The organism is Bacteroides sp. An269, assembly GCF_002159755.1.
Classification (GTDB): Bacteria; Bacteroidota; Bacteroidia; order Bacteroidales; family Bacteroidaceae; genus Phocaeicola; species Phocaeicola intestinalis.
In genome coordinates this window covers 1-46,149 of sequence record NZ_NFJG01000022.1, presented here as the reverse complement: position 1 = coordinate 46,149, position 46,149 = coordinate 1, and the positions used below count along the sequence as shown (strand labels likewise).

The 46,149-nt window shown below is 48.1% G+C and carries 35 protein-coding genes and 3 pseudogenes; 16 read left to right on the top strand and 22 right to left on the bottom strand.

Annotation, left to right across the window (positions count from 1 at the left end):
- Positions 1–247: 247 nt before the first annotated feature.
- The 3 pseudogenes from B5F71_RS06660 to B5F71_RS06650 form a co-directional block, all read left to right on the top strand.
- Positions 248–789, top strand: a pseudogene (locus B5F71_RS06660) (heparinase); the annotation flags it as partial.
- Between the two features lie 6 nt (positions 790–795).
- Positions 796–2,323, top strand: a pseudogene (locus tag B5F71_RS06655) (hypothetical protein).
- Positions 2,248–2,739, top strand: a pseudogene (locus B5F71_RS06650) (glycoside hydrolase family 127 protein); the annotation flags it as partial. The pseudogenes B5F71_RS06655 and B5F71_RS06650, both read left to right, overlap by 76 nt.
- Before the next feature lie 369 nt (positions 2,740–3,108).
- Here B5F71_RS06650 and B5F71_RS06645 read toward each other — a convergent pair.
- On the bottom strand, positions 3,109–4,344 hold the full coding sequence (locus B5F71_RS06645; RefSeq protein ID WP_087208640.1) for a DUF4861 domain-containing protein: 1,236 nt from the start codon (positions 4,342–4,344) through the stop codon (positions 3,109–3,111).
- A gap of 167 nt (positions 4,345–4,511) precedes the next feature.
- On the opposite strand from B5F71_RS06645, the gene B5F71_RS06640 reads away from it, so the two are divergent.
- Both B5F71_RS06640 and B5F71_RS06635 read left to right on the top strand, forming a co-directional pair.
- Complete coding sequence (locus B5F71_RS06640) at positions 4,512–6,449, top strand: glycoside hydrolase family 97 protein (RefSeq protein WP_087208638.1); 1,938 nt, start codon at positions 4,512–4,514, stop codon at positions 6,447–6,449.
- A gap of 19 nt (positions 6,450–6,468) precedes the next feature.
- On the top strand, positions 6,469–7,686 hold the full coding sequence (locus tag B5F71_RS06635) for a glycoside hydrolase family 88 protein (RefSeq protein ID WP_087208637.1): 1,218 nt from the start codon (positions 6,469–6,471) through the stop codon (positions 7,684–7,686).
- 307 nt (positions 7,687–7,993) lie between these two features.
- On the opposite strand, the gene B5F71_RS06630 is transcribed toward B5F71_RS06635, so the two are convergent.
- The 9 genes from B5F71_RS06630 to B5F71_RS06590 all read right to left on the bottom strand — a co-directional run bounded on the left by B5F71_RS06630 (position 7,994) and on the right by B5F71_RS06590 (position 24,817).
- Complete coding sequence (locus tag B5F71_RS06630; protein WP_022040070.1) at positions 7,994–10,489, bottom strand: hybrid sensor histidine kinase/response regulator; 2,496 nt, start codon at positions 10,487–10,489, stop codon at positions 7,994–7,996.
- A 138-nt stretch (positions 10,490–10,627) separates the two neighbouring features.
- Positions 10,628–11,962: an MATE family efflux transporter gene (locus tag B5F71_RS06625; protein ID WP_087208635.1), complete on the bottom strand. Its 1,335-nt coding sequence runs from the start codon at positions 11,960–11,962 to the stop codon at positions 10,628–10,630.
- Positions 11,959–13,200, bottom strand: coding sequence for a pitrilysin family protein (locus B5F71_RS06620; protein WP_087208633.1), 1,242 nt, complete (start codon positions 13,198–13,200; stop codon positions 11,959–11,961). The genes B5F71_RS06625 and B5F71_RS06620 overlap by 4 nt, the downstream gene beginning before the upstream one ends.
- Before the next feature lie 75 nt (positions 13,201–13,275).
- Positions 13,276–14,034, bottom strand: coding sequence for a peptidylprolyl isomerase (locus tag B5F71_RS06615; RefSeq protein ID WP_239414092.1), 759 nt, complete (start codon positions 14,032–14,034; stop codon positions 13,276–13,278).
- Positions 14,035–14,472: 438 nt separating this feature from the next.
- Positions 14,473–15,642: a SusF/SusE family outer membrane protein gene (locus B5F71_RS06610; protein ID WP_087208647.1), complete on the bottom strand. Its 1,170-nt coding sequence runs from the start codon at positions 15,640–15,642 to the stop codon at positions 14,473–14,475.
- Positions 15,643–15,666: 24 nt separating this feature from the next.
- Positions 15,667–17,334, bottom strand: coding sequence for a starch-binding outer membrane lipoprotein SusD (gene susD / locus B5F71_RS06605; RefSeq protein ID WP_022040065.1), 1,668 nt, complete (start codon positions 17,332–17,334; stop codon positions 15,667–15,669).
- A 24-nt stretch (positions 17,335–17,358) separates the two neighbouring features.
- Positions 17,359–20,364 carry a TonB-dependent receptor gene (locus B5F71_RS06600; protein WP_162609933.1) on the bottom strand — a complete coding sequence of 1,002 codons (3,006 nt, stop codon included), beginning with the start codon at positions 20,362–20,364 and terminating at the stop codon, positions 17,359–17,361.
- Positions 20,365–20,529: 165 nt separating this feature from the next.
- A complete protein-coding gene (locus tag B5F71_RS06595) occupies positions 20,530–22,713 on the bottom strand; it encodes a glycoside hydrolase family 97 protein (RefSeq protein WP_087208630.1) in 2,184 nt (727 codons plus the stop codon).
- A gap of 247 nt (positions 22,714–22,960) precedes the next feature.
- Entirely contained in the window at positions 22,961–24,817 is a 1,857-nt protein-coding gene (locus B5F71_RS06590) for a glycoside hydrolase family 13 protein (RefSeq protein ID WP_087208628.1), read from the bottom strand.
- Positions 24,818–25,089: 272 nt separating this feature from the next.
- On the opposite strand from B5F71_RS06590, the gene B5F71_RS06585 reads away from it, so the two are divergent.
- Both B5F71_RS06585 and B5F71_RS20185 read left to right on the top strand, forming a co-directional pair.
- Entirely contained in the window at positions 25,090–26,679 is a 1,590-nt protein-coding gene (locus B5F71_RS06585) for a DUF6377 domain-containing protein (protein WP_087208626.1), read from the top strand.
- A gap of 233 nt (positions 26,680–26,912) precedes the next feature.
- On the top strand, positions 26,913–27,083 hold the full coding sequence (locus B5F71_RS20185; protein ID WP_158098050.1) for a hypothetical protein: 171 nt from the start codon (positions 26,913–26,915) through the stop codon (positions 27,081–27,083).
- Here B5F71_RS20185 and B5F71_RS06575 read toward each other — a convergent pair.
- The 6 genes from B5F71_RS06575 to B5F71_RS06550 all read right to left on the bottom strand — a co-directional run bounded on the left by B5F71_RS06575 (position 27,080) and on the right by B5F71_RS06550 (position 33,642).
- Positions 27,080–27,823: a NigD-like protein gene (locus B5F71_RS06575; protein WP_087208622.1), complete on the bottom strand. Its 744-nt coding sequence runs from the start codon at positions 27,821–27,823 to the stop codon at positions 27,080–27,082. The genes B5F71_RS20185 and B5F71_RS06575 overlap by 4 nt on opposite strands.
- Positions 27,824–28,024: 201 nt before the next feature.
- A complete protein-coding gene (gene secG, locus B5F71_RS06570; RefSeq protein ID WP_087208620.1) occupies positions 28,025–28,387 on the bottom strand; it encodes a preprotein translocase subunit SecG in 363 nt (120 codons plus the stop codon).
- A gap of 6 nt (positions 28,388–28,393) precedes the next feature.
- Positions 28,394–29,128 carry a hypothetical protein gene (locus B5F71_RS06565; RefSeq protein WP_022039260.1) on the bottom strand — a complete coding sequence of 245 codons (735 nt, stop codon included), beginning with the start codon at positions 29,126–29,128 and terminating at the stop codon, positions 28,394–28,396.
- Between the two features lie 2 nt (positions 29,129–29,130).
- Complete coding sequence (locus B5F71_RS06560; RefSeq protein WP_022039259.1) at positions 29,131–29,658, bottom strand: LptE family protein; 528 nt, start codon at positions 29,656–29,658, stop codon at positions 29,131–29,133.
- A complete protein-coding gene (locus B5F71_RS06555; RefSeq protein WP_022039258.1) occupies positions 29,645–30,907 on the bottom strand; it encodes a sigma-54 dependent transcriptional regulator in 1,263 nt (420 codons plus the stop codon). The genes B5F71_RS06560 and B5F71_RS06555 overlap by 14 nt, the downstream gene beginning before the upstream one ends.
- Before the next feature lie 98 nt (positions 30,908–31,005).
- A complete protein-coding gene (locus B5F71_RS06550) occupies positions 31,006–33,642 on the bottom strand; it encodes a DUF5686 and carboxypeptidase-like regulatory domain-containing protein (protein WP_022039257.1) in 2,637 nt (878 codons plus the stop codon).
- Positions 33,643–33,878: 236 nt separating this feature from the next.
- Between B5F71_RS06550 and B5F71_RS06545 the strand changes: the two genes are divergently transcribed.
- The 4 genes from B5F71_RS06545 to B5F71_RS06530 are packed head-to-tail and all read left to right on the top strand — an operon-like array spanning position 33,879 to position 36,483.
- Positions 33,879–34,355, top strand: a complete 477-nt coding sequence (locus B5F71_RS06545; RefSeq protein WP_087208618.1) for a phosphatidylglycerophosphatase A — start codon at positions 33,879–33,881, stop codon at positions 34,353–34,355.
- The gene (locus B5F71_RS06540; protein WP_022039255.1) at positions 34,340–34,870 is read left to right on the top strand and encodes a GtrA family protein; all 531 of its coding nucleotides are present in this window, start codon (positions 34,340–34,342) and stop codon (positions 34,868–34,870) included. Before B5F71_RS06545 ends, B5F71_RS06540 begins: the two co-directional genes overlap by 16 nt.
- Entirely contained in the window at positions 34,848–35,528 is a 681-nt protein-coding gene (locus B5F71_RS06535; RefSeq protein ID WP_087208616.1) for a CDP-alcohol phosphatidyltransferase family protein, read from the top strand. The genes B5F71_RS06540 and B5F71_RS06535 overlap by 23 nt, the downstream gene beginning before the upstream one ends.
- A 7-nt stretch (positions 35,529–35,535) precedes the next feature.
- Positions 35,536–36,483, top strand: coding sequence for a phosphatase PAP2 family protein (locus B5F71_RS06530; RefSeq protein WP_022039253.1), 948 nt, complete (start codon positions 35,536–35,538; stop codon positions 36,481–36,483).
- An 88-nt stretch (positions 36,484–36,571) separates the two neighbouring features.
- Here the strand turns inward: B5F71_RS06530 and B5F71_RS06525 are convergent, their stop codons facing one another.
- The 6 genes from B5F71_RS06525 to B5F71_RS06500 all read right to left on the bottom strand — a co-directional run bounded on the left by B5F71_RS06525 (position 36,572) and on the right by B5F71_RS06500 (position 40,931).
- Complete coding sequence (locus B5F71_RS06525) at positions 36,572–37,114, bottom strand: GNAT family N-acetyltransferase (RefSeq protein WP_022039252.1); 543 nt, start codon at positions 37,112–37,114, stop codon at positions 36,572–36,574.
- Entirely contained in the window at positions 37,111–37,572 is a 462-nt protein-coding gene (locus B5F71_RS06520; protein ID WP_022039251.1) for a hypothetical protein, read from the bottom strand. Before B5F71_RS06520 ends, B5F71_RS06525 begins: the two co-directional genes overlap by 4 nt.
- Positions 37,573–37,606: 34 nt before the next feature.
- Positions 37,607–38,227: a recombination mediator RecR gene (recR, locus tag B5F71_RS06515; protein WP_013617063.1), complete on the bottom strand. Its 621-nt coding sequence runs from the start codon at positions 38,225–38,227 to the stop codon at positions 37,607–37,609.
- Positions 38,228–38,457: 230 nt separating this feature from the next.
- Positions 38,458–39,168 (bottom strand): response regulator transcription factor, encoded by a 711-nt coding sequence (locus B5F71_RS06510; RefSeq protein WP_087208613.1) that lies wholly within the window; start codon positions 39,166–39,168, stop codon positions 38,458–38,460.
- A 9-nt stretch (positions 39,169–39,177) separates the two neighbouring features.
- On the bottom strand, positions 39,178–40,680 hold the full coding sequence (locus B5F71_RS06505; RefSeq protein WP_087208611.1) for a HAMP domain-containing sensor histidine kinase: 1,503 nt from the start codon (positions 40,678–40,680) through the stop codon (positions 39,178–39,180).
- 14 nt (positions 40,681–40,694) lie between these two features.
- Positions 40,695–40,931: a hypothetical protein gene (locus B5F71_RS06500; protein WP_087208609.1), complete on the bottom strand. Its 237-nt coding sequence runs from the start codon at positions 40,929–40,931 to the stop codon at positions 40,695–40,697.
- 171 nt (positions 40,932–41,102) lie between these two features.
- Here B5F71_RS06500 and B5F71_RS06495 point away from each other — a divergent pair, with 171 nt between their 5' ends.
- The 5 genes from B5F71_RS06495 (at position 41,103) to B5F71_RS06475 (ending at position 45,993) form a co-directional block, all read left to right on the top strand.
- A complete protein-coding gene (locus B5F71_RS06495) occupies positions 41,103–43,175 on the top strand; it encodes an outer membrane beta-barrel family protein (RefSeq protein WP_241148569.1) in 2,073 nt (690 codons plus the stop codon).
- A gap of 85 nt (positions 43,176–43,260) precedes the next feature.
- Entirely contained in the window at positions 43,261–43,518 is a 258-nt protein-coding gene (locus tag B5F71_RS06490; RefSeq protein WP_087208607.1) for a surface protein, read from the top strand.
- Entirely contained in the window at positions 43,508–43,849 is a 342-nt protein-coding gene (locus B5F71_RS06485) for a type II toxin-antitoxin system RelE/ParE family toxin (protein WP_087208605.1), read from the top strand. The genes B5F71_RS06490 and B5F71_RS06485 overlap by 11 nt, the downstream gene beginning before the upstream one ends.
- A gap of 2 nt (positions 43,850–43,851) precedes the next feature.
- Positions 43,852–45,306 carry a sodium:solute symporter gene (locus B5F71_RS06480; protein ID WP_162608542.1) on the top strand — a complete coding sequence of 485 codons (1,455 nt, stop codon included), beginning with the start codon at positions 43,852–43,854 and terminating at the stop codon, positions 45,304–45,306.
- 84 nt (positions 45,307–45,390) lie between these two features.
- Positions 45,391–45,993 (top strand): tetratricopeptide repeat protein, encoded by a 603-nt coding sequence (locus B5F71_RS06475; protein WP_013617055.1) that lies wholly within the window; start codon positions 45,391–45,393, stop codon positions 45,991–45,993.
- Positions 45,994–46,149 lie beyond the last annotated feature (156 nt).

The following is a 46,149-nucleotide window of genomic DNA, read 5'->3' as shown; positions in this document are numbered from 1 at the left end:
GAAGGGGGCTGTTCTTGTAGATGGAAGGACTGCGGCGTTTTCCGCTACGGCGTTCCCCGGTCATTTCATACTCGGACAAATAGTCCTCATGCGCAGCCTCGAAATAAGGAAGAAGCGCACAAAACTATTCATGGCTAACTCCCGTCAAGGCACGGAAACTTTTGCTGTTGTCTTTATGGTCGCGGTAATTCATGTTGCAAAGGTACGCGTATGCGCGATATATAACAAATCTAAATTACATAAACTCTATTATTCATTGCATTTGCCTGGGAAGTTTGACAGGGTAAAAGGACTGACGGCTATCATCTTGAAAGACAGTGTGGCTCAAAAAGAGCTTCCGGTTATGGAGCGAAGGGAAGGGAAGGAAAAGACTGGATTGGACTTCGCATCCGGAATAAGGGAAAAGTGACGGACATTTACATCAACCAGTTGGCAGACGGACGGTTGATGCATAGCAATTCGTGGATAGAAGCGGATGGTTGGGTAACCGATGCCTATATGTTTGCCGTGTCTTATCCGGAGGGAGATAATCCTACTGAGGCGGATGAACTGTTCCTGGCTTATGGCAGTGCATTGCGCCGTGATGGGGTTTCGTATTTTGCTTCACTTTCTAAGTTGTTTTTTGTACAAAAGGCAGCCGGTGGAGATTTGAACTTATGGATAGACGGACAACCTTATGTAAATGCGTCTTTCCGTTCGGGAAAACGTCCTTCCCGCTTGATTGTGAACGGCGAAGCAATGCATGTGAATTATCAGAATGGTTTGTTGGATGTGAAATATAAAAAATAGAGTAGAATGAGAAAATTAGGTATTGTATGTTTAATATGTTTGTTGTGTGGAACAGTTCTTTCCGCTGCCGAATGGCAATGGTCGGTAAAGGTGAATGGATGCGTGTCAAGAGAGACAGGAGAACCGCAGGAAGCGTTCCTGTGGATACCTCCTGCGTGCGAACGGGTGGAGGCGATAATGGTGGGACAACAGAATATGTCGGAAGAAACGTTGTTTCATCTTTCCGCATTCCGTGAGGCGATGGGGCGGTTAGGAGTTGCCTTGATATGGATTACGCCTGAATTAGACCAGCGGTGGGATGTGACAACCGGTGTACAGGAAGTTTTCGACAAGATGCTTGCCGACTTGGCGGAAGTGAGCGGATATACGGAACTGGTTGACGTGCCGATTGTGCCGATAGGGCACTCGGCGCAAGCTACTTTCCCATGGAACTTTGCCGCATGGAATCCGGAGCGGACATTGGCTGTCATTTCCTTACATGGCGATGCTCCGCGCACTAACCTGACCGGATACGGGAGAGCAAATCTGGAGTGGGGACGCACGCGGAACATCGATGGCATACCGGGGCTGATGATTGAAGGCGAATACGAGTGGTGGGAAGCACGGGTCAATCCGGCATTGGCTTTCCGCATGATGTATCCCGAAAGTTGTATCTCTTTTTTGTGCGATACGGGCAGGCTGGCTGGCTTCCCGTTGGAGTCCGGTAGAAGGCAAGCGTCCGGAACCAGCTCCTTATTCGGATTATAAAGGCGATACTCACGATGCGTTTTGGTATTTCGATGAAGAGATGGCAGAGCTTACCGAAGCCCGTTACCGCAAGCATCTGGGGAAGCGGATGCAATACATCGGCATCAGGCAAAAGGGGAAGCTGGTGAAGTATGATTCGAAAGCTCACGTACGTATATCTGTGCCTTTTTCTCCTGATGCAGACGGGGTGACTTTTCATTTGAATACTTGTTTTACAGACAGTACGCGCAGCGTTAGGACTGATGAACATGCCGCAGGCACTATTCGTATAGATTGTGTGTGTGGTCCGGTTGAGAAAGTGGACGATACAACGTTTGTGCTCAGTTTTAGCCGGATAGGGATGGATAATCCACAGAGGAGCGGAAGCATTACATTGGTCGCAAGCCATCCGAGAGATAAAGTGTATAAAGGTGTGGTGCAAGAGTTGGAGATGAAAGTACCTCTTCGGATAACAGAGGGGAAGAGGCAAAGCATATTGTTTCCCAGCTTGAATGATGTCCGGCATGGCACGGAACGTCTCGTTTTGCATGCGGAATCCGATTGTGGGTTGCCTGTCCGTTATTACGTAAAGGAGGGACCCGCCGAAGTAAGCGGCAATGAATTGCGTTTTACACCGATACCTCCTCGCAGCAGATTCCCGATAAAGGTTACCGTAGTGGCTTGGCAATACGGCATCGCCGGAAAGGTACAGACTGCCGAGCCGGTAGAGCGGTGCGCACTACGTTCCGCCTGCGCTATCCTTCATGGAGCAGAGATGTGCAAGTCCGTGTTAATGGCAAGCGGGTGAAAGTACGCCAGCAGCCCGGTTCGTATATCGCGATAGAACGGGAGTGGAAGGATGGTGACCGCATCGAAGCGACCTATCCGATGCACCTGACGTTGGAGTCCGCGCCTGATAATCCTCACCGCGCCGCCCTGCTCTACGGTCCGGTGGTGCTTGCCGGAGCCTTGGGTACGGAAGGAATGTTGCCGCCTGCCCCCGATTCGGACCCATCGAAGTATAACGACTATTACACCTACGATTACCATATCCCCGAAGGGTTGCCCACCGGCTTGAAGTGGGATGCGGGGCATCCCGAAAACAGCGTGCAGCGGATTTCGGAGGACGGTTTGCGCTTCCGCACGGCAGACGGCGTGACGGTGTTGCCCCTTTACGATGTGCATCGCCAGCGTTACGTGGTGTATTGGGACATAAAAGAATAGGTAAACGTATAAATGAAGCGGCATGATGAAGAAACGCAGATTCACGCGGATTTTCGCAGATTATAAATTTCAATGTGAATCAAATCTGCGAAAATCTGCGTTTCAAAACAATTCGTCCTACTGGCACCTTCGAAGTGATGCAAAATGGAATTTAGAGGTCTGAAACAGGCTTTGCACCACTTGCAAAATGGTTTTCAGAGGTCTAAATCGGCTTTCGAAGTGATGCAAAATGGATTTTAGAGGTCTAAAACAGACTTTGCAAGTGGTGCAAAGTCAAATTCAGAGGTCTGAAATGGATTTTGCACGTCTGCAAAGCCCGATTCAGACCTCTGAATTGCATTTTACATGTTTTTCAAGGTGCCGGAAAGCTTACTTTACGGTCACTTGCAGCGGGTGGCGCACCTGTTTTGCGTAGGCTTTCAGGTAATCGGTCCACGATTCATCCGTGTCGAAGCCGTATTTGCTCCAGCCCGAACCCCAGTAATAGGTGAAGGTGTCGCCGGGACTGTAGGTGCAGATTCCTAATACGTGTCCCAACGCATCGCCCGCGGGCTTGTCGAAGAGCTGCACTTTGGTCTGCACCGTCGTATCGGGGAATACGGCACCTACGTAGACGATGCCGTTGTCCGATTGAGGTTCGGTGGTAGGGTCGGCGTAGGCGATATATCCCTCCTGTGCGTTGTGGGCATAGCCTTCGGCATTGGCGGCATGGAGCACGATTCCTCCTGCCACGGGGGTGGGTTGGCTCAGGTTGGCATACGTCACGGTAGTCTGGTTCAGCTGCGAGCCTTTGTCGAGCCGGATGATGCGGGTTTCCACTACGTCCGTGTCGTTTCCTATCGTCAGCGGGTTGAAGGTAAGTTTCACGGTGAAGCGCAACGGGCCGTTGTCCAGAATTTCATATTCTTTATAACAATACGGATAGACGATGGCAGAGTCGGGCATCAGTGCCGAGGTGCCTCCGCCCAGTGTGGGGCCTACGGCATAGCAGTCCATTCCGTTGCCGTGGTCTACGTGGTAGGAGATTTGACGTACCAGTTCGTCGGCTTCCTGTTTTTTGCCAGCCTTGCGCAGGGCGTTGATTTTTGCCCATGCCGCGGTGTCCAGTTCCATTGCGTAGCGGTCTTCCACTACCAGGCGGCCGGTGTTCTTGGTGAACACGTCGTAGCCGTATGCTTGTTCGCCTTTCTGTTGCAGGGCGGGTCCGTAGGCACGGTAGGCGGCGCGGTCGTTTTCCCAGGCTATGTCGTCCAGACGTTCGGGGTAATGCCTTCCGTATGCTACGGTGTCGGTTTCAGCCGGTGTCCCTTGCCGGATGGTATATGCTTCGGTTCCTTTTGCCGATACCGATACGGGGAATATCAGTTTTCCGTCGTGGGTAAGCTGGTAAGGGATTTCCTGGGCTTGTGCGTTGCAGACGATGATGTGCGCCGTGTCGGGCAGGTTCAGCGATTGGAACACTTGTGCGGCGGGCACTTCTATCATTTCGCCCGTGCGTTCGGCATCGAGCGGGTTGGTTACGGTCACGGTGACCGTTTGGGGATTTCCGCATCCCCACAGGCAGGCTCCCAGAGCCGTTGCCGTCAGAAGTACAATCTTGTTCATAGGTTTTTTATATTAAGTAGGTTTGTTTCTTTGGGGGCAAAGGTATGGATTTCTTGCGTTTAGCCAACAGATTTGCAGAAAAATTCGTTCGGATGAAAAATAATTGCATTTTGGTTGAGTGGTTTTGCCTGTTCGTTCGTATTCCTTGACAAAAAGACTAAATTCGTATGAAACATTTTGTAGCAGGAATAATGATGTGTGTGGCGGGCGTTTCGATGTACGCTGCCGCACCGGAGAAATTGGAAGTGAAGTCCCCTGACGGGACGCAGCAGGTCGAGTTCTACGTGTCGCGTTCGGCTTCGGGGGCGAATGTGCTTTGTTATCAAGTGTATTATAAAGGTGAAAAGGTGATTGGTCCGTCGCGTGCAGGACTGGAGTTGGACAACCGGGTATGGGAGATGGCGTTGGGCAAGCGCAGCCTTCCCCAGCCCGACTGCTGGATGGATACGATGGAGGCTGACTCGGTGTCGTACGGGAGTTGTGACGAGACATGGCATCCGCTGTATGGCGAACGGGGCACGGTGCGCGACCGCCACAATAGCGGTACGCTGTACCTGTCGCGCAAGGACGGTTCGGGTTACCGGATGAACATCGAGGTACGTGCGTATGATGAGGGCATCGCCTTCCGCTATTTCTTCCCTGAGCATCCGCAGGCCATCTTCCATAAGGTCGTGGGTGACTTGACAGAATATACGCTGCCCGAAGGCACGAAGGCATGGGCGGAGCAGTGGGCGCAGGCTCCGTTCGAGCACGTGGATGTAAATGCGCTCAAACAGCCGGTGGAGCGTGCATTGACGCTGGAACTTCCCGGCGGAACGTGGATGGCATTGGCTGATGCCGATGTAGACGACTGGTGCCTGACCAAGTTTCTCGCCTCTCAGGAGAAGCCGAATACCTTGACGTCGGTGATGTACAGTCCGGTGGATGCCGTGACCTACTTCGCTTCGCCGTGGAAAGTGATTATGGTGGCGGACAAGCCCGGTGAATTGCTGGAGCATAACGATATCATCCAAAATCTGAACCCGCCGTGCGAGATAGCCGATGTCTCGTGGATAAAGCCCGGCAAGATTATGCGCGAGACTACGCTTACCACGGCTGGGGCAATGGAGACAATTGATTTTTGCGCGGCGCACAAGATTCCTTATATGTTGTTTGACTGGCAATGGTATATGCCCTGTACTTCATTCGACGGAGATGCCACGCAGGTGGTGTCCAAACTCGACTTGCCCAAGGTGATAGCATATGGGAAGAAGAAAGGTGTAGGGGTATGGCTTTACGTCAACCAGCACGCCTTGCAAAAGCAGATGCGCGAGCTGTTCCCGCTGCTGCGCAAATGGGGCGTAGTGGGCGTGAAGTCGGGTTTTGTGCAATATGCTTCCCACCGTTGGGCGGTATGGTTGCACGACATGGTGCGCTATGCTGCCGAGAACCGGCTGATGATAAATATCCACGACGAGTTCCGTCCGTCGGGTTTCAGTCGTACCTATCCCAACTTGCTGACGCAGGAAGGCATCCATGGCAACGAGGAGTTTCCCGATGCCACGCATAATACTATTCTGCCTTTTACCCGTATGATAAACGGGGCGGCAGACTATACCATCTGTTATTACGACAAGCGTCTGAAAACCACCCACGCTCATCAATTGGCTGCATCGCTGGTATTTTACAGCCCGTTGCAGACACTGTTCTGGTATGATAAGCCTTCGTTCTATGGAGGCGAACCCGAAATAACGTGGTTCGAGCAGTTGCAGACGGTGTTTGATGACACGAAAGTCTTGGGAGGGGATCCGGGCAAGTATGTGAGCATAGCCCGCCGCAGCGGAAAGACTTGGTTCGTAGGGCTGTTGGGTAACAACGAAGCTTCTTCCCGGCAGATTGACTTGTCTTTTCTTGATGAAGGGCAGACATACATTGCCTATGTGTATGCCGATGGTGGAGAAGAGACGGGCACACGTACGCAAGTGAAATGTTCCGAATGGTTGGTTGATGGCAAACAGGCGTTGCGCTTTGCCTTGAAGCCACGCGGAGGGGCGGCGGTTCGCCTGGTTCCCGTGTCGGACCAGGATGACAGAAAAGTGGAATCTTATCAAGGACAATTATTATAACATACAATAGAAGGAAAATATGAAAACAAGAAATTGGTTGATTGGAATCGGGTTAGTTTGTCTGACGGCTTGTGCAGATACAAAATCTGGCGATGTGTCCGGGCGGTTTGATGCAGACGAAGCATTGGCATATTGTGATGCTCAGGTGCGCCGCACGTTAGACGAGCTGGCTCAACGCGACGGGGGAGTAGATTATACGATGATGCCCCGGAACATAGCCGACAGTGCCTCGCATTGGTACTGCAGCAAAGTGACAAAGGATGAGTGGTGTGCCGGCTTCTGGCCTGGTATCCTGTGGTATGATTATGAGTATACGAACGACCCTGCCATCCGGCAGGAGGCAGAGAAGTTTACCGCTTCGTTAGAATATCTCACCTATGAGCCTGCATACGACCACGATTTGGGATTCCTGATGTTTTGCAGTTATGGGAACGGCTACCGCCTGACACGTAATGAATCTTATCGGCAAGCTATCTTGCGCAGTGCCGAAGCCCTTTCGGCATTGTTCAATCCGAAGGTGGGTACCATGCTTTCGTGGCCCCGTAATGTAGCCATGTTTGGTGGGCATAATACCATAATGGACAATATGATAAACCTGGAGATGTTGTTTTGGGCGGCAAAGAACGGAGGCGATAAAAAGCTGTATGATATGGCGGTGTCCCACGCCGATACCACGATGAAATATCATTTCCGTCCCGACTATACATCGTATCACGTGGCTGTATATGATACCTTGACGGGCGAGTTTGTCAAGGGAGTCACCCATCAGGGATATGACGATAACAGCATGTGGGCACGTGGACAGGCATGGGCTATTTATGGCTATACGGTGGTATATCGCGAAACGAAAGAGCCGCGTTTCCTCGATTTCGTGCAAAAGGTAGCAGACGTGTATCTGGAGCATTTGCCCGATGATTATGTTCCTTATTGGGATTTTAATGACCCTGCCATTCCATACGCGCCCCGCGATGCTTCGGCTGCCTGTGTAGTAGCTTCGGCATTGCTTGAATTATCCGGATATGTATCACCGGAAAAGGGGCAGGAATACAAGAAGGCTGCAGTCTGTATGCTGGAAAGCCTGAGTTCGGACAAATACCGTAGCGGGAAAAGCAAGCCGGCTTTCCTGTTGCATTCCACCGGAAATTATCCGAGTCATTCCGAAATCGATGCAGCCATCATTTATGCCGATTATTATTACATTGAAGCATTGATGAGGCTGAAGCAGATGAAACTGTAGGCAGGTGGGTGATTATTTTTGCCGGATAGTTTGATTATGGCTTAAAAAGTATATCTTTGCGGTAAATGATAAAACAATTCACCACAGAGAGGACACTGGGGAATATCTGTTTGCTGTTATCCGATTTTACGATGTACGATTTCATGTCGGAATAGTAAATTGTCAACTCGTAAATAGAAAAGACTCTGTGTGCCTTCTGTGGTGAATTTTATATATTATTCCTTTAAAGAATATCCTCATTTTGCCAAATTGGCTGTTTGCGGATTCATTGGGAAATATTCCATCTTCTGCCTCTGAAACAGTTTTCTCATGTTGTAAACCGTTTTGCTTCTTCCATCACTTCATCGATACACTTCAATAGGTTGTCGGCATGTGTGCGCGTTTCTTCGCTCCAGGTGGTATCTCCACGGTGTGTTTCCAACCATAGTAACGAAGGGAGTGCATGCCGGGCTTCTATCATTGTGAAAGTGGGCAGCATCTTATGGGCAATTTCACCCAACTGGCGTACGGTGCCGTTTTCCAGTATTTGTAGGATGTGTTCGCGGTTTTTCTGTGTTTCGGCAAGAAAGGTGTTCATAATTTGGCGGGCAGCCTCTGGATCATCTTCCGAGAAAGCAGTCAGAGGGTTGAAGTTGAACCGTTTTTCTATAGATGTGTCGGGCAATTGTTTGGTCGGAACCGGAGTGGTTTGCCAGTCGGTATGCAGCGTGTGCTGGCATATCTTCAGCAGTTCCTGTTGGTTGAAAGGTTTGTAAAGACATCCTGCAAATCCTTGCGTGTGGAAGTCCGTTTCGCTCATGTCGCTTCGTGCAGTGATGGCGATAACGGGCACGGTGTGTGCTTGTGGTGTGTCTTGCTTACGTATTTCCTTCAGCAGTTCGAAACCGTTCATGACTGGCATCTGGATATCGGTCAGGATGAGGTCGACAGGTTCCGACTGTAGCAGGCGGAACAATTCTTCGGGACGGGTACAGCAGTGTATGAAAGGGATTTGGCTTGCCGGAAGGTGTGCGAAGAGGTTGCGGAACATAGCTTCGGTGAGATTCAGCTGGATACGATCGTCGTCGATAAGCAGGATGTGTGCCTGCCTGTCGGCATGTAGTCTGATGGGGTCGGTCGTTTCCGGACGTATTGTCTGGGCTAGGGGAAGGGGAAACGATATGTGGAACACGCTGCCCTTTCCGGGGCTGCTCTGGATGTGGATATCTCCCTTCAGCAGTTCCACCAGTTTGCGTGTAATGGACAGGCCTAGTCCGAAACCTTCCTGCCCTTGTGCGCTGCGCAGGCGGGTGAATTCATGGAATATGCGTGCCTGTTCTTCGGAAGTCATACCGCATCCAGTATCTTTCACACTGAACTGGAAAGAGTTATTTCTATAGCTGATGCTTAGGGTAATAGAACCTTTTTCTGTGAATTTCAGCGCGTTCGACAGCAGGTTTTCTGCTATTTGCCGGATACGGAAGGGGTCACCTTCCAGGTTCAGGGATGGAGTTACATGTTCATCGAATATGAAAGCAAGTTGTTTTTTTTCGGCAATAGGTAAAAAGCTGTGGTAAATATTATCGAACAGTTCGTGGGGATTGAAGCTGACAGGATGCAGGTCCATTTTGCCTGCTTCCAGCCGGTGGTAATCGAGCAAGGATGTGACAAGGTCGAGCAGGTGGCGTGCCGAGTTTTGCATATTGTGCAGGTAGAACAGCTGGCGCCGGTCGTTCACCAGGCGGATGAGCAGGTCTATGTATCCAATAATGGAACCGGCGGGTGCCTTGATGTCGTGTGTAATGGTGAGCATCAGTTTTTCGCGTGCCAGAAGGAGGTTTTCGGCATATTGCTTCGATTTTTCCAGTTCGTGACGATAGTGGTTGCTTCGGGTGATGTCGCGCCAGATGATGATGAAAAACACCAGTGCCAACAGTACGGCAAGGATGGCTATGGTAGCCATTGTATGCGCGGCTTGCTGGCGGATGTCGTGTTCGTGCATTACGCGGCGCTCCATGGCTGCCTGTTCATCGGCTTCAATGGTATCCAGTAATTGGTTTACCCGTTTGCTTAGCATGTTTCCGGCTATGCGGAGCTGGTTGATGCGTACGTCAAGGGTGCGTTGTTGTTCTTGCCGGCTTTGGAACACCTTGTGTTGAATGGTGGTGAGCATACTGGCGATGGTATCGACAGGATTGTATGCTTCATCGATGGTATCGGTATATACCTCTTGCACAACGTTGTTCACTTGGGTAGAGTCGGGCTTTCCCGGAGCAAAGAGGTCGGCTAGCCGGCGGAAGAATTTCTTGGGTTTATGATGGATGGTGTAGGTATTGCGGTGTGTTACGATACGGCGCTGTACATGTGTGCCGCTCAGGATAGAGTCTTGTTGCAGAATGAGGCTGTCTATCTGCTGGCGGTAAAGTTCATCGGTAGGGCTTTCGCGTATTACTTCCAGTACGCGCAACATGTTCCATTCTTTTTGTTTCAGAAGTAAGCTTACGGTGTCCAGACGTGCTTGCTGGAGGGTGTCGGTCAGTAGGTTGCGGAGTGAGTCGATGAGTACGCCGGTTTCTTTCATTGTTTTTCTGTAGCGCGGATATTCGTCCAGGCTGCCTGCGCGCAGTGTCTGTCCGATAATCTCGGCATCGTAGAGCTTGGTTACTATCTGATGGGTTGTTTTCCGGCGTGCACTGATGGTTTCCTCAATGCCTGTAGGGGCAGTAAGTAAGTTCATTTGGCGGTAGATGTAGCCGATAGCACCGAAAAGCAGGGCGGTCAGCAGGATAAATCCGAATGCTATTTTAGTGGAAGTGGAAAACATTTTTGTAATTAACAATTATCAATTAATAATTAACAATTAGCAATTAACATCAAGTTGTAGTCAGGTGCCGATACCCTTTTGCACCGGTTTCATCAGCAAGACTCTAGGCTTTTAACTCCTGATTCACATCGCTTACAATTAATAACGGGTATTGCCCAGTGTCTTTACTTTATATCGGAAGCGGAGGTAGTACATGATTCCTGCACTGGTGAGTCCAAACGGGAATGCCATCCAAATACCCGTGATGCCCCAATTGAGGGTAAATCCGAAGATATAGCCAAGGGGGAGTGAGATGACAAAGTAGGCAATGAAAGAGAACAACATCATTGGACGTACATCGGCTATCCCTCGCAGGGCATTGGCGAAGTTGATTTGAAGTCCGTCGCCGAACTGGTAGAGCAGGAATGGCACAATGACTTGTGCCACCATCAGGCTGACAGAGGCATCATCGGTAAACCATCCGCCGATATGGTGACGTAGCAGATAGATGGGTACGGAGGTACAGATTATCATTACCAGAATGATATGGAAACCTGTATTAGCCGTACGGTTCACGTTGTAAAAATCACGTTGCCCCAAGAAATTGCTGATGCGTACTGATACGGCTGCTCCCATGCCATAATACATCATAAAGCAGATTTGCGACACGGCTATCATTACTTGGTAAGTGGCAAGTTCGGTACTTCCCAGCCAGCCCACCATAATGGCACTGAGGCTGAAAGAGGCCGTTTCCATACCCATCTGTGCAGCAATGGGCCATCCCAGCCGGTTGAGCAGAGTGAAGTCGGCCCGATTGATCTTGCCTGTGGAGAAACCTTTGCGGAAATGCTGGTAGCGGTTGGTGAAGAAAAACAAAACCACGTATGCCACTACCATCAGGATGCGGGAGATGAGGGTGGAAAGTCCGGCACCGGTCAGTCCCATTTCAGGAAGCCCCAGTTTGCCATAGATGAGAATATAGTTGCCGATGATGTTCAGCAGGTTTCCGCCCAGCAGGATCCACATTGACACTTTCGTGTCGGTGATACCATCGGAGAATTGTTTGAAGGCATTGAACCACAGCACGAACGGCAATGAGACGAACAGCACCATAAAGTACGGACGCATATAGGGAATCAGTTCGTCGGGTTGTCCCAGCCGGTCAAGATTGAGGTAGAGTGCCAGTAGCAGGGCACATACCAGTGCCGCCAGCACGGTATTTGCCAGCAGGCTGTTTTTTAGCACTTGTCCAGTCTCGAATGTTTTTTTTTCTCCGAAAAGCCGTCCCACCACCGGTGTTAGTCCGTAAGCAAACCCGGTGCTGAAGATGATGGCAAGATTGAACATATTATTGACAAAACTGGCGGCGGCAAGCTCTACCGAGCTATGGTGTCCCACCATAATTGTGTCGGCAAAGCCCAGCACAATGACACCTATCTGGCCGATAACGATGGGAAGCCCTAAGCCAAGCAGGGCACGGTAGTGTGTGTTCATGTGTTTTTTGCTTTATAATAAAGAATGTTGCAATTTTCGGGCACGAATGTTTTCCGGGCAGTTTCCTGTACTTGTCCGGTGGTGATGGCCCGGTACTTGTCTACTTCGCAGTTGATGTCTTCTGCCTTGCCTATCAGTTCGAAATAAGCCAGGTTGGTGGCTACGTTCAGGTAATTCAGGTTGTTGAATATCTGTTCGCTTTCGTAGCGGTTTTTCACTTTTTCCAGCTCAGCTTCAGAGACGGATGGCGTTTTCAGTTTGTCCAGTTCTTCCCACACGGCTTTTTCGGCTTCTTCCAGAGATATGCCTGCGGCAGGCTTGCCGGTAATGTGCAGCAATCCTTCGTCAAGGCTTCCTGATATGTAGGCATCAATGGATGCGAAAAGTTTCTTTTCCTGTACCAGGTTTTGGATAAAACGCGATGACCTGCCGTTCGACAAGAGGTCGGTGATGAGGTCGTACACGTAATATTCGGGTTGGAACCGGTTGCATATATGGAATGCCATATATAGGGCATCGATAGGTACTTTGCGCGTTACGGTAAGCCGGCGGACGGAGGTTTGCTTCCGTTCGGTGGGTAGGTGGCGTTCGGGTATTTTGCGTGCCGGGATGGGACCGAACCATTTTTGTGCCAGACGTACGGTGTCTTCAAACGGGATGTGTCCTGTTACGGATAAGATGGCATTGTTGGGCGCATAAAAACGGTAGAAAAAGTCTTTCACTTCTTCCAGTGTGGCATTGGCGATATGGCTGATTTCTTTCCCGATGGTGGGCCAGCGGTAAGGATGATCCTGATAAGCCATTTCGCGAAGCAGGTGTGAGGCATCTCCATAAGGCTGGTTCAGGTTGCGCTGTTTGAATTCTTCTATTACCACTTGCCGTTGCACTTCCAGGCTTTGAGGACTGAAGTCTAGGCTCAGCATACGGTCGCTCTCCAGCCAAAAGCCGGTCTCTACGTTCTGGTAGGGGAGTGTAATGTAGTAGTTGGTGATGTCGGTATTGGTCCAGGCGTTGTTTTCGCCTCCGGCATTTTGTACGGGAGTGTCGTAGTCGGGGATGTTTGCTGAACCTCCGAACATCAGGTGTTCGAACAGATGTGCGAATCCTGTATGGTCGGGGTCTTCGTCACGCGACCCTACATTGTACAGGATATTGAGCGCTACCATTTGGGTGGAGCGGTTTTCGTTATGCACAATACGCAGTCCGTTTTCCAATGTATAATGGTTTACCTTTATCATATAAGTGAAGAATTAAGAATGAAGAATGAAGAACCGCTTCGCCCGCATGGAAAATTCTTCATTCCTCATTCTTCATTAATTAATAATGCTTGCTTTGGTGATACGGATGTTTTCCGTCGGGCGGTCTGCCTTGTTGGTTTTGGCTGCCTCAATTCGTGCCACGGCATCCATTCCTTCCACTACTTCACCGAATACGGTATAGTCGCCATCCAAATGGGGTGCTCCGCCTTCTGTTGTGTAAATCTTGATTTGTTCGGGTGTGAATCTGCGGATGCCTTCTTGCAGTTGTTGTGCCTTGGCTTGCGCTTCCAAGGTATCCTGAAGGGCAAGCAGGCCAGCCATATCGTTAGCCTTGCGCATCTTGTAGATTTCCTTCATGTGCTTGCGGGCGAGGTTTTGGAAGATGGTGTCCAGACGTCCTTGGTTGATGTTTTTTTCCATTTGGATAAGCTGGTCTTCACTGAACACGTTACCTGTCACGATATAAAATTGGCATCCCGATGAGGCGCGTTCAGGATTGACGTTGTCGGGCTGGCGTGCGGCAGCCAGTGCACCACGCTTGTGGTAGCGTGTGTCGACAAATTCGGCCGGTATAGTGTAACCCACGTCTCCGCTTCCCAATGAAGCCGTATCGTTGGCGGTTTTGCTGGTGGGGTCTCCTGCCTGAATCATGAAGTTTTTGATAACGCGGTGGAATAGTGTGCCGTCATACACGCCCTCTTTCACCAGCTTGATGAAATTGTCGCGGTGTTTCGGGGTTTCATTGTATAGCTTTACGGTAATGTCGCCCATTGTGGTTTCCAGACATACCAAAGTTTCGTCTCCGTTTGTCATAAATTTGTTCGTTTTGCGATTGCCCGTGCAGGCGATGCTGCAGGCTATCAGGGTTAATAAAAAGATTGCTTTTCTCATAATTCGAGGTGTTTGCTGTGCAAAGGTACGAAAAGGCATCCAGTTTTTGGGAAAATTGGATGTAGAAATTTGTTGTTATCCTTTGCGCGATATGAAATTATGCATTTGGATTAATGCTATATTGGACACAACCCACACTGCATGTGGGGAAAAATGCTCACTTGCCTGTTACGTATGACAGATGTCATATATGGATAATACAAATTTGTAAGATTCTACACTGGCAGGATAAAGAAAACATTTTTTAGAGAAAAGATACGCATTTCTGGATAACAAAAGCCCCCGAACCGCTCTTTGCAGCCGGGGGCTTTTAAATGCAAGTTTAACTTAACTATTATCTGTGAGTAATCATTGAATATCTTATTTTACTTCTCCGGTTCCACTGGCAAAGTTCAGGTAAATCTTTTGACCAGATTTTCCGGTTACGGAATATTCTGCTCCCATATCGGTCCATCCGTTGTTGACAGCATTATTCTCACGATAGAAGATGTCTGTTCCATCTTTCAAGGTGAATTCCAATCTCCACCAATCGGTGTTGGCTTGGATACACATACGCACTTCGCCGGTTGCACCAAGAACAGGTGATTCGAAATTACCTTCTTTGGTATCTGGAACGGTGAACTTCCATTCGTCTGTATAACCCCATGAATCTTTTGCTGTTGCTCCGAATACATAAACATTGGGTTCATAGAAAGTCATGGTGAATGCATAGTCGTCGCCATTGACAGCTGCCTGGATATAGAGGATATACCATCCGGCTTTGCTTACCTGAATGTTACCGTCAGTTGGTGCCTCGGATACTCCGGCTCCTGCATTGTCTTTGATTGTCAAACGGCTATCGGTATAACCGATGTATTCGTTTACCATCGTGCCAAACTTAAATACGGCATTCGCATCGAAGTATACCATCGACCAGAATTCGCCAGCCATGCCATTAACCGCTACCATTGGCTTCCATTCGCTCCAGCCTCCGGCACCGATTGACGAACCTATCAGATACATAGTGGTAGGCGGTTCAAGCGCATTTACCACTTCGCCCAGCTTCACTTGGTTGACAGCGATTGTGTTTGAAGTGGAAAGCCCTCTTCCGCTTCCCGTGATTTCCGCTTTCACGCGTATATATGCCGTAACGGTAGCTCCAGTCGGGTTTTCGTCAGGATGCAAGGTCTGGTATTGACTGGCTAAAGCCGAGTTCAGCTGATCCGGACGCAATGCTATCGAAGCAGTATTATATGTTGTACCCAGGGTCGAATAGTTTGCATCCGCCTCCTCTGTTTCATCAATAAAGTCTTGTTGCAAACTGACTTGTACGCTATACGTCGTGGCTGCTGAAAATCCGTATTCGGGAGGAGTCAGTGTCAATCGTATCGTGTCGTTAGCGCCTAAGTCATACATTTTGTCATCCGGGGTATTCAGTACAAAACTTTCCGGTTCGTATAAAGTCGGGTTATCGTCTCTATCCGTTTCGCAGGCAGAGAAGAGCATCAATCCCATTCCTGCCATACAGAGTATGTTGGTTATTCTTTTCATGGCTTTCATTATTTAAATAGTTCATTAATACCCTTCATTCTGTGTCATGTTCGGGTTGTTGTTGATGTCTGTTTCCGGAATCGGGAATACATTGTAGATATCGCTTACCGAACGTCCTTCTTTTACACCGCCTTTCCAATCCCAAAGATATTTGTCGGTAGTGAAACAATCAAAACGTACCAAGTCTGAACGGCGGCGTCCTTCCAGATAGAATTCGCGTGCCCATTCGTCCAAGATATACATTTCGTCGATATCACTTGCTACAGGCTGAGTAGTGCAGCCACGGTGACTTCTTAACGTCACGATATCTTGCAAAGCCGCATTGGTATCCCCTAACCGGTAGTTAGCTTCCGCACGTGTCAGGTAAGCTTCTGCCAGACGTAACAAAGGAATATCGGTATCCGGATATTCAGTGTGGCTGGTTGCTGCTCCATCGGAACAGATGTTCTGCCATTTTACGATAGAAAGACCGCTTTGGAAACTATTGATGGCACTGGGGTCCATGGTACGCCGTCCGCCACCTGCACCGGCATAGAACATAGCGCGGTCGTCTCCAGCAGCTGCGACAATATCTACGGTACGCACACCGTATTGTGCGTCCCATGCATCAATGGCTGCATCATTGGGCAGGTCGGCTTGTGCCGGAACATCTACGTCTTCCGGAATCATCGGAACGTCTTTGTTCGGGAAGAACTTATACACCAATGCGTTGCGGGCAATGATACAAGACCATCCGTTGGTGGTTCCCATATAAGGCATACCGCCTGTACGGGTTCCGCATACCAAATACGTAGAACCTCCGTAATTACGGGTTTTCATACCGTCCTGACGGATAGGAAGAATGATTTCTTGCATCGCTTCCTGATTCCGGTCATTGTCTGCCATGAACATCAGGCGGTAGTCATCGCAAAGTTGGTAAGCCCCCGAATTGATAACTTTATCGGCATACGTCTTGGCATTTTCATAATCTGCTGTACCTGTATAGACCTCTGCATTCAGGTAGAGACGGGCGCGGAGCAACCAGTTGGCAGCTTTGTCCGCACGTCCGAAGGGCGCTTGCCCCGGTTCGTACATATCGGCTTCGGCTTCTGCCAGTTCGTTCTGGATATAGTCATACAATTCTTTACCGCCTTTTTCTACAGGCAGGTCATTGTCGAAATGTTCTTTAAACGGAGCTTTGCCGAACAAATCAATAAAGTACCAATAGTGCAGGGCACGCAGGAAGCGCACTTCAGCACGTTGGCGGAGCGACTCGGCATCGGTATATCCCTCCGTCTGGTCAAGGAAGAAGTTCATTTGGGTAATGTCGTATCCCAAACGCACATAAACCCATTCGGTACGCTGGCTGGAAGAGTTCCATGACAATCCGGTAAACTGAGGGATGTCCACATTATCCTGCCATACCCAAATGCATTCGTCTGTCGAGAGTTCGTTGCAGTTGAATACGGTACGGTAAAAGCCAGATTCACCTTCATCTTGTCCGTCAAGGTCAGGACTTCCCGCAAGGCCTTTCTGACCGGTCAGTCCTAACATGGCATATTGTTTTACAAACGCTCCTTCTTTATCGAAACTGGAAGAGCTTTGCGGGTCGATGGAGCTGATGTCAAGATCGTTGATGCATGACACGCTTCCCAGTGTAGTAGCAGCAAGCAGTGCTGCCGACAATATAGGTTTGAAATATCTTGTTTTCATATATCAATCAATTGTTTTCAAGGTTTAGAATTGTAAAGTTAATCCCAACAAGAAAGTTATTGCACGCGGATAGGGACTTCCGTCAATACCGCTCTGCACTTCAGGGTCGAGACCATCGTATGCAGTGATGATGAACGGATTCTGGCACGTAGCGTAGATACGTCCGCCGATACCCTTGTATGCCTGGCTCTTGAAGAGTTCCTGGAACGAGTAACCCAATGTGATGTTGTCGCAACGGAGGAATGAAGCGTTACGTACAAAATAATCACTCATATAATAGTCACCTTGTCCGGTAAAGCCTAAAGCAATCGCTTCTTTGGTGGTGTTGCTATAAGCCGTGTTCGAGAAAAGACCCGACTGGCTGGTATTGGCTTTTTTTGCCAAGAAGTCATAATATACATAGTTGTTCAGGCTGGCACGAAGCGCGAAGCTGAAGTCCCAGTTCTTGTAAGTCATCTTCGAAGTAAGACCCATCAGGAAGTCAGCAGCCGGTTTCTTGTAAATATACTTATCGGCAGCATTGATAATACCGTCGTTGTTACGGTCGACGAACATGTTTTCGATAGGTTTGCCGTTTTCATCGTACACTTGTTGATATACATAGAACGAATTAGCCGGATAGCCTACCTTGTTCACCTGTACTTTGGTATTGTTTCCCGGACTGATTTTATTGCCAGTTTCTACATAATAATTAGAATCATCCCCACCGGTCAATTTGGTGATTTCATTGTGGTTCCACGTAAAATTATAAGTCAAGTCCCACATAAAATCTTTCGTAACAATCGGTTTTGCATTAATAGAAAATTCCATACCGTAGTTCTTCAACGAACCGATGTTCTGCAACATCTGGGCATTGAAATTCGTTCCTACCGGAATCTTGACGCTATTCAACAAGTCATCGGTCTTACGGTAATATCCATCGATGTTACCCACGATACGTCCGTTCAGGAATCCGAAGTCCAATCCGGCATTGTATGTAGTAGTCTGTTCCCATTTCAAATTCGTGTTGAACGCATTCGGACGAGAAGAGTGGTAATATTCGTCTCCAAAAGGATATTGTGCATAGTCGTCGCTCACGATATACAAAGGCATATAAGCGAAGTCGGCGGTTACGTCTTGCTGACCGGTGATACCCCAGCCCAAACGAAGCTTCAAGTCAGAAAGGAAGTTCACGTCTTTCAAGAAGTTTTCTTCTTTCAGTTTCCAACCTAATGCCAACGAAGGGAACTTACCCCAACGGTTTCCGTCGGCAAAGCGTGAAGAACCATCGAAACGCATGGTGAAAGTAAGCAAATAACGATTCTTGTATGAATAGTTCAAACGTCCGAAGTAAGATACCAGTGTATTACGGGTTGCGTATGCGGTTTGACTACGTTCTGTCACGTCTTGTGCCACTCCGGCATAACTGTCCCAACCTTGCGCTTCGGAATATCCGTTGCGGTGAAAGTGTTGCTCTTCACCACCAGCCATCACATCAATCATGTGGTCACCCACTTCCTTGATGTATTGTGCATATACATTATAAGAGAGGTTATACTTGTATTCGGTCGAAATCTGGTTCCTTCCGTAGTAGTTGTATGAGAACGAATAGGGAGACCAGATAGTAGTTTGAGTTCCCTCTGCATATTCACCGCCGATGCTTGCATGCAAACGGAGGTCGGGCAGGAAATGGAATTTGTAGTCCACCTCCACGTTTCCTACGAAGTCGTTGCTGTTTGCCGTATCGTCTTTCTGCTCCAATGCAGCCAAGGGGTTTCCCGGAGTATTCTTGTTTGTTGTATACTTCCAATCGGGGTCAGAGAAAGCTGAGGTTGCTTGCATCGTTTGGTAATATCCTCCTGAAGTTCTGTACATCGGATCATCGCTATATACCGGACGGGTAGGATCCATATTCATAGCATTGCTAATGCCTTCCGCATAGCTGTTCTTTCCGTTCATATACTTGGCGTTCACATTTACTTTCAAATGGTCGTCGAAGAACGAAGGAGCTAAATTGACCGATGCGGTGAAGCGTTGGAAATCGGAAGTCTTCACAATACCATTATTCTTGTTAAAGCCTAACGATACACGGTAAGGCAGGTTCTTGAATCCACCGTTGATAGATACATTGTGTTCGGTGCTTACGGCTGTACGGAACACTTGGTCTTGCCAGTCGGTGTTGGCATCACCTAATTCGGCGGGCAGGGCGTCGCCCCATAACTGGTGCGCATACTCACGGAATTCGTCTCCGTTCAACACATCGTAACGCTTTTGGGTGGTAGCTACCGATACCGAACCGCTATAGCTTACGCGTGGAGCCTGACCGCTCTTACCTTTCTTGGTGGTGATGATGATGACACCGTTTGACGCGCGCGAACCGTAGATAGCCGTAGCAGATGCGTCTTTCAATACGGTGAAAGTTTCGATATCGTTCGGGTTGACCATTGAAAGTCCGTTCGACATACCTTTGATACCGCTATTATCCAATGCCAATCCATCGATGACAATCAACGGGTCGTTGCTGGCGTTCAATGAAGAACCTCCGCGGATACGGATGGTTGCACCGCCACCCGGAGTACCATCGTTCGAAATGACACTTACACCGGCTACCTTACCAGCCAACATGTCTTGTGCATTAGTCGTGATACCTTTACTCAATTCATCGGGCTTGATAGCCGTAACCGAACCGGTGGCATCGTCTTTCTTCACTTGACCATAACCGATAACCACTACTTCGTCCAACAATTCGGCATCGTCTGACAGGATGACGTTCATGTTGGCAGCAGCAGGAAGTTCCTGCGTTTTGTATCCGATAAAGGAGATAGCGATGATGTCTCCCTGGTTGGCTTGCAAGGTGAAATTACCGTCGAAGTCGGTAATCGTACCGGTGGTAGTGCCTTTTATCAACACGCTGGCGCCGATAACCGGTTCACCCAAGTTGTCTTTCACTACTCCGTTGACCGTAATGCTTTGCGCAAAGGCTTGTACGGAGAACAGCATTCCCGCCAGCCATAGCAGCAGGAGCTTGTTTCGTCTTTTCAAATCTTTCATTTTCATGTTTATTAGTTTAAGTATGAATAATAAAATTGGTTCTCTCTTCTGAAGCCTCCCCTAAATCCCCTCCCAGAGGAGGGGACTTGTGGATGCATTGTTTATGTATTTACCTATTGAAGAACTATGTGTTTCTTTTTACAAATCCAACTAATCCTGAAAAAATCAATCTTTTATTTCCTTTATCGATATCGCGTATCCTCCGCCGATGCCGGCTTTCAAGTTCAGCTTGGTCTTGGCGGTTACTTTCTTTTTGGTAATGGTATATGCCTGCGGGTTATTGTCCCATGCGGTGCCTTTTGCATCGGCATAGATAGTTGCCTCATATTTTTTGTCCGGATCGAGGAAATCGAGCGTAAGCTTCGACTCGTGTCCGTTATATCCTGCCGAACATCCTACATACCAGTCGTTCGAATGCTTGTCTTTACGGGCAATAGTGACATACTCTCCCGGTTCAGCTTCCAGATATTCAGTCCTTTGCCAATCTACAGGCACGTCTTTGATAAACTGGAAAGCATCCATGAAACGCTCGTAGTTTTCCGGCACATCGGCAGCCATTTGGAGCGGACTGTACATCGTGACATACAAAGCAAGCTGGCGCACAAGGGTAGAGCGTACACGCGACGTATTGGTCGGATTCATTTTGCTGCAATCTGTTTCGAAAATGCCCGGTGTGTAATCCATGGGGCCTCCTACCAGACGGGTAAACGGAAGGATAGTCGTATGGTTCACATTGCTTCCGCCGAATGATTCGTATTCCGTTCCGCGGGCTGATTCGTTTCCGATAAGGTTCGGATACGTACGGCACAAGCCGGTAGGACGCACTGCCTCGTGGGCATTGACCATAATCTTATAGTCTGCCGCCTTGGTCACAGCGTAGAGATAATGGTTTACCATCCATTGTCCGTAGTGATGCTCGCCCCGCGGAATGATGTCGCCTACATAACCGCTCTTTACCGAACTGTAGCCATTGTCTACCATAAACTGGTATGCCTTGTCCATGTGGCGTTCATAGTTGCGTACCGATGAGGAAGTTTCGTGGTGCATCATCATCTCGATGCCCTTTCCTGCGGCATAACGGTGAAGTTCCTGCACGTCGAAGTCGGGATAAGGGGTTACAAAGTCGAATACATAATCCTTGCTTTTTCCGAACCAGTCTTCCCAGCCTTGGTTCCATCCTTCCACCAATACGGCATCGAATCCATGCTTGGCTGCAAAGTCGATGTAGCGTTTTACGTTTTCGGTGTTGGCAGAGTGCTTGCCGTTCGGTTTGGTCTGCATGTAATCGGTTTCGCCCAATTTCACGCTGTATACATCATCGGTATAAGCCCATGTGCCGCGTCCGGTAATCATATCCCACCATACGCCTACGTATTTTACGGGGTGAATCCATGACGTGTCGGCTATCTTGCAGGGTTCGTTTAAGTTTAAGGTGATGCGTGAAGCAAGAATGTCGCGTGCATCATCACTTACGATAACGGTACGCCAAGGCGAATTGCATGGAGTCTGCATGTAGCCCTTATCCCCTTTGGCATCAGGAGTCAACCAGGATTCAAATACCATATTCTTGTCATCCAGGTTCAGGCTCATGCACGAATAATCTACCAATGCCGCTTCGTGCAGGTTGATGTAAAGTCCGTCATCGGTCTTCATCATCAGTGCAGTCTGTACGCCGGTAGGAGAGAATACATATTGCGATGAGTTGGGGGTAACTGCTTCTTTCATCTTGCTACGGATTTCTGACAGGCGCGAAGTCGTGTAGTCATATTCCTGCGTGTCATAATCGCCCGGAATCCAGAAAGCAGTGTGGTCGCCACTCATAGCGAATTGCGAATGCTCTTCCTTTATAACGAAATAGTTTAGGTTTTGTTGTTGTGGAAATTCATAACGGAATCCCAGTCCGTCATTAAAGAGGCGGAAGCGGATAACGATGTAACGGTTGTTCATAGGCTGGTCGAGGGTAACTTCCAGCTCATTGTAATGGTTGCGTATTTCGCTTTCTTCGCCCCATACCGGACGCCACGTTTCATCGAATGTAGAGGTGCGTGTGTCTTTGATTTTAAATCCGGTCATCAGGTTTGCACGTTTGTCTACTCCGGCTTTGTCTTTCATTTCGGTCCATTCGAAGTCGGTTTTCTTTTCGGGGTCTTCCCGTTTCAGTTCCAATCCCAATGTACTGGGCTTAATGACTGTTTTTTCTTTAAAGGTAAGGTCGTACACAGGTGCGCCTTGCTCATTGAGGCTGAAGTTCATCACCAGATTTCCGTCCGGCGAAGTCAACTTTTGCGCGCTTGCACAAAAGGCGAAGCCACACATTGCCATGAGGGCAAAACTTTTCTTGATGTTCATACGTTATCAGGTATTAAAAGTTAATGAAATTTGCGTTACAATTTTCTGAAAGCAAAATTATGTGTCTTTCAAACGATTTCTTCCCGTATGACGGAAAATATAAAGATGTATAAAGTGTAATTTACTGGTAATTAATATGCTAAGTATTGTTTATAAGTAGTAAAATAGAAACGGGATTTAAATGAAGAATGAAGAATTAAGAATGAAGAATACCTTTATTTCTTATTCTTCATTCTCCATTTTTCATTTAATTGAACTCCAGCAAGAGGATTTCCCTCGGTTGCAATTCCAATGTCTCGCCCAATGTTACAGTACGTCCGCTTAGAAAATCTTTGGCTTCCGCTTGAGGCAGGATTTCACGGTACGGAGTGAGGTTGAGCGTCTGAGCCTGACCGGTTCCGTTCATCATTACCACCACCGAACGTCCGTTATACTTGCGTTCGTACACATACGTTCCGTTCTGAATGGAATAGTGTTTCAGTGTCCCTTTGCCGAGAACTTCGTTTCCTTTACGCCAGTTCAGCAGCTTGCGTGTAAAATCAAACGCTTCATTCTGCATAGCTGTGCGTCCGTTTGCTGTGAAGTTTTCGGTGGTATCGTCTTGCCAGCCTCCAGGGAAATCCTTGCGCAGGTCGCCATCGCCTTTGCCTTTATCGCCTGTCATCAGTATTTCTGTTCCATAATAGATTTGAGGAATGCCACGAGTGGTGAGCAAAAACGTAATGGCTTGTTTGTAGCGTGTAAGGTTCTCGGCTTTTTCATCAGTAGTGGCAAAGCGTGAAGTATCGTGGTTGTCAAGGAAAGTCAACAGATTCATCGGATTGGCATATACCAGATCTTGTGTCTGATAATCATACAGTTTGTACAATCCTCCTGCCCATTCGGTCGTTTCTTCATCGAAAGCCTGGTTCATCAGTCCCTGCAAGGGGAAGTCCATTACGGTAGGCAGATTAGAGTTCTTCGGAGCAGCCAGTTTGCTGTCTTTTTGCCAATAAGACACCAATACGTTGGTGTTCAGCCAGGTTTCGCCTACAATGTTGAAATATGGGTATTCTTCCAGTACTTCTTTGCACCATTGGCTCATGAAATCGTAATCGGCATACGGATGAGTGTCCTGACGGATACCGTTGATGCCTGCATATTCTATCCACCAGATGCTGCTTTGGATAAGATAGCGTGCCACGTGGCGGTTGCGCTGGTTCAGGTCGGGCATCACTTGGGTGAACCATCCGTCGGTGGCGATTTTCTTCTCATACTGGCTGGCATGTACATCCATTATACTTGCCGTCTTGAATGAAGTTTGTACGTATTCGGAATGGAAGTTGAACCATTCTTTCGAAGGCTTGTCGCGGAACAGGTAGTTTTCGCTTCCGCAATGGTTGAATATCATGTCCATAACGACTTTCAGTCCTTTGCTGTGTGCCTGGTCGACCAAAGTCTTGAACTCTTCGTTTGTTCCGAAACGGCGGTCTATCTGGTAGTAATCCGTGATGGCATAGCCGTGATAAGATCCGTCGGGCATATCGTTTTCCTGTGTGGGGTTGAGCCAGATGGCCGTTACGCCCAGGTCGGCAATGTAGTCTAAATGGTTGGCAATACCTGCCAAGTCACCTCCATGACGCGCGAACGGGTCATTGCGGTCTACCTTGTTCTCTTTCATGCCTTCTACAATGTCGTTTTCCGGATTGCCGTTGGCAAAGCGGTCGGGCATAATCAGGTAAAGCACGTCTTCGGAAGTGAATCCTTGTATGTCGCTCCCCTTGCGCACACGTTGCTTCAATTCGTAAGAGACAGCCGTTTTCTTTTTCCCTTGAGTCAGGACGATATCGAATGTCTGTGCGGGAGCATCCGTCAGGTCAAGATAAAGAAAAAGATAATTCGGGCTGTCTTGCCTTACGGTTTCTTTCAAGACGATGTTCTTGCCTGTAACCGAAACCGCAGACGTAGCGATGTTCTTGCCATAAAGCATGATTTGAAGCTCGGGATTTTTCATTCCTGACCACCAGAAGTTAGGGGCTATCCGGTCGATTTCCGTCACCGGAGCCGCTTTGCTGAATCCCAAGAAAGCAAAGGCGGCAAGCAGGGTAAGCCATAGTTTTTTCATGATAATAATTGTTTTATGATAGTATGAATTAATGTTAATGCCATCATGCCTTGATGCATATATCGGCGTAAGCCAATGCAAGTATATGCGTAGGTTGATGCAAGTATGTGCATAGCCCGTTGGAACTATTTACTTTTCTTTTAAACAAAAATAGGAAAATAGAGGAATATTTCGTATATTTGGAAGCGGAATATAAGTGGGGTATGTTATAAAATCAATGAGAATAAGAAAGTTATCTTAAATTTAAAGATGAAAAATATAAATCAGATTGTATGAAAAAAACTATTATATTAATTGTATTGTCGCATGTTCTTGCATTTGCTTGCATGGGGCAGTCTTCAAACGAACGGATTCTGAAAGAATTGGACGAAGTAATCGGGAAGAAAAAAGAGCACTGCGAAGAACGGGAAAGAACGATAGCCCAACTAAAGCAACGCCTTGCCAACGAATACGATAATGCACAAAGATACACAATCTGTAGTGAACTGTTTACTCAATACTTGCATTATCAGGCGGATTCCGCCTTGCATTATGTCGATGAGATGGAACGGTATGTCGGTTCGGCAAAGCCACAGAGAGCGGAAGCCGACGTGATTATCAACCGTGCCGATGCGATGGGCGTTATGGGAGCATATAACGAAGCCTTACAGACTTTAGAGCAGATAGACCGCAACCTGGTGACTCCGGACGTGCGGTTGAAGTATTACTACGCCATGCGTTCCTATTACGGTTGGATGGCGGATTACACCATTATCCATTCGGAAAAGGAAAAATACATCCGCAAGACCGCCTGCTACCGTGATTCGGTGCTGATGCTGGTGCCCGAAGGTCCCGGACGGAGCATTTCGCTGGCTGAAAAGATGTTGCTCGAATCGCAATTCGATGCCGCCATTCCAGTACTGAACAAAACCTTGTCCGCTCCGATGAGCATGCAAGAAAAGGCATACGTCAACTATACACTGGCATCAGTCTATGAAGCGAAAGGCGATGTCGAAATGCAGATTTATTATTTGGCCCAGACCGCCATTATCGACCTCACCATGGCAGTGCGTGAATACGCTTCCCTCCAGCGGCTGGCATGGGTTCTTTACCGGCAGGGAGATATCGAACGGGCTTACCGCTACCTTCGTTGTTCAATGGAAGATGCTGTTGCATGCAACGCCCGTTTGCGTTTTTTAGAAGTGACTGAAGTGTTTCCCATCGTCAACGATGGCTACTCTGACAGTGTAGCGAACGAACGGCGTATGATGAATATCTTTTTCTTTACGTTGGCGGTGATAGCGCTGCTGCTCGTCATCGTAGCGTTACGCCTGTATTCATGGAACAAGAAATTATCGCTCATGCGGGTGAATCTTTCGGCGGCTAACGAAGAACTGAAGACGGTGAACGAAAAGTTGGCGCAAACTGGTAAAATAAAGGAAGTGTATATTGCCAGATATTTGGATAAATGCGTAAGTTATCTCGACAAACTGGAGCAATACCGGCGTTTGTTGGAAAAACTGGCAATGGCTTCACGCATCGATGATTTGTTCAAGACTATCCGTTCCGACCAGTTTTTGCGCGATGAACGAAAGAATTTTTATATGGAATTCGACAAGTCTTTCCTCGAACTCTTTCCTAATTTTATTGATGATTTCAATGCATTGCTAACGGACGACGGGAAAATATACCCCAAAAAAGGAGAGCTTTTGAGTACGGAGTTGCGTATTTTTGCCCTGATCCGCTTGGGGGTAACTGATACAGCCCGTATAGCTCATTTCTTAGGCTATTCGCTTGCTACGGTATATAATTACCGCAGCCGTATCCGCAATAAGGTGAAAGTAAATAAAGAAGATTTTGAGCAGGAAGTGATGAAGTTGTAGAACACGCCAAGCATGCCTTTGGATGAACATAAGTGAGTCGGACGTATCACTTATGAAAACGAATATATACTGCAACTGCTGATGAATATATACTGCATCTGCTGATGAATATATACTGCATTGGCAAAGGCAGTACTACTGCGTTATTTGCATCCAGAGCAAGTTGCGGACATTTATCAAATTGGGCAAAATGCGGATAATCATATTAGAAGCTGTTTTGAATTTATCGTGCGATGATTTGGGATGAGTTTTTGAGGCATTTTCGCTTTTGTGATGAGGAAGATAGCGGGCTATCTGACGAAGAACAGGAGCGGAAAGGACCAAAAAATCGCCCAAAGCACGCACGAAAACGGATACATCAAGCCAAGAAAAACTTTTTGGAGAAATTCAAAACAGCTTCTTAGTAAATATCTTGTTCTGATGAAGGTGCCTGGACGGATTTTGCCTGTTCGGGTGTCGGTTCATTCATGTTTTCGAATACGAGTGTTTGTTTTCCGTAAACGGCATGGTTGACCTCCATCTTGATGCCTTTGGCACGGTCAATCGGGAGTGTGTTGAGATTATAGCATACCACTTCCGTTCCGGGATTGAACACGTCTGTCGTGTCTCCATATGTGTTGTAGCGGTATTCCAGATGGATATATCCGTCTTCTCCTATCTCTTGTTCATCTGCATGTCTTATCAGGCTGACCCGGTGCTTTTTCTCCAGTGGCATTTTCATATCGAACAGCATGTTCATGTATCCTCCTGCTATCCATGCTTCACGTACATAGGCTGGGTCGTTGGCATATTCGTTCTCGTTTTCATTAGTCAGGTCTTCTACCGTTTTGGTCAGGAAAGTGCGTAGCTGTTCTGGCTTGATTCCCACATCGTATCCGTAATAATTGTCATATAACGGGTTGAAGACCAGCAGTCCGCGTGTACCTTCTGTTATCTGATACCCCCATATTCCCGAAGCAGCGGGATACATGGTTCCCCATGTGTCGCCTGTAAAGGTATAGATTCCATCACTCTCTACATGTATGGTCACCCAGTCGTAGGCAATATCACCGATAGAATATCCGTCTCCGTCATCGCATGAGGTTTGAAGCATGCCTATTGTCAGTGCACAGAGACCCATTGCGTATTTCAATAATCTTTTCATATTTGTGTGGTTTTACTATTCAATAAGTAAAGACGGAAAGAGTTTGAATACTGCATGCATTTAGCATAAATTAAGGAAATATCAGGGGGGGGGGAATAAAAAGATGCAGATATACATTGGGACAGCGGTTTGGGAAATTCTCGACAAGCCTTGCTGTGTATGTATATCTGCGTCTCGTTTTTTAAGAATATGAGGGGTAGGTTATTGGGCTGTTGAGTCTGTTGCTGCCGGTGTGGTAGCCTGTTCGGTCTGGGGTGCAGCAAAGCCTTCGGGGGCATTTAACGGATTTGTTTTCTGTTCCTGAACAGCCTGATCCATGATTACAGACGAACCTTGAGTGGCACTTGGCAATACATAAGCAGCTGCAACACTTAAAACTACCATGAAAACAGCCAGTCCCCATGTCAGTTTTTCAATGAAATCGGTTGTTTTTCTTACACCCATAATCTGATTGGAAGAAGCAAAGCTGGAAGCCAATCCTCCTCCTTTTGAATTCTGTATCAATACCACAAAGCACATTAATACAGATGCCAGTACGATTAATCCAACTAATAATAAGTACATTTTCTTTTATTTTGATTTAGCGTTAATAATCAATTTTTCCAAAAATCTCATTTGGTCTGCAAAGTAAGCATTTTTTTTTGGATATTTCAAATTTAATTTCTTGATAATTTCAAGAGCTTTCTCATAACGGTGCTGTTTGACGTATATTTTAGCCAAAGTTTCGGTAAAATAGTTTTCATCGTTTTCGGTTTCTGTCTGTGCTTCTTCATCATCCGGTTCGTTTTCTTCCTGTAGGGATGGAGCGGCGGGCGTTTCGTGCGACTGTGTATTTTCGATAAAACGGTCTATCAGTTCCTGGCCCTTCATTGGAGTGACTTTTTCAGGCTTTGTTCCTTCCTTCAGCAGTATGGTTGCATAGTCCATGTTGGCTTCTGCAGGAAGGGGCAGGTCATTTCCCAAGGATTCGGGTGTGCCAGATAAGAAACGGTCGATGAGGTCGAGGGTGCGGTCTGTATCAGAAGCATTTGCTGGTGTTTTCTTGTCGTTCGTATGCTGTTTGATGGAAAGGCGTTCACCTTCGATGAAGTAGAAAAGTACACTCAGGTCGGCAATGTAGAGTGCGCTTTTCTGTAACTCGGCTTTAAAGTCGGGGCTTTGTAGCAGATACAGGTTCTTGAGGTAAAGTAAACGTGCCGTCTGAAAGTAAGGATAGCGCGACAAAAGTTCGCGTAGTTGCTCCAGACTTTCTTCCGATAACGATTCGGGATGTAAAATCCACTGTTGTAGGTTTTCTTGTATCATTTTTACCAGTTAGCCACAGTAGCATTAAATATTTGGTCTACAATCTCATCAATCATTTCACTCACCAGTCCTTCTTGCACAGAAGAAAGCTGCTGGCTGGCATCGTATTCACGGCTTGCCGAGAACTGTTGTTCAAAGTCTTCGGCATGATTGGTATTGTTGACAAAACGCACATTGACGGTCATGCGCAATTCTGCCATTGTAGAATAACCGTCGGAACCTACACCTTTATTATATGCGTCGTAATTGGTTATTTCGCCCGAAAGTTCCAGGTCGCCTCCCTGACGTGCCTGTTTTAAACGGGTTTGCCGCATATAGATGTCTTGCAAAGCCGTGTTGAACATCGATTCCATCGGACCCCAGACAAAGGCTGCCGAACGGTTGGGAAAATTTTCGAATGAAATGGTTTTTACTTTGTCGTAGTTGATAGATGCTCCATTAAACTTATACGAGATGGAGCAAGCTGTCAGTATGCAGGCAAAGACTGCACACATGCCTATAAGTTTACTGCGTTTTTTATTCAAGTCCATATTCTTTGATTTTTCGGTAAAGTGTACGTTCTGATATTTTCAAGTCGGCAGCAGCGTTTTTGCGTCTGCCATGATGTCGCTCCAAAGCTTTGCGGATCATTTCTTTTTCCACGTCTTCCAATGCCAGGTTTTCTTTTACATATTCTTCGGTATCTTGTACCTCTGAAGGCTCTACGGGGGTGACGTTGATAGGGTGCTCTGTTGCAGATACAGGTTTGACTACCACAGGCGATTCGGGTATGACATTTACTGTATTTTGCAGATAGTGTACCGGCACCTCAGTGGGTTGTGACACGGTATAGCTGGGGTGTTCGGCCATAATGTCATGAACTAGTCTTTTCAGTTCGGTTACATCCCGGCGCATGTCAAACAAGACCTGATACAGGATTTCGCGTTCGCTTTCGAATCCTTTTTTCTCAGATGCATGGATGCCTAATAAGGCAGGCAGGCGTGACTCTGGCTGTGGAGGCAGGTAGCTCTGCAATATGGCGGGAGTGATATCCCGATTGGTTTCCAGGATGGATATCTGTTCGGTGATGTTCTTCAGCTGGCGGATATTGCCTGGCCACGGATAGTGAACCAAAAGCTGCTTGGCTTCTTCCGTAAGTTGGATGGCGGGCATATGGTATTTTTCGCCAAAGTCTGAGGAAAATTTCCGGAACAACAAGACAATATCTTCTGTACGTTCCCGCAAAGGCGGGACTTTGATAGGCACTGTGTTCAGGCGATAGTAAAGGTCTTCACGGAATCTTCCTTCGGCAATGGCATCGGTGAAATTGACATTGGTCGCTGCTACAATGCGTACATCTGTTTTTTGTACTTTTGATGAACCTACCTTGATGTACTCGCCTGATTCGAGTACCCGGAGAAGGCGTGCCTGTGTCGATAAGGGGAGTTCGCCTACTTCATCAAGAAAAATTGTTCCTCCGTTTGCTTCGGCAAAGTATCCGTTACGGTCGCTGATAGCACCTGTAAAGGCTCCTTTTTCGTGTCCGAACAATTCGGAATCGATTGTTCCTTCGGGGATGGCGCCACAATTGACGGCTATGTAAGGGCCGTGTTTACGGCGGCTGAACTGATGGATGATTTGAGGAAAACTTTCCTTACCTACACCGCTTTCACCGGTTACTAATACCGACAGGTCGGTAGGAGCTACTTGTATAGCTATATCAATGGCACGGTTCAGCCCCTCGGTATTTCCGATGATGCCGAACCTGAGTTTTACGCTTTGGATTTCTGTCTTATTCATATGGGTGACTTCTTTATATGACAAAATTACAAAAATCTTGTTATATCCAGCAATTTTGGCAGCTTTTTATTTGGTGTTAAGAGCCTGGTCACCTTTTTTTAGAATACGGTACGAATCATGAAACGGATGCCCCATTTATTGGCGGTAGGCAGGTTATTATAATTCAGCCGGCGTACATATTCTATATGCAGTAACTTGAAGATATTGTGTATACCTGCTGTGATTTCTACATACGGCTTATGTGGATCCATCACATAACTGGAGTAATCGTATCCTCCGGCGGCATTGTAATGTCCTGGAAACATCATTAAGACGTTATCGTTGCGGTTTTGTTCCAGAAATGGATTGTTTTTGTCGGTCAGTTTTCCCCAAAGGCATTTCACGCCGATAAATTCACGCCATTTCAGCTTTTTGAGCAGAGGAATGCGGTTGAACAGCTTGCCTTGCATGTTCCACGATACATCAAGCGAGGCATAGCGGTCGTTCAGAAACTCCATGTTATTGATAAGATTGAATGTTTCTTCTTGAATGATGTACGACAAGTTGGCTGCCGGCATAATCAAGAGGGGGAAAGGTACCTTGTTCCACTGGATGCCGCCTTTCAGGTATACATCAATATTTCCCCAAGAGTTGAGCCAAAAGCGTTTGTAGGCACTGAAATCGGTCATATTGTATGTATAGTCACTTCCCAGTATACCTTTCACGGAAAGGGTATGCTGAATGGAGAATACCGGTGCATCCAGATTTACCGGCAGGCGGCGTTGTTTGGTATTGACAAATGTTTCTCCCGGTGCATAGCGGAAAGCTATCGAAGCTTCGGCAACGGTAATATCGTGTGTGTTGAATGGTGAATGTACCCATTCCGTACCCGATAGCCTGCCGTTTGCAATGGCAGATTGCAGTTGCGATTCGCCAGCCATGGTGCGGTAGAACAATTTTCCGCATGGCTCATAATTGGCATAGCGTACAAAGGCGGTAGTCTTGAAGCCGAATTCGCGTTCGCGTTCGTATTTAATGGTGGCTTTCCGTTCGTAATTGTATTGGTCTACCGTACATACTTTCAGTGATGTAAACACGTTGTCTTTGTCGGTATGGATAAATTTGTCGGAAGGCAACATGTTGTCATACTGGTAGGTGAACGTCATCGAATGTTTCGGAAATTCGCGCGGAAGGTATTCTTTCTTGTCGAACGAATATTCCACTTCACCCATATATTTCGACCGCTTGTCTTTGAATCCGTAAGCATAGTATCCTTTCAGGAAAAGGTGTGGATTCAAGTTGGCTGTAGTTTGTGCCGACGCACGCAGGCGTAACCCGTCAATGTAGTTAGAGGTAATCATGGTATTGATAGGACCTATATCTACCTTGCTGTCGGGGGTACTGGTTTCCACAAAATTCTCGATAAGTGCTTTTAAGAAAAACATGAAGTATTTGAAACCTTTTATTTTGGTCAGGTCGTCCACAAAACTGCCCATACGTTGTTCCGATTGGGTCAAGTCTTCTTGCCTGTACTTGCTCCAGAATTCGTTGTCGCGCATCATGGCATTTACATCCTTTATTTCTTTTCCTTTTTGTTTGAAAAGTCTGTTGGGTAAAGGGTCAAAGTTGAAGTCGAAATACCGGGTGGTCCGTCTTACTAGAAAGCTTCCCAGTACTTTTTTCAGGTAAGACATTTCGCACAGCATATCATCTTCCAGCAAGGTCCATTCTCCTGTGGGCAGTTCGCCGAACTTCTGGTCAATCACCATGTGGTCGACAAAGTTGATATCGGTTTTCTTTGGCAGGTTTAACTGGCATTGTTTGACACGATAGGTAGAGTCGGCAAGGATATACAGGCTTCCTGTAAATCCGAAGTCTTGTGAGTTGTTGGGCACGAACGAGAGGCGGAAACACTTGTCGCGCTCCACATAAATGGTATCCATGATATAGAACTTGTAAAACCGGATACCTGCTTCCGATATCGGGCTGTCGAACGGATATTGAAGAAAACGGAAACGGTCTTGGTAGATGTCAATATCCTGAAAGACGTCTTTCAGGACAGTTGTAAGCATTTCGCCGGTACTGAACAGTTCGTTCACCCCCGTAGAGTTGATGCCACGCACATAGGTCTTTTCCGAATGCGGTTCTTTACGGTATACGTTTTCATAGACGGTTTCGTCGACCGAAAGGGGAAGGATGTTCTTGCCTGTTACGTCGCATACCTCTACCTGGTCGCGGAAGAAAGGATATTGCTTGAATAGCCAGGATTCGCGTAAAGTGTCTGCCGTGATGTTGTTTTTGGCAAACATGATTTTCTGGTATTTATAATATTGGTAGAAATCCTTCTGCTTCAAGTCTGTTCTCCGCTTCGAAGCAATGACTTTCTTTATCATTTCTACGGCAGGATTGTTCTTGCGGGAGTATTTTTCTTTTTTAGGCCGTATGATGATTTCGTCAAGCATCTGGTCTATTTCTTTCATGCTGACGTTCAGTTCGCTTGTTTTTGCTGATACGATGATTTCTTGTGTTTCGTATCCTACCATGGAAAAAGTCAGTTTAGTCCATCCTGCATGGTATGCAATCGAATATTCGCCATCATTATTTGTTACAGTTCCCACTCCTTTCCCGTCGTAATATATATTTAAATAAGGAATAGGTTCGCCTGTATTTGCGTCGACAACCACCCCATGAATCTGGGCTGCAATCTCCATCATACAGAACCAACCTATAAATATAAGGAGTAATCGTTTCACCATATCAATAATCTTACTACGCTTTTTATTAAATTTGAAAACGAAGGCGAAATTACACCACTTTCTTGTTTCTGACAAATGAAGAACGTTGAAAACTGATAAATAAACCGACTTTTATGTAGTATTAACCATTATTAATTTAGATTTTAAGGAAAGACATTTCAAAGAAAAACCGTACTTTTGTAGGCTCTTACAGAAGAGACTTCAAGGTGACAGCTTGTCGGTTAATAAACAAGAGTATGCAGAAGATACCTTTTTTTCATCAGTTGATAGCAAGTGGATTCGGTAGCGGATACAGTCCGGTGGCTCCAGGTACGGCAGGTGCCCTTTTGGCAATGTTGGTATGGTGGGGATATGCGTCTTTGCTCGATTATGTATTTATACAGGTTATAACGGCATCGTTGGTCGTTGTCTTTACTGTATTAGGTGTATGGTCGGCTGGCGTATCCGAGAAATATTGGGGAGCCGACCCGTCACGGGTAGTCATTGATGAGATGGTGGGAACCTGGATCGCTCTCTTGGCTGTGCCTGCTCATGGGCATTGGGGATACATGGTTGCGGCGTTTCTGTTATTCCGCTTTTTTGATATCCTCAAGCCGTTAGGCATCCGGAAGACGGAGCGTTTCCGGGGAGGATATGGTATTATGGCAGATGATATATTGTCGGGCATTTATGGGCTGATAGTTATTTATTTTTATAGATGGATTGTGACGTGAAGGACTGGCTTATAGGTTTCACTCAGGGGAAAGGTTTGTTTATGTTTATCCGTGCCCAGCTTTCGGCACAGGTAGCGACTGTTGTCGATTTTCTGGTCAGTATTGTACTGAATCAGGGATTCGGCATCTATTATGTTTATGCTACCTTGACAGGCTCGGTCAGCGGAGGATTGGTGAATTGCGCCATTAATTATAAATGGACTTTCCATACTGAAGATTGCGGTCCGATGTATGTGTTGTTTAAATATCTTCTGGTCTGGTTGGGAAGTATTGGGCTTAATTTGTGGGGCACATACCTGCTGACCGAATTTCTGACGATGCAACAAAGTCGTCTGCATCTGACAGACTCTACCGCTTTTATTCTTTCGAAGGTTATTACTTCGGTAACGGTAGCTGTGTGTTGGAATTACAATCTGCACCGTATGTTCGTATTTAAAGATGCTCAAATAAATAATCGATTGAAAAACAGAATAAAACAAATCAAACACCGACATGGAAATAAAAAAACAAGCTAAAAAGATGCGGGACGCATTGCAGCAGTTTATTTATAAAGTGATAGACCCGCTGGTTCATGGAATGATAAAGATAGGTATTACGCCTAATATGGTGACAACTATCGGTTTCCTGGGAAACCTTGCAGGAGCCTGTATTTTGATTTATGCAGGGGCTCATCCGGACGAAACGCCCTACCGGCTTATTGCCTGGGCAGGTGGAGTGATATTGGTATCTTCTTTGTTTGACATGATGGACGGGCAGGTGGCACGCATCGGGAAGATGGCATCTACTTTCGGAGCCATGTACGATTCGGTACTTGACCGGTATAGTGAACTGGTGACATTGGGAGGTATTTGTTTTTGTCTTATCGGGCATGGCTATCTGGCAGGTGCCGTTATAACTTTTGCCGCTTTAATCGGTTCGCTGATGGTAAGTTACGTGCGTGCCCGTGCCGAAGGATTGGGGCTGGAATGTAAAATCGGGTTTATGCAACGTCCCGAACGTGTCGTGCTGACCAGTGTAGCTTTGCTGGTATGTGGTATCACGGCGACTTGTGCCCGCGGGCTTTCGTTTGATGCCATGCTGATTCTGATTATACCGATGGCATTTATTGCAGTTTTTGCCAATATTACAGCATTGGCACGTATCGAATATAGCCGTCGTCAGCTGATAAAGTGATTTTGATATGGATTTTAAGAGACAATTGAAGGCAGATTTCCCTTCTGTCAGGGAAATCATTACGCTTGTGGCGGCACTTGCGGTGTGGATGGGTGTTACTGCTGTGTTTGTTGGGATACGTCCCGAACATTGGTTAATGACACTTTTGCTGATAGTCTTGTTTTTTTCCGGTTCTTTTACACGTAAGCTGGCAATTGCCTTATTGCCGTTTGTCGTTTTTGCCATATCGTATGACTGGATGCGTATCGTGCCTAACTATGAGGTTAATCCGATTGATGTGAAAGGATTGTACGAAGCCGAGAAGCATCTCTTCGGCATTGCTACTGCACAAGGGATACTGACACCTAATGAATTTTTTGCGGTTCACCATTGTGCGGTTATGGATTTTATGGCAGGAGTGTTTTATTTGTGCTGGGTGCCGGTGCCGGTCTTGTTCGGGCTGGGACTTTATTTTACGCGCCAGCGCCGGGTCTATCTTCATTTTGCACTGGTATTCCTCTTTGTCAATCTGTTGGGTTTTGTCGGTTATTATATTCATCCTGCAGCTCCACCCTGGTATGTCATGCATTATGGTTTCGAACCGGTTCTCAACACACCGGGCGATGTGGCTGGGTTGGGACGCTTTGATGAGATGACGGGACTTACGGTCTTTCATGGGTTGTACGGCCGTAATGCCAATGTCTTTGCTGCGGTACCTTCTTTGCATTCCGCCTATATGGTAGTTACCCTGTTTTATGCTTTCAGGGCGCGTTGTGCCTGTTGGCTTCGGTTGACGTTTACCGTTATCATGTGCGGAATATGGTTTACGGCTGTCTATTCCGGACATCATTATCTGATAGATGTGATGTTAGGTATCTTGTGTGCACTTTTAGGGATTCTTCTTTTTGAGCAGGGTTTGATGCGTATACCAGCCTTCCGGAGGTTTGTCGGGAAATACGTGGGATATATTTCTTAAGAAGCTATTTTGAATTTATCGCCCAAAGCACACACGAAAACGGATACATCAAGCCAAGAAAAACTTTTGGAGAAATTCAAAACAGCTTCTAGAATGACTGGACTGATTGTGTCGCCAATTTTTGCATCAAATATACATCCCGATAGCCTTCCCCGGTATGAACCCAGTCTTTCAGGGTACCGGTGAGGCTGTAGCCCAGCTTTTTGAACAGGCGGAAACTGGCTGTATTGTCACTCCGGATGTAGGCATACAGCTGGTGAATGCCCAACAGCCCGAAACAATGTTGTTCCAGTAAGCAGAGTGCCTCAAAGGCAATGCCTTGGCGGCGGTAAGCAGGTTTTACAACAATGCCTGTCTCGGCGCGCCGGTGACGCGCGTCAAAGGCGAACACATCTATAATGCCTGCCACTTCTCCTGATGCATGTTCAATCATGAGGCGGAGTTGACCGTCGGCGAACAGGTCGTTTTGGTTTTCGGCGATGTATTTTTTCAACTGGTAACGCGAATAGGGACCTGTGGCAGGGCCGTTTTCCCAAAACGAGGCATCGTTTTCGAAAAACATCATTTCATCAATATCCTCAGGCTCTGGAGCGCGTAGGCTGATTTTACTGGAATGCAAGGACGGGTTCATTCGGACAGAGAGGTATCAGAGAGGTTTAATTCACTCAGCAGGCGTTCTTTGCCTGGAACGCAAAACAGTGAGGCTATTACGGTCATACCGGTGCAGAGCAATCCGGTGGTGTCCATCGTCCAATAGTAAGCAGACAGACTTGCAAGAGAGGCTACTGTGAGCAGGGCGATGCGTATTTCGCTCCACCGGCGGTAACTCTTTAGGGCATTCTTGAGAGGAAGGGCAGCGATGTGCCGTGTAAGTGACAGGTTGAAGAGGCGCAGCGACAGGGGGATGAGGCATATCGTGAGCAGGATGCTGGTTACCTGCATGATGTATTCCATTTGGGCATCGCCTGCAAAAAGCCCTTGAGGCAAGATGTCGCATTCATATAGCGCGGCGAGCAACACAGTCAGCACCCACATCAGGGCATATTCGGCTTTCAATATCCGTATCAGGCGTTTCAGTTCTTTTTCCATAAATCGTAAAATCGTAAATCGTTAAATCGTAAATTCAAATCGTGGTGCCCGTGAACACAATCCGGTTGGCGATGGATCGTCCTAGCGTGACCTCATCGGTATATTCCAGCTCGTCGCCGATGGAGATGCCCCGGGCGATGATGGTCAGTTTCACGTTGTAGGGTGCCAGTTTGCGGAAGATGTAAAAATTGGTTGTGTCGCCCTCCATGGTCGAGCTGAGCGCCAGGATGACTTCCGACACGGTGCCTGCCTTCACGCGTTCCACCAGGCTTTCTATCTGCAGGTCCGAGGGACCGATGCCGTCCATCGGTGAGATGACTCCGCCCAGCACGTGGTACAGTCCGCGGTATTGCTGGGTGTTTTCGATTGCCATTACGTCGCGGATGTTTTCTACCACGCAGATGGTCGAGGCATCGCGCGAGGGATTGGAGCAAATCTGGCAGACGTCCGTGTCCGAAATGTTGTGGCACACCTTGCAATACTTCACTTCATGTTTCAGGCGGATAAGCGCATTGCCGAACGATTCCACTGCCTGCGTGTCCTGCCGCAGCAGGTAGAGCACCAGTCTCATGGCGGTCTTTCGGCCGATGCCGGGCAACTTGGCAAATTCGTCTACTGCTTTTTCGAGTAATGCGGACGGATATTGTTGGTTCATCGTTTCTAATTTCCTTATCTGTTTCTGGGGCGCAAATGTACGAAAAATCCCGCTTCTTTTAGCGATGCGGCAAGGAAAACTTTCAAACGCAGCCTGTTGCCTTGCGGCTTTTGTCAGGCTGAAACGATGGTTTTAACCGGTGAAAACTGCAGTTTCAGCCTGTTGAAACTCCTCAAGCGGCTGGAAGTTTCGCGGGTGGCGATTGGTTGTCTGTGTGATTGTGGGTTTTTTCAGTTGATGATGAGTTTGTACCCGATGCCTCGGACATTTACGATGCGGATGCGCTCGTCGCGCGAGAGCTTGTGGCGGAGTTTGGTGATGAATACGTGCAGGCTGCGCTGGTTGAAGAACGTATCGTTGCCCCATAACTCAATCAGGATGTCTTGCATCAGGGTCACTTCGTTCCGGTTTTCGCAGAGGCGGCGCAAGATTTCGCTTTCGCGGTAAGAAAGTTCGGTCTCGTTTCCGAGGTAGGAGAGGCGTTGGGTGATGGCGTTGAAGCGGTACCTGCCTATTTCGAATTCTGTTACGGACGTTTGCTTTTCTGGGGCGGAATAGTTGGAAGCCCGTCCCAAGAGGGCTTTGATGCGCACGATAAGTTCCTGCATCCCGAACGGTTTCTTCAGGTAATCGTTTCCCCCTAATTCGAAACCTTCCACCACATCGCTCGTGGCGGAACGGGCGGTAAGGAAGAGTACGGGCGTCTGCTTGTCCTGCCGCCGGATGCGGCGCACCATTTCAAATCCGTCCATGCGGGGCATCATCACGTCTGCCACTACCACGTCCGGCTTTTGGCCGAAGAACTTTTCGATTCCTTCTTCCCCGTTTTCCGCCAAACGGATAGCGAAGCCTTGCCCTTCCAGCGTGTCCTTGATGATAAGGGCGAGTGTCTCCTCGTCTTCCACCAGCAGTACATCGATTATTGCTTCTCTATTCTTCATTCTTAATTCTTAATTCTTCATTCTTAATTTAATCGTGAATTCGCTTCCTCGTCCCGGTTCGCTCTTCACTTCCACCGTTCCGCCGTGTTTCTCGGTCATGGTCTTTACGTAATACAGCCCCAGCCCATAGCCCTTCGTGTCGTGCTGGTTTCCGGTCGGTACGCGGTAGAATTTGTCGAATATGTGGCGCAGCTTGTCGTGCGGGATGCCGATGCCTTGGTCGCGGACGGAGAGGACGAACCAGCCGTTGTCTTCGTGGCAGGTTATGTCAATCTGTGCCTCGCCGGGCGAATACTTCACGGCGTTGTCCAGCAGGTTGCTCACGATGTTGCTGAAATGCGTGCGGTCGGCGTATACGGTGAGGTTCTCCGGCTCGATGCGGAGGGTAATGCCGGCGGGCTTGTCCGCTTTCAGCTTATGCTGTTCGATGAGTGGTGCGATGACTTCCTGAGGGGTGAAGGTTTCCGGATGCAGGCGAAAAGTCTTGCGCCGTTCCATTGACATGCCGAGTATCTGTTCCACCAGCCCGCTCAGTCTCCGTAATTGTTCCTGGCAGATGCGCAGGTAGCGTTCCCGCTTAGCCGGGTCGGTTCCGGTTCCGAAATTGAGCAGGGCATCGTTGGCAGCGTATGCTACGGCGATAGGGGTTTTCAGTTCGTGGGTGATGTTGTTGGTGAAGTCGCTTTTCATTTCTTCCAACGTCTTTTGGCGCAAGAGGGTGCGGATGAGGAAGCCGAACGCAAGCCCCAAGATAACCAGTATCAGCGCCGAGGCGGTGAGGATGCCTGCCATTTGGGTGAGCACGATGCTCTCGATAGGCTCTAAGGTGAGCCGGTAGAGCCAATTGCCGTGCCGGTCGTAACTGTAATCGTAGGTAATGGCTTTCGGCGAAGGGAGGTAACCGCCGGTGCTTTTGACATTGAGCGTGTCGGTGAACGTATAGCTCGAATCGACGGTGCTTCCCCGGTGCAGGTACATCAGCCGGTAAGGGGCGTGGATGCCGATGCGGTGAAGCTCTGTTTCCAATAGGCTGTCGAAGACGGCGAAGTCGGGGTCGGTCAGGATGTCCATGCCCGCGTGCAGCCCTTGCTGGAAGTTGGAGGCAAGTTCGGCGGTCGAGCTTTTGTTCTCGAAGAGGATAGAGGCGATGTCGGCTTGCAGGGCAGCTTGCGGGGCGATGACGGTGTCTTTTACGCTGCGTTCCCAAATGGAGATGCGGGTGCTGTCGCCGTACTTGACGCTGCGGATAGTATGGGTCTTCGTGAACGCCCGTTCGTCGTCGTATCCGGTCGAGACGGTCACTTCGGCTTGTGCCAGCGAATCGTTCTGCAGGTTCTTGACGCGCACGATCATTTCGTTGTAATCGCTCGTGCGCAGGGCTTCGCGGATGTCCTTTTCCATCTCGCTCCGCTGGGTGCGGTAAAGGCTGGTCAGCCAATAGGTTTGGTAAGCGAATACGCCCGCCAGCGAGAGGATGACCAGCAGGGCAATGTATTTCAGGGGCAATTTCATGCGGCGGTTCTTTTTTAGGTTTGTTTTTTCTCTGCGATTTCGTCCTGCAACGTGCAGGAAGCTTTCGCAAGCTGCAATTTGCCGCTGCCGTCGGGAGGACGTTTTCGCAGGCTGCAATTTGCTGCTGCCGTCGGGAGGACGTTTTCGCAAGCTGCAATTTGCTGCTCCCGTCGGGAGGACGTTTTCGCAGGCTGCAATTTGCCGCTCCCATCGGGAGGACGTTTTCGCAAGCTGCAATTTGCCGCTCCCATCGGGAGGACGTTTTCGCAAGGCAAAGATAGGTCTTTCCGCTCAATCTTGCGGAAAACGGTAAGACTAAATAACACTTCCGGTAACACTCGGTAAGACGGAAGATAAGGCGGATTCCGCGGGAAATGCCGAATTTTGCCGTATCAAACAAAAACGGAAATACAATGAAACGGATGATTTTGATTATCGGGCTGGCAGCTTTCGGAACGGGGCTTCCGGCGCAAGAAGCAGTAGACAGTTTATTGACGGGCGACGTGCAGACGGACAGCTTGTTTCAGGCTTTGCCCGAAGTGATGGTGGAAGGCGAACGCCCCGTGGTCAAGGCATTGCCGGGGAGGCTGGAATACGACCTGCCCCGCATGATTGCGCAAAAACCGATAGACAATGTATATGATGCGTTGAAAGAGCTTCCGGGCGTGGTGGAGATGAACGGCGGACTGACGTTGGGGGCACGGGGCGTGACCGTCATTTTGGACGGGAAGGTGACGAACATGAGCGCCGAGCAGCTTTATTCGTTATTGAAGTCGATGCCCGCCAGCCGCATCGAGCGGGTAGAAGTGATGTACAATGCTCCGGCACGCTATCAGGTGCGGGGTGCGCTGATAAACGTCCGCCTGCGCCACCGCATCGGCGACCCCGGCTCGGTACAGGGCGAAGCGTTCGCCAAGTATGACCAGCGGCACGAAGCTTCGTTCGAGGAGCGTGCCTCCTTCTTATATAATGGAGGGAAACTCTCGATGGATTTCCTTTACTCGCATACGCACGGCAAGAGTTACAACACGACCGACAAGGAAGCCCGCCATTGGCAAGAGGCGGAGGACGAAACCTGCCTCATCGAAAATCACCAGACGGGACGCGGACGGAACCATACGCATACGTTCCGCCTCGGCGCCGATTACCGCTTTGCCGAGAATCACATGTTGGGCTTTGTTTACAACGGGAGTTACGACACGAGCCATTATAACCAATACACCACGGGCACGCAGACGGCGACGACCTTGGGCAATCAGGAATCGTGGCTTCATAACGGGCGGCTGGACTATCAGGCTCCGTTCGGGCTGAAGGCGGGCACGGAGTTTACGTGGTATCATGCGCCGGGCAGCCAACGCCTCTCCAGCGAAATGGACGGGACGGGCATGGACTTTTATACCGAAGACGCGCAGCGCATCAACGCCTGGAAGTTCTACGTGTCGCAAGAACATCAGCTGAAGCACGGCTGGGGGCTGAACTATGGAGCGGTGTATTCTACGAGTGTGGACAATTCGTACCAGCGCTATTCGGGGAATGAAGGATTGCCTTCGGACATGGATTCGCGCCGGAGGGAACAGACGCTGAACGTATATGCGGGCTTCAGCAAGTCGTTCGGCGAAGATTTGTCGGTGGACTTTTCGCTTGCAGCCGAGCGTTACCGGACGCCGGTGTGGGACGAATGGAGTTGGTATCCGAATCTGACGGCAATGTATAAACCTTCCGCCAGCCATATCGTGCAGCTTTCTTTCAGCAGCGACAAGCGTTATCCCGGTTACTGGGCGGTGCAGGATGCGGTGTCTTATCTGGGCGGAGGTTATTCGGAAGTGCAGGGCAATCCGTTGCTGAAGCCTTCGAAAGATTACGATGTGAGGTTGGTGTATGTCTTGAAATCGAAGTATATCTTTTCTGCCTGGTTCAGCCATACGGAAGATTATGCCACGCAGACGCTTTACCAGTCGCCCGAACGCTTGGTGGAGATTTACCGCTATCTGAATTTTGATTTCCAGCGTCAGGCGGGCATTCAGGCTTCTGTTCCGTTCAAGGTAAAGAAGTGGCTCGATTCGCGCCTCACGCTGATTGGTGTATGGATGCGCGAGAAAGACAACGATTTCTACGACATGCCTTTCGACCGCCGCATCTGCTACGGCATGGCGGTATGGAACAATACGGTTACGCTTTCCACCCGTCCGGACTTGCGTCTGACGCTGAACGGGTTTGTGCGCAGCAAAGCGCATCAGGGCACGTATGATTTGCCAGCCAGCGGCAATGTGGACATCGCGTTGCGTTATGCTTTCGCCGGCAAGAACTGCATCCTGTCGGCTTGGTGCAAGGACATCTTCGAGACCGCAGGCATCGACCCGTATATCCGTCTTGCCCGCCAGTGGGTGACGAACGATTATTCGTGCTACCGTTCCGTAGGCTTGTCGTTTACGTGGAAGTTCGGCGGCTATCAGGAGAAGCGTCGGGAAGCAGTGGATACGTCCCGTTTCAAATAGTGTCTTTTTCGTGCGTTTGCAGCGGAGTTTGAAGATATTTTGCTATCTTTGCCTTGTCACTTAATCATATAAGGAGGAATACGTTATGAGAGTATCAGCATCGATGGAAAGTCTTTGGCAATATATCCAGTCGCTTTCGCTTAGCGAGCGGAACCGTATATGGCTTGCCGACAAATTGCTGGAAGGCACCCGCAAGGAGGAAGAGGAAACCGAGTATATCAGCAAGGAGGAAATCCTTGCCGGGATTGACGCGGGGCTGAAAGAGTTGAAATTAAAAAAGGAAGGTAAGCTACATTTGATTTCGGCAAGAGATTTTTTAAAGGAATTGAGAGATGAACGTTAAAATAGAACCTTTGCCGACTTTTAAGCGCGAAGCGAAACGGCTGAACAAACATTATGCTTCGTTTGCGGATGATTACGAAAGATTAATAAACGAATTGGAGGCCAATCCGCACCTCGGTACCGACTTGGGCGGCGGATTGCGCAAGATTCGCATGGCTATCACCTCGAAAGGGAAAGGCAAGAGCGGCGGCGCGCGGGTTATTACCTTTACGGTAGTGGTAGCGGTGGAAGAGAGCGAAATCAACTTGCTTTACATTTACGATAAGGCGGAGCGTTCTTCTATCAGCAAGAAAGAAATCGAAGAACTGCTTCGGTTGAATAGATTGAAATGACAATGAACGGCATATTCATCCTTGTTACCATAGCGGTTTATTTCGGCATCCTTTTGCTGGTGGCGCATATCACGTCGGTTCGCAGCAGCGACAACGATGCTTTTTTCCGGGGCAACCGCCAGTCGCCGTGGTACATTGTGTCGTTCGGTATGATAGGGGCTTCGCTTTCGGGCGTGACGTTTGTTTCGGTGCCCGGCATGGTGCGGAGCATTGATATGACGTATATGCAGACCTGTCTGGGCTTTTTTGTCGGTTATCTGCTGATAGCCCATGTGCTGCTTCCGCTTTATTACCGGCTGAACCTGATTTCCATTTATACTTATTTGAAAGAACGTTTCGGTGTCTGTTCTTATAAGACGGGCGCTTCTTTTTTTCTGGTCTCTAAATTGCTGGGAGCGTCCGCGCGTCTGTACTTGGTCTGTCTGATTTTGCAGCATTATGTGTTCGACGCATACGGTGTCCCTTTTTTGCTGACTGCCATCGGTACGGTAGTCCTCATCTGGCTATACACGCATAAGAGCGGGATACGTACCATTGTCTGGACCGATAGCCTGCAGACCTTCTGCCTGCTGGCGGCTTTACTCCTTATTATATACAAGGTAGTGGCGATGCTCGGTGGCGACTGGCCATCGGTTGCCGGTGCTGTGGCGGATAATGCGCACAGCCGTATCTTTGTGCTCGACGACTGGCATTCGAAGCAAAACTTTTTCAAGCAGTTCTTCAGCGGCATTTTCATTACCATCGTTATGACAGGGCTGGATCAGGATATGATGCAGAAGAACCTTTCGTGCCGCAACCTGAAAGAGGCGCAGAAGAATATGTATTGTTACGGTTTCTCGTTTTTGCCGGTCAATTTCCTGTTTCTGGTGTTGGGGATATTGTTGTTGCTGGCTTCTTCCCGGTTGGGGGTAGACTTGCCAGCCAAGGGGGATGATATTCTTCCGATGTTTGCCGCCGAGGGATATTTAGGTCCGGTGGTGCTGGTGCTCTTTACCATCGGCATAATCGCTGCGGCTTTTTCCAGTGCCGATTCGGCATTGGCGGCATTGACCACCAGTTTCTGTATTGACATTCTGGAGGTAGGACAGTTTTCGGAGGGTAAGGCACAACGCATCCGCCGGTGTGTACATATAGGTATTTCTGTTGTTTTTATCGGCTGTATGTTGGTGTTCAAGGCGGTAGGCAGTCAGAGTATTATCGATACGATTTATGTACTGGCAGCCTATACGTACGGGCCGCTGTTGGGCATGTTTGCTTTCGGAATGTTTACCCGCAGGTTGCCTCGCGACCGGTTTGTTCCTTATGTGGCGTTGCTCTCTCCGCTGGTGTGTTATGCCACCGACCGCCTGTGTTTTTACCTGGCAGGATATGCTTTCGGTTATGAAATGTTGATGTTCAACGGGCTGCTGACCTTCTTAGGTTTGTGGTCATTGAGCAGGAAAGTGTTAAAAAGCTGATGCAGAACATAAAAAAAGGTATTTGTTGTTCGGAGAAAAGCTTGTAATTTCGCAGCCAACAATCAAAAACAACCTAATGGTATCATGAAGACACTGATTATAACATTGATTTGCGGGCTGCTGGCGGTAAATTCCCTTTTTGCAAAAGGTTTCGAGCGTCCGGTTACGGCCGATTATCAAAAAGGAGTAGAGGCTTTGAACGAAGGTAATATCGAACAGGCTTATACTTATCTGACTAACGAACTGAACGCCAATCCGGAGAATGGCTATGCCCATTGCTATATGGCTTTGGTCTGTAATTTTTGCGGAGATGCCAAGTTGGCTTTCCATGCAGTAAACGAAAGCTTACGCTTTATACCCGAAGCGGATACCGAGTATCGTGCGTTTGCGTATTATACGCGAGGCATGCTGCTGATGAATGCCAAGGCATACGCCGAAGCGGAAGAAGATTTGGATGAGGCTATCCGCCTGACTCCTTCGGATGTGGAAAACTACAAGGCACGTGCGGAAGTTTATATGAACAACGGCAAGTATGAAGAGTCATTGGCCGATTTGCAGATGGCGATGAAATTGGACAGCCATGCCGATGTATATGATTTGATGATGCAGTTGCTTCAGGCAAATCCCGACCCGGTTTTCTTCGATGAGGTGACCAGTGCATTCAGCAATGCCACGGCAGCGCGTTGACGCTTTTATTTAATTTACGATTTGATAATTTACTATTTTTGATATTAAGAAGCTGTTTTGAATTTATCGTGCGATGATTTGGGATGAGTTTTTGAGGCATTTTCGCTTTTGTGATGAGGAAGATAGCGGGCTATCTGACGAAGAACAGGAGCGGAA

What these genes read in the sequence shown, in the direction of transcription:
- B5F71_RS06520 (WP_022039251.1), bottom strand. Translation starts at nt 37,572, where the DNA reads ATGGAAAAAGAACTGAAACGCCTGATACGGATATTGAAAGCCGAATAT.
- B5F71_RS06585 (WP_087208626.1), top strand. Translation starts at nt 25,090, where the DNA reads ATGAAAAAAACTATTATATTAATTGTATTGTCGCATGTTCTTGCATTT.
- B5F71_RS06485 (WP_087208605.1), top strand. Translation starts at nt 43,508, where the DNA reads ATGAACGTTAAAATAGAACCTTTGCCGACTTTTAAGCGCGAAGCGAAA.
- B5F71_RS06510 (WP_087208613.1), bottom strand. Translation starts at nt 39,168, where the DNA reads ATGAAGAATAGAGAAGCAATAATCGATGTACTGCTGGTGGAAGACGAG.
- B5F71_RS06505 (WP_087208611.1), bottom strand. Translation starts at nt 40,680, where the DNA reads ATGAAATTGCCCCTGAAATACATTGCCCTGCTGGTCATCCTCTCGCTG.
- B5F71_RS06590 (WP_087208628.1), bottom strand. Translation starts at nt 24,817, where the DNA reads ATGAAAAAACTATGGCTTACCCTGCTTGCCGCCTTTGCTTTCTTGGGA.
- B5F71_RS06495 (WP_241148569.1), top strand. Translation starts at nt 41,103, where the DNA reads ATGATTTTGATTATCGGGCTGGCAGCTTTCGGAACGGGGCTTCCGGCG.
- B5F71_RS06645 (WP_087208640.1), bottom strand. Translation starts at nt 4,344, where the DNA reads ATGAACAAGATTGTACTTCTGACGGCAACGGCTCTGGGAGCCTGCCTG.
- B5F71_RS06545 (WP_087208618.1), top strand. Translation starts at nt 33,879, where the DNA reads ATGCAGAAGATACCTTTTTTTCATCAGTTGATAGCAAGTGGATTCGGT.
- B5F71_RS06640 (WP_087208638.1), top strand. Translation starts at nt 4,512, where the DNA reads ATGAAACATTTTGTAGCAGGAATAATGATGTGTGTGGCGGGCGTTTCG.
- B5F71_RS06550 (WP_022039257.1), bottom strand. Translation starts at nt 33,642, where the DNA reads ATGGTGAAACGATTACTCCTTATATTTATAGGTTGGTTCTGTATGATG.
- B5F71_RS06490 (WP_087208607.1), top strand. Translation starts at nt 43,261, where the DNA reads ATGAGAGTATCAGCATCGATGGAAAGTCTTTGGCAATATATCCAGTCG.
- B5F71_RS06595 (WP_087208630.1), bottom strand. Translation starts at nt 22,713, where the DNA reads ATGAACATCAAGAAAAGTTTTGCCCTCATGGCAATGTGTGGCTTCGCC.
- susD (WP_022040065.1), bottom strand. Translation starts at nt 17,334, where the DNA reads ATGAAAACAAGATATTTCAAACCTATATTGTCGGCAGCACTGCTTGCT.
- recR (WP_013617063.1), bottom strand. Translation starts at nt 38,227, where the DNA reads ATGAACCAACAATATCCGTCCGCATTACTCGAAAAAGCAGTAGACGAA.
- B5F71_RS06560 (WP_022039259.1), bottom strand. Translation starts at nt 29,658, where the DNA reads ATGGACTTGAATAAAAAACGCAGTAAACTTATAGGCATGTGTGCAGTC.
- B5F71_RS06540 (WP_022039255.1), top strand. Translation starts at nt 34,340, where the DNA reads ATGGATTGTGACGTGAAGGACTGGCTTATAGGTTTCACTCAGGGGAAA.
- B5F71_RS06620 (WP_087208633.1), bottom strand. Translation starts at nt 13,200, where the DNA reads ATGATAAAGGTAAACCATTATACATTGGAAAACGGACTGCGTATTGTG.
- B5F71_RS06555 (WP_022039258.1), bottom strand. Translation starts at nt 30,907, where the DNA reads ATGAATAAGACAGAAATCCAAAGCGTAAAACTCAGGTTCGGCATCATC.
- B5F71_RS06565 (WP_022039260.1), bottom strand. Translation starts at nt 29,128, where the DNA reads ATGATACAAGAAAACCTACAACAGTGGATTTTACATCCCGAATCGTTA.
- B5F71_RS06610 (WP_087208647.1), bottom strand. Translation starts at nt 15,642, where the DNA reads ATGAAAAGAATAACCAACATACTCTGTATGGCAGGAATGGGATTGATG.
- B5F71_RS06625 (WP_087208635.1), bottom strand. Translation starts at nt 11,962, where the DNA reads ATGAACACACACTACCGTGCCCTGCTTGGCTTAGGGCTTCCCATCGTT.
- B5F71_RS06500 (WP_087208609.1), bottom strand. Translation starts at nt 40,931, where the DNA reads ATGGGAGCGGCAAATTGCAGCTTGCGAAAACGTCCTCCCGATGGGAGC.
- B5F71_RS06525 (WP_022039252.1), bottom strand. Translation starts at nt 37,114, where the DNA reads ATGAACCCGTCCTTGCATTCCAGTAAAATCAGCCTACGCGCTCCAGAG.
- B5F71_RS06615 (WP_239414092.1), bottom strand. Translation starts at nt 14,034, where the DNA reads ATGACAAACGGAGACGAAACTTTGGTATGTCTGGAAACCACAATGGGC.
- B5F71_RS06530 (WP_022039253.1), top strand. Translation starts at nt 35,536, where the DNA reads ATGGATTTTAAGAGACAATTGAAGGCAGATTTCCCTTCTGTCAGGGAA.
- B5F71_RS06480 (WP_162608542.1), top strand. Translation starts at nt 43,852, where the DNA reads ATGAACGGCATATTCATCCTTGTTACCATAGCGGTTTATTTCGGCATC.
- B5F71_RS06575 (WP_087208622.1), bottom strand. Translation starts at nt 27,823, where the DNA reads ATGAAAAGATTATTGAAATACGCAATGGGTCTCTGTGCACTGACAATA.
- B5F71_RS06635 (WP_087208637.1), top strand. Translation starts at nt 6,469, where the DNA reads ATGAAAACAAGAAATTGGTTGATTGGAATCGGGTTAGTTTGTCTGACG.
- B5F71_RS20185 (WP_158098050.1), top strand. Translation starts at nt 26,913, where the DNA reads ATGATTTGGGATGAGTTTTTGAGGCATTTTCGCTTTTGTGATGAGGAA.
- secG (WP_087208620.1), bottom strand. Translation starts at nt 28,387, where the DNA reads ATGTACTTATTATTAGTTGGATTAATCGTACTGGCATCTGTATTAATG.
- B5F71_RS06535 (WP_087208616.1), top strand. Translation starts at nt 34,848, where the DNA reads ATGGAAATAAAAAAACAAGCTAAAAAGATGCGGGACGCATTGCAGCAG.
- B5F71_RS06630 (WP_022040070.1), bottom strand. Translation starts at nt 10,489, where the DNA reads ATGTTTTCCACTTCCACTAAAATAGCATTCGGATTTATCCTGCTGACC.
- B5F71_RS06475 (WP_013617055.1), top strand. Translation starts at nt 45,391, where the DNA reads ATGAAGACACTGATTATAACATTGATTTGCGGGCTGCTGGCGGTAAAT.
- B5F71_RS06600 (WP_162609933.1), bottom strand. Translation starts at nt 20,364, where the DNA reads ATGAAAGATTTGAAAAGACGAAACAAGCTCCTGCTGCTATGGCTGGCG.